Raw genomic sequence first — 57671 nt, forward strand, 5'->3', positions numbered from 1 at the left:
GCTCTCTGCATACTGTTCTAGACTTTCACCAATAGCTTTTGTAGATTGTTGTGCCTTGAAATTCTTGTAAAACTCAACTTGCTCACTAGCTGCCTTAAGCTGGGCTTCATAGTTTTGTTTAACAGAAGCAAGAGAAAGCTCGTTTTCTTTTTCTTGCAAAAGGAGCTGATTTATGACCTGATCGCGTTCTTTTTCCAGGTCAGAAAGAGTTTTTTGTAGTTGATTCTCATGCTCCAAGCGCAAGGTGGCCAATTGATTCTCAAGAGCTTGGACCTCTTTTTCTTTTTCTAACAGACTTTGGCTAGCGCTTTGCTCTACCTCTTTTTTGGCCAATTCTTTTTCAGTATCGAAGTTTTGAATTTGACTTTGTAGCTGGGCAATTTCTTGATCCTTTTGAGCAAGTTTTGCCTGTTGTTCATTCAAGGCCTTTTGCTCCACCAATGTCAACTCTTGCTTGATTCGCTCGTGCAATTCCTTGTCAAACTCTACAGTACGAACTTGAGAAATCAGTTCTGCGTATTGACTTTCATTTACTGTAAAAACTTCGCCACAATTTGGACATTTAATTTCGTTCATGATTTTCCTCTAAATTTAACATTACTACTTTCATTATAGCATGGAAAAACAAAAAGAAAAAGTTGGAATCAATCCAACTTTTAATCTACATATGTATCTTCGTTTTTGTTTAAGAAAGCGTAAGGTAATCCAATTAGTAGACCACCACCAATAAAGTTACCGATAAAGGTCACACCCCAGTGACGAAGGATATTTCCAATACCGAAGTTTGCAATTGAATCAGCAGCGACACTGAATTTCACAATCGCAAATGAAGCAAAGTTAGCGGCGATGTGTTCGTTTGTTAAGAATACAAACATGTAAATAGCTGAAAGAACCAACCAAAGTTTAGCTCCACCATCTTTCACCAAAACAAATGATAGAATTGCGATATTTACAAAGATATTCGCTAAAATACCTTCAAGTAATACCAATTCATTCGAACGTGCTAACTTCATTTCTACAACGCCGGAAATAAAGCTATCATGTGTTAAGTTTGCGTAAGCTGCTGAGTGTGCGAATCCCCAACCAGCGATAAGCGCACCAATTAAGTTAAAGAAAGTACAATACAAAAGAATTTCAGCTGTTTTTCTCCAGCTAATTTTTTTCAAAAAGCTACCAGCTGTAAGGAACATCATATTTGATGTAACCAACTCAGTATTCAAGAAGACAATGTAGGCCAATCCCCAAGCGAAAACAAATGGGAAAAGGAAGCGTCCGCTACCAGGAGCAATCTTATTGATCAAGTCAGCACCAACAGCTCCAGCTGCTGTACTGAAGGTAAGGAATGCACCTGCAAACATTGAACGGATAGCATACTTGAATTTGCTATTTGAATAAAGACTTTCTTTCTTTTTACAAGCAAATTCAATTTTTGAGATAAATTCTGATGAAACCATATAAACTCCTAAAACTTTTTATTTGTGAATATTATAACATAAAATCGACTTTATGGAAAGGCTTTCTGAAATTTTAAAAAAATTAAAACCTATGTTTCTAAAATTCGGATCTTAATATTGTATTTTTTTGTTTCATTTTTTAAATTCTTCACTAATTGTTCAGACTCTTTTGATTGGCCAAAGAAAAAGGCCAGAGCTTTTCCACTCTTTTGTTGGATACACAAAAGATATCTGGCTCCATTCAATTTAACACTTGGAATAAAATTGACCTCAATCATTTTAATATCATTTAGAGGTATAATGCGATTTCTAAAGACAAAAGCATTATGGATATAAAAATTCCCCTGTGCAATTTGAAATGGTGATAAAAAATTTCCGCCACTCCTTTTGGCTATACTATACCGACGCCAAAGTATCAGTAAAAGAATGAAGGCTAGAAAGTAAATTGCCGATGTAATAACAGGACTTTTCGACAATGATTTAAATCCAATCCAAAAATAATCAAACATAAAAACCGACTCTCTTCATTTTTCTTCATTATACCACTTTTATAGGATATTAATTCATAAAAAAAGACTAAACAAAGTTCAGTCCATTCATCAGATTTAAATATTGGATACTTATCTCGTCAAATCGATACGTTGCCCAATTTTACCAATGATAATAGCTCCTACAATGAGTGAAGCGAATTCTCCGATACCAGTAGTGAACCATGTAAAGAAGAATGGTGCTTCTGCTACGATGTGCAATTCAGCAGCGATTGTTACCATTGAAATTGAAAATAGAATTGAAAAGAAGAAATGATCTTTACGAATCAATCCATTAAAAAGATAGTCTTTACTGTATTTGCTAAACAACAAGACTCCTAAACTTAAGAAGACAAGTGTTGAACCTCCACCGACAGCGACATCAATGAGTCCAAAACTGAAGAAGTTAGCAATCATACATCCAAGAGTAACACCGATAATGTACTTAGGATTGTAAAATGCTAGAAAATTCATCATTTCAGAAATACGGAACTGATAAGCACCGTAGCTGATAGCATTAAGTGGTGGTGTGATTGTCAAAACCACATAAATAGCTGCGACAATGGCAATATCTGCCAAATCACGAACAGTTAGTTTTTTCATATTTTCTCCTTTAGCGGCTATCCCGCGTATAATATGCTTGGTGAAAGAAGCTAAGCACCAAGGGTTGATCAAGTCAACTTTATAAGTATAGCACAAATATAGGCTTTATGCTATACTAATCTTATGAAAAGATACATAAAAAAATTCTTCGATAACGAAATTCTATCCTATTTATTTTTTGGAGTTGCTACTACGATTGTTTCCGTAGGAACCCGCATGATTATATTTTTTCTAACGAGACAAGAGTTGCTAGCAACTGCTTTAGGAAATATAACAGGAATTTTGTTTGCTTTTTTCACCAATGACACATTTGTATTTAAGCAAGAAAGAAAAAACTGGTTTAATCGATTAATTAAATTTACCTCTGCAAGACTTATCACCTTTTTATTAGATCTTCTACTAACTTTTATTTTTGTAACATGCTTCCCACAAATTATTGGTTACTTTGTTGGAAATGATATTAATACAATTAATACAGTTGAAATCTTCATTGCACAAGTTACGATGGTGGTTCTCAACTACGTTTTTAGTAAGCTTTTCGTATTTAAAAAAAAATAAGCACTTTTCTTGCATTTAATATAAATTTACGATATAATCTAGACTGAAAAATTTCGAAAGGAAAAAGATTATGTTAAAGGACCTTAAAGATTTCTTGCTCCGTGGCAACGTCGTTGACCTTGCTGTCGGTGTGATCATCGCCACTGCTTTTGGTGCTATCATCAATTCATTTGTTAATGATATCATCACTCCACTTCTATTGAACCCAGCCTTGGAAGCTGCAAATGTACAAAACATTGCTGAGCTTGCTTGGAATGGTGTTACATATGGTAAATTCTTGAGCGCTGTTATCAACTTCGTTGTAATTGGTACTGTTCTCTTCTTCATGATTAAAGCTATTGAAAAAGCTCAAAACCTTCGTAAGAAAGAAGAAGTTGTTGAAGAAGCTCCAGCAGCTCCAACTGAATTGGAAGTTCTTCAAGAAATCAAAGCACTTCTTGAAAAAAAATAAACATTTAAAAGGATTTAGGTATTGTCTAAATCCTTTTTTATTGTTATATTTCATCTTTTAGATGACTCTTGAGTTACACCATATTTTTTGATATAATGAGGGAAGTTTCCACCCTTAGTGTAATGGATATCACGTAAGATTCCGGTTCTTGAAATGGGGGTTCGATTCCCTCAGGGTGGATTATAGATAAAATATTATTAATAATTGAAAAAGCAGTGTATTATCACTGCTTTTTTTATTTATATCTATACCTGCTCCGATAATTCTTCCCACTCTAGCATTGCTTCTTCTTGACGATGGCTAATTTTATCCAGTTCTGCTTGTAATTGCATGAGTTCATCTGCATCATTGGTTGTATGCATTTGTTCTGAAATAGCTTGGGCTTGATTTTCTAATTCTTCGATTTCTGCCTCTAGGTTTTCGATTTGTCTCATCAACTTACGAAGTTCTTTTTGACTTTCCTTTTGAGCTTGGTAGTCATTAACTGGAGAAGCCACTTTTTCTTGGCTATAAGTTGACGCTTCTTCCTCTTGACTAGCTGCCAACTCTGCTTTTTTTTCAACATAATAGTCATAATCACCCAAATAGACGGTCGAACCATTTTCGGACAATTCCAGAACATGTGTAGCGACACGATTGATAAAATAACGGTCATGGCTGACAAATAGAAGAGTTCCATCAAAGTCAATTAGTGCATTTTCCAGAACTTCCTTACTATCAATATCCAAATGGTTGGTCGGCTCGTCAAGAATCAGGAAGTTATTATTTTCCATTGATAGTTTAGCCAGTAACAAGCGAGCTTTCTCTCCACCTGAAAGCATGCCAACTGATTTCTTTACATCATCACCTGAAAAAAGGAAGGCGCCTAAACGATTTCGGATTTCCACTTCTGGCGTCAATCTAAAATCATTCCAAAGTTCATCTAAAACTGTATTACTTGGTGTCAACTTACTTTGAGTTTGGTCATAGTAGCCAACTTCAACATTCGCACCGAAACGCTTCTCACCCTTTATAAAAGGGATCTGATCAACAATAGACTTGATAAAGGTTGTCTTTCCAATCCCATTCGGACCTACAACTGCTACGGCATTCATCTTACGAAGGTCGAGGTTTATAGGCTCTGATAATATTTCTCCATCATATCCAATAGCAGCATTCTCAACTGTCAGCACAATATTACCAGATGTTTTATCAGAGTGAAAGGTCATATTGGCTGATTTATTCCCAGCTTCAGGCTTATCTAAACGCTCCATCTTTTCCAGTTGTTTACGTCTAGATTGAGCACGTTTGGTAGTTGAAGCTCGAACAAGATTTCGGCTAACAAAGTCTTCTAAAGCAGCAATTTCCTTCTGTTGCTTTTCGTAGTTCTTAGCTTCAGTCAGTAACTTCTGCTCTTTCTGCTCCACAAAGCTTGAGTAGTTTCCTACATATCTATCTAAAGAATGTTTGGTTAAGTCGAGCGTTATGGTTGCTACCTTATCGAGGAAATAACGGTCGTGACTAACAATTATCAAGGCACCACTGTAATTAACCAGATAGTTTTCTAACCAGGCAATGGTTTCAATATCCAGGTGGTTGGTCGGCTCATCCAAAACCAAGAGATTTGGCTTTTCAAGGAGCATTTTGGCTAGGGCTAATCTTGTATTTTGACCTCCAGAAAGCTCAGCAATTTTCATCTGCCACATAAACTCATCAAACTTAAAACCATTTAAAATGGCGCGAATATCAGCTTCATAGGTAAATCCTCCAGCCTGACGGAATTCTTCAGATAGACGATCGTAGTCTGACATGAGCTTATCGAGTTCTGCACCTGTCTTTTCCCCCATCTCTAGCTCCATTTGGCGAAGTTGTCTTTCAGTAGTACGTAAGTCATCAAAGACGTGAAGCATCTCGTCATAGATAGTATTTTCGGATTCAAATCGACTATCCTGTGCTAAGTAAGAAAGGGAAATATCTTTTTTCTTATTAATCTCACCAGAAGTTGGCTCTTCTTCCCCGACCAATATCTTTAATAGTGTCGACTTACCTGCTCCATTTTTACCAACGAGAGCAATACGATCTCTTTCATCTACTTGTAGATTAATATTTTCAAATAGAACATCGCCCGCAAAAGAACGTTCGATTTTATTAGCTTGTAAAATAATCATGTAACTATTTTACTATCTTTTTCTGTTTTTAACAATTCAAATAAAAAAAGTTCGAGCTTTAAACTCGAACTTTTAGATATTAATAACCAATACCACCACGGAATGTACGTGCCATATCTTTTAAGTTATAGTTCTTAGAAGATGTGTCGATTGTCCATTTACCGTCTTTCTTAGTCATCTTGATTTCGTAACCTTCTTTTTGCATATTATCGCTAGTATCAAGAGGAGTTGAATCAAATTGACTTGGTGCATTTTCTAAAATGTACTTCTCACCAGCTTTCATAGCTTCTGAGTAGCTGCTGTATTTACCTTTGTTTTCGTCGTAGAATTTACGGCTCAATTCATGGACATTCAAGTTATCCAAGTCGATTGTTTCAGGTCTTACATAGATAACTGCATAGTCTGGCAAGTAAGTTTTTACTTTGTAATCAACTTTTGCTCGTTTTGCATTTGCTTTGATATATGCTTCTGCAAATGTACGAAGTTCAGAATCAGATGGTTTGTAGTTGTAGAATCCTTTACCGAATGACTCAATAAATTTCTTGATAAATTCTTCTCTGTCAGCCTTCACATCGTTTGTAATAAGGTCAGAAGAGCTTGAAGATTTTTTATCATCTGACTTCTTGTCGTCAGATTTCTTATCGTCTGATTTCTTATCATCTGACTTTTTATCTTCAAGTGCAACGATTTGAGTTTTATCATTAGTAAAGCTTACGTTTGATGCACCACCAGTGTTTTCACCATCTAGGTAAACAGCATCAACATAATTTTTCATAGCTTCTTTAGCTTCATCAATAGTATCTTCGTATTGACTTGGATCAACCTTGATAGCTACGTCATTTTTACCTTTTTTATTTTCTTTTACATCATCGTAAAAGCTCGGTGCAAAGTGAAGTTCATATTTAGAATCTTTATTAACTTCATAAACTACATAACCAGCAACACTCTTGCCTTTAGAGAGACTATCTCCGTATGACATAAATTTTGTTTTACTGTCTGACTCATAAATTTGAATCGGTTCAACTTTTTCGTCTTTTTCGTTATAAAGTGCAATATCTTGGCTAGTAAAGCTAAACTGTTTATCACGATTGTTTTTAATCTCAACTTGAAGAGCAAGATAGTGTGAATTTGAATCTTCATCTTTAGGAAGGACATACATACCGTCTTTAACAGAAACTTCAAAGTTTGAGTTAGATGCAGTACCATTATCACTTGCTTTCTTACTATTTCCACAAGCTACCAATGCTAAAGCAGTCAAAACTAAAGCAGAATGCTTAAGAACTTTTTTCATAATAGAAAATCTCCTTTTTTTATTTATTATATTGTACCATACAGTCAAAAATTTTCAAACCAGAAACAGGAAATCGCTTTTAAAAATATTGTAAATTTTTAAATATAATAAATATCTACTCATTCTATGATTAAAATGAAACTTAAATTCAAAGAACTGAGCCACGCTAACGTTTTACTAAAACTTTAAATCGTGGTATAATGAAGGCGATTAGATTATATATTAAAGGAGATATCTTATGACTTACCAAGAAAACTACCAAAAATGGGTTGATTTCGCTGACCTACCAGATTACCTTCGTCGTGATTTGGAAAACATGGATGAAAAAACTAAAGAAGATGCCTTCTACACAAATCTTGAATTTGGTACTGCAGGTATGCGCGGATTAATTGGTGCGGGTACAAACCGTATTAACATCTATGTTGTTCGTCAAGCAACAGAGGGGTTGGCTCGTTTGATCGAATCAAAAGGTGGAAACGAAAAAGAACGTGGTGTTGCCATCGCTTATGATAGCCGTCACTTCTCTCCAGAATTTGCCTTTGAATCAGCAGCAGTTCTTGCTAAACACGGTATTAAATCATATGTCTTTGAAAGTCTCCGTCCAACTCCAGAACTTTCATTTGCTGTTCGTCACCTCAACTGCTTTGCAGGTATCATGATTACGGCTAGCCACAACCCTGCTCCATTCAATGGTTACAAGGTTTACGGAGAAGATGGTGGTCAAATGCCTCCACATGATGCGGACGCTTTGACAACTTATATTCGTGCTATTGAAAATCCATTTGCAGTTGAAGTTGCTGATGTGGAAGCCGAAAAAGCTTCAGGTTTAATCGAAGTTATTGGTGAAGCAGTCGATGCAGAATACCTCAAAGAAGTTAAAGATGTAAACATCAACACAGCCTTGATTGAAGAATTTGGTAAAGACATGAAGATTGTCTACACTCCTCTTCACGGTACTGGTGAAATGTTGGCTCGCCGTGCTCTTGCACAAGCAGGATTTGATTCAGTTCAAGTCGTGGAAGCTCAAGCAACTCCAGATCCAGACTTCTCTACTGTTAAATCACCAAACCCAGAAAGTCAAGCAGCCTTTGCTCTTGCTGAAGAACTAGGTCGTCAAGTTGGAGCTGATGTTCTTGTGGCGACTGACCCTGATGCTGACCGTGTTGGTGTTGAAGTTCTTCAAAAAGATGGTAGCTACCTCAACCTTTCAGGTAACCAAATCGGTGCTATCATGGCTAAGTACATCTTGGAAGCCCACAAAAATGCTGGAACTCTTCCAGAAAACGCAGCACTCTGCAAGTCTATCGTTTCAACTGATTTGGTTACTAAGATTGCTGAAAGCTACGGCGCAACCATGTTTAATGTTTTAACTGGTTTCAAATTTATCGCTGAAAAGATCCAAGAATTCGAAGAAAAACACAATCACACTTACATGATGGGATTTGAAGAAAGCTTCGGTTACTTGATTAAACCATTTGTGCGTGATAAAGATGCTATCCAAGCCGTTCTTGTCGTTGCTGAGCTTGCTGCCTACTACCGTTCTCGTGGTTTGACTCTTGCTGATGGTATCGAAGAAATCTATAAAGAATACGGCTACTATGCTGAAAAGACTATTTCTGTAACTCTTTCAGGTGTTGACGGTGCTGAACAAATTAAAGCTATTATGGCTAAATTCCGCAACAACGCACCAAAAGAGTGGAACGGAACAGCTATCTCAGTTATTGAAGATTTCAAAGAACAAACATCTACTGCTGCAGATGGAAGTGTTACTGCTTTGACGACTCCTCCAAGTGATGTATTGAAATACACACTTGCTGACGGTTCATGGATTGCAGTTCGTCCTTCTGGTACTGAACCAAAAATCAAGTTCTACATTGCCGTTGTTGGAGAAAGCAACGAAGATTCACAATCTAAGATTGCTAATATCGAAGCTGAGATCAATTCCTTTGTAAAATAAGATATTAAAAGATGAGATAAGATTGTCTCATCTTTTTCCGTATCAAATCTGAGCATTTTTAAAGACTTTATGGCATACTAGATTTAAAAGAAAGCGAGGAAAACTCATGGAACAATTTTTAGATAATATTAAAGATCTTGAAGTTACAACTGTTGCGCGTGCACAAGAAGCCATCGACAAAAAAGAAACAGCAACCTTCTTTATTGGACGCAAGACTTGCCCTTACTGCCGTAAATTTGCTGGCACTTTGGCTGGTGTGGTAGCTGAAACAAAAGCACACATCTATTTCATCAATAGTGAAGAACCAAGTCAACTAGATGCATTGCAAGACTTTCGATCACGTTACGAAATCCCAACTGTACCAGGTTTTGTTCATGTTGAAAATGGAGAAATCAAGGTTCGTTGTGACTCTTCTATGACAGCACAAGAAATCAAAGATTTTGCTGGTTTGTAAAAAGCATAAAAAAAAGAAGGTGAGGCCTTCTTTTTTTATATATCAGTTAGTGGAGTTGCAGTGTCTGGAGACGTATCGTAAACTTGAAAATCAACTCCTACTCCTAGATCTGCTTGAGCTAGCTGATTGACCATGGTCATGTGAGCTAGCTCCTTGATATTATTCTCTTTAGATAGATGTCCTAGGTAAATCTTCTTGGTACGATTACCTAGTGTGCGAATCATGGCATCTGCTCCATCTTCATTTGAGAGGTGACCAAGGTCAGACAGGATGCGTTGTTTGAGTCGCCAAGCATAAGATCCAGCTCTCAGGATTTCCACATCATGATTAGACTCAATCAAGTAACCATCTGCATTCTCGACAATGCCAGCCATACGGTCACTAACATAACCTGTATCCGTCAGCATAACAAAGCTCTTGTCATCCTTCATAAAACGGTAGAATTGGGGAGCAACTGCATCATGGCTAACTCCAAAACTCTCAATGTCGATATCTCCAAATGTTTTAGTTTTTCCCATTTCAAAGATATGCTTTTGAGAAGAGTCAACTTTACCTAGATACTTACTATTTTCCATAGCCTGCCAGGTCTTTTCATTGGCGTAAAGATCCATGCCAAACTTACGAGCTAAAACTCCAACACCATGTATATGGTCAGCATGCTCATGCGTAATCAAAATAGCATCCAAATCTTCTGGTTTACGATTGATTTCACCCAATAAGCTTGTAATTTTTTTACCAGATAAACCGGCATCCACTAAAATCTTTTTCTTGGGGGTTTCTAGATAAAAGGAATTTCCACTAGAACCCGATGCTAAAATACTATATTTAAAGCCTGTTTCACTCATTCTAGTCTTCTACTTCATCCTCCCAAATCTCGTCTTTTACAGCATCCTTATCATAAGGAAGAACAATGGTAAAGGTAGAACCCTTACCGTATTCACTCTTAGCCCAGATAAATCCATTGTGTTGCTTGATGATTTCTTTTGCTATAGCAAGACCTAAACCAGTCCCACCTTGGGCACGACTTCTGGCCTTATCAACCCTATAGAAACGATCAAAAATCTTCGGTAAATCTTCTTTAGGAATCCCAAGTCCTTGGTCCGAAATAGATAAAATCATCTGGTCATCAGTGGTTTTCATGCTAACCGTAATTTTACCACCATCAGGAGAATATTTGATAGCATTATTTAGAATGTTATCGATTACCTGAGTCATCTTGTCTGTATCAATTTCAATCCAGACCGATGTAATCGGATAATCTCGAACCAACTCATATTTTTTTTCTTGATCCTGGGCTCGTATCTTATCGAAACGGTTTAGGATAAACGTAATGAAAGCTGTAAAGTTAATCAACTCAACATCTAGATGACTGGTTGCATTATCAATACGCGAAAGATGCAAGAGGTCCGTTACCATTCGCATCATGCGGTTAGTCTCATTTAGAGATACTTTGATAAAATCAGGAGCAACAGGGTCATATAATGCTCCCTCATCCAAGGCCTCCAGGTAAGATTTTACACTGGTCAAAGGAGTTCGCAATTCATGACTAACGTTTGATACGAATAGTCTTCTCTCGCGTTCTTCCTTCTCTTGTTCAGTCGTATCATGTAGAACTGCTACCAAACCAGAGATAAAGCCAGACTCTCTACGAATCAAGGCAAAACGCACACGCAAACTAATATACTCCCCATTGACATTTTGGGAATAAATCATCATTTCAGGACTTTGCGTAATTAAGTCTCTAAGCTCGTACTCATCTTCAATCTTGAGCAACTCTAAAATATTCTGATTGAGCGCGTCATCACTTTCGACTCCAAGTTGTCTTTTAGCCATATCATTAATCATAGTGATTTGACCACGACGATTGGTTGCAAGAACCCCATCAGTCATGTATGATAGGATACTATGCAATCTTTTACTTTCCTGCTCAAGGTTTTCTTGAGTTAGACGAATAACTTCAGACAAATCATTTAAGTTATTCGTAATGTTAGTGATTTCAGTATTCCCCTGCATATCTAATACCTGAGAATAATCACCAGCAATTAAATCTTTAATCTTTTGATTTAACTGTTTGAGTCGAATATTATCCCTACGGCCTTCAAGCAAGAGAAAGCTGACAAGCATAATAAAACCAATTAATATGAGTACAAAGACGAAATCTCTGGTTAAAATTGTTTGTTTAATTATATCAATCATTATTTCTCATATAATAACCCACACCACGACGAGTTAAGATATATTCAGGTCTACTTGGTGTGTCTTCAATCTTCTCACGTAGACGTCTAATGGTAACATCGACAGTACGAACATCACCAAAATAATCATAACCCCAAACAGTCTCAAGGAGATGTTCACGGGTAATAACTTGACCAAGATGAGAAGCTAAGTGATGCAACAACTCAAACTCTCTGTGAGTTAAGTCCAATTCTTCTCCATATTTTTTGGCTACATAAGCATCTGGAAGAATCTCTAAATCCCTAATTTGAAGACTTTGCAATTTAGTATCTTCCTCTTGGTTGTCAACTGCAACTAACTCCGTACGACGAAGAAGAGCCTTCACACGCGCTTGTAGCTCACGGTTTGAAAATGGCTTAGTCACATAATCATCCGCACCAAGTTCAAGACCAATAACCTTGTCAAACTCACTATCTTTTGCTGAAAGCATGATAATTGGAACACTACTTGTCTTGCGAATTGTTTTAGCAACTTCAAGACCATCAATTTCTGGAAGCATCAAATCTAAGATAATAATATCTGGTTTCTCAGCTTCAAACAATTCGATGGCTTCGCGTCCATTAAAGGCTGTAACAACCTCATAACCTTCCTTGGTCATATTAAACTTAATAATATCTGAGATTGGTTTTTCATCATCTACAATCAATATTTTTTTCATATAGTCACCTTTTTCCTTATATCAATTATACCAAAAAAATGCAAAGAAGACACGAAAGACTGGTATTATCCTATCTTTTTAAATATGCTTGCCAAATTTTTTGTTGAGGTTTTGCTAGTGGATAGAGGTCAAACTCTTCAGGAGTTAACCAAACTACCTCTTTATCACAATATTCTTTGCTATCAACTACTTGCCCGGATAAGATTCGTACATGCCACTTTCGATGGCTAAAGACATGTTTCACTTCTTCGAAATGACTATCCTGCCACTCAACTTCTAAATCATAATCCTGCTCAAAACTTTCTTGCGGTGATGGCCCAAGTTGAATAGATGGTTCAGCTACCTGATTAAAGAGATTTAGTTCTTCATTCTTAGAAAATTCATCTACCTCAATCAAGGGAAAATGCCAAAATCCAGCTAGTAACTTTTCACTTTCATTCTTTTCTAGTAAAAACTGTCCTTTAGCATTTTGAACAACTAAAGCATTAAGATAGACGGGAACTGGCTTTTTCTTTGGCGCTTTAATGGGATAGCGATCCATTGTTCCATTTTGATAGGCAGCACTAAAATCTTTAACTGGACTATCTTCTGGCCTCGGATTAACGGGTGCCTCAATATCTGAACCCAAATCCATAAAGGCTTGATTGAAATCACCTGGACGTTCTGGATCAATCAAATTTTCCATTATAGCTTGAAATATCTTGCGATTACTTGGATTACCAATGTCGTGATTGACTTCAAATAAACGAGCCAAAACACGCATGACATTCCCATCAACTGCAGGCTGTGCTAGATTAAAGGCAATACTTGAAATAGCTCCGGCTGTATAGGGACCTATCCCTTTCAAGCTTGAAATACCTTCGTAAGTTGAAGGAAACTCTCCATTAAATTCATTCATAATCTGCTGAGCTGCAGTTCGCATATTGCGAACACGCGAATAATATCCAAGACCTTCCCATGCCTTTAATAAGCGTTCTTCAGATGCATTTGCTAAAGTCTCTACAGTTGGAAAGCTTTCTAAAAAACGTTCATAATAGGGAATAACTGTATCAACTCTGGTCTGCTGCAACATGATTTCAGATACCCAGATATGGTATGGATTTTTACTTCTTCTCCAAGGTAAGTCCCGCTTATTTTCATCATACCAGGCTAAAAGTATTTGACGGAAAGAGAGAATTTTCTCCTCTTCCCACATGGTCACGCCATATTTCTCCAAATCTAACATATATCTAGTATAGCATATCCTTATAGGATACTCAAAAATGAAAATTGTCCTTGTTTTGGTATCAACTCTCTTATCATACCTGACTATAAGTCATATCTCTACTCTTTCTGTTATTTTCTATGATTTTTTGATATAATGACTTTTAAATGAATCTTTAAAAGGAGATATCCATGCGTTTTAATCAATTTAGTTATTATCCAGTTACAAACCAACAAGCTTTACAAGAATTATCTGAGCTTGGATTCAAGCTTGATCTTTCAGCTTCACATAAAAAACAGTTTGAAGCTTTTGTTAGGACTTGTTTTTTTAATTACACAAATACGGATTATCCCCTCACTACTTTAGCAGTTGATAAAGAAACAGATTTACTCACTTTCTTCAATTTGGACCGTGAATTGACTGCAGAAATTTTCTACACTGTTGCCTTTCAATTGCTTGGATTCAGTTACTTAGTAGACTTTAAAGATGGTCTTGCTTTTCACAAAGAAACAGCGTTTCCGATCGTTTACGGAGATTTAATCGACAATTTCTACCAGCTTTTAAATACACGCACTAAAAAAGGGAACACCCTTATCGATCAGTTAGTTAGTGATGGTCTTATTCCTGAGGACAATAACTATCACTACTTCAATGGCAAGAGTTTGGCAACCTTCAATACTAACAATGTCATTCGTGAAGTAGTTTATGTAGAGACTCGTGTTGATTCTGATAAAGATGGGCTACCTGACCTCATCAAGGTAAATATTATTCGTCCAGCATACAATGGAAAGATTCCAGCTGTCATGACAGCAAGTCCATACCATCAAGGAACCAATGACAAAGCAAGCGATAAGGCTCTCTATAAGATGGAAGCCGAACTAGAAGTCAAGGAACCACATGAAATTACGTTAGAAAATCCAACCCTGAACTTGGTTGAACCTGTTGGGGATGCTGAACTTGTTTCTGAAGCTGAAGAAAAACTCACTCATATCAATAGCAGCTACACACTTAACGACTACTTCCTTCCAAGAGGATTTGCCAATATCTACGTATCAGGTCTTGGTACCAGGGATTCTCAAGGTCAGATGACCAACGGAGATTACCGCCAAGTTGAAGCTTATAAGAATGTTATTGATTGGCTAAATGGTCGTTGTCGTGCTTTTACGGATCATAGTCGTAAACGTCAAGTAAAAGCTGATTGGTCAAACGGTAAAGTGGCAACTACAGGACTTTCTTATCTAGGAACAATGTCTAATGGTCTTGCTACTACAGGAGTTGATGGTTTAGAAGTCATTATTGCTGAAGCAGGTATCTCATCATGGTACAACTATTACCGAGAAAATGGTCTGATAACAAGCCCTGGTGGCTATCCAGGGGAGGACTTCGATTCATTAGATGAATTAACTTATTCTCGTGATCTCTTAGCTGGTGATTTTATTCGCGGAAACGAGGCTCATAAAGCTTCCATAGAAGAACTCAAGAAAAATCTAGACCGTAAAACTGGAGATTATAACCAATTTTGGCATGACAGAAACTACCTTCTTAATGCTAAAAAGGTTAAGGCTGAAGTTGTCTTTACCCACGGTTCGCAAGACTGGAATGTAAAACCACTTCATGTCTATCAAATGTTCAATGCTCTTCCAAGCAATATTAAAAAACATCTCTTTTACCATAACGGCGCCCATGTTTATATGAACAACTGGCAGTCTATTGATTTCCGTGAGTCTATGAATGCCCTTTTGACACAGAAATTATTGGGGCAAAAAACTGACTACCAACTTCCAAAAGTCGTTTGGCAGGACAATACTGCTACTCAAACATGGCATAAACTAAATGACTTTGGAAATCAAAGTGAACATAAAACTTTCTCTTTAGGTACTGAGGAAGCTGTCATTGAAAACCAATACCAAGATTCTGACTTTGAACGATTTGGAAAGACTTACCAAACCTTTAATAATGAATTGTATCAAGGTAAGGTGAATCAGATTACCATTGATCTTCCAGTGACTGAAGATCTTCATATCAATGGTCGTGTTAAACTAAATCTTCGTCTCAAGTCAAGTACCAATAAAGGTCTTCTCTCTGCTCAACTTCTCGAACTTGGTCAAAAGAAATACCTTCAACCTTATCCTGGAGTCTTGGCTGCTCGTACTATTGATAATGGTCGTTACCATATGCTGGAAAACCTTTGCGAGCTACCATTTAGCCCAAATGCCCAACGTGTTATCACCAAAGGTTATCTCAATCTTCAAAATCGTCATGATTTATTGAAAATTGAAGAAGTTAAACCAGATGAATGGATGAAATTCCAATTTGAATTACAGCCAACTATTTATAAACTAAGAAAAGACGATGCAATCCGTCTCGTTCTTTATACTACTGACTTTGAGATTACTATACGTGACAATACTGACTATCGATTAACTGTAGACCTTGCGCAATCTAGTCTTGAAATCCCAGATCAAAAATAGTTAGAAACCAGAAAACCCGTGATACAAATATCACGGGTTCTTTTGTTCTTATTTTTTTTCTTCGGCTTTTTTCTTCATTCTCGCAAGTCTCAATGAACGATTGGGATTGAGGCGATTAAAAAGTTCTTCTAATTTCTTTTCATTCCAGACGTCTGCTGCAGAAACAAAATTTCCATCAGCATCTCGGAAAGATATTGGTTTATCACCCATAGCTATCTCCTAGTCTACAAATTCAAACTCAAATTTTCCAATACGGACAAGGTCGCCGTCCTTAGCACCACGAGCACGAAGAGCTTCATCAACTCCCATACCACGCAACTGACGCGCAAATTTCATGACAGACTCATCACGGTCAAAGTTAGTCATATTAAAGAGTTTCATGAGTTTTTCACCTGAAAGAACCCAAGTTGCATCGTCATCACGGCCAATCTCAAATGGTTTTTCTTTCTCATCAAAGCCATAGTATACTTCTTCTTCCATCTCTGACTCATCATAAAGAAGGAATTCTGGCGTTTTATCAAGAAGTTCAGCCGTTGCATCTAATAGCGGTGCAAGTCCTTGCTTAGTCAAACCTGAAATTGGGAAGATTGGCGGTAATTCTTCAAATTCATCATAATTAGCAGCCAATTTTTTCTTGAACTCTTCAAGGTTTTCCTGACTTTCTGGCATATCCATCTTATTGGCAACAATAATCTGTGGACGCTCCATAAGACGAAGGTTATAAGATTCAAGTTCCTTATTGATTGCTAAATAGTCCTCATAAGGATCACGTCCTTCACTAGCTGACATGTCAATGATATGAAGAATAACGCGAGTACGCTCGATATGGCGAAGGAACTGAGTCCCCAAGCCAACACCTTGGCTAGCACCTTCAATCAATCCAGGAAGGTCTGCAACGGCAAAGGATTCACCGGACTGGGTACGAACCATACCAAGATTTGGTACAATAGTCGTAAAGTGGTAGGCCCCAATTTTTGGCTTAGCGGAGGTAATCACGCTAAGGAGTGTTGATTTACCTACAGATGGGAAACCAACTAAACCTACATCCGCAAGGATTTTAAGTTCTAACTGTAATTCACGTTCTTGACCAGGTTCTCCATTTTCTGAGATTTCTGGCGCAGGATTTTTAGGTGTTGCAAAACGGATATTTCCGCGACCACCACGACCACCGTGAGCCACGATGAACTCTTGTCCGTTCTCTATCAAATCAGTGAGAACTTTCCCAGTCTCCGCATCACGCACAGTTGTCCCTTGAGGTACATGGACAATCAAGTCTTCTGCCCCTCGGCCATGCATTCCTTTTGTCATCCCTTTTTCACCTGATTGGGCCTTGAAATGACGATTGTAACGGAAGTCCATAAGGGTACGTAAACCTTCGTCTACAACGAAAACAACGTTACCACCACGTCCTCCATCACCGCCCCATGGTCCACCATTAGGGACGTATTTTTCACGACGAAAGGCAACCATGCCATCGCCACCATTACCAGCCTTTACTTTAATCTTGGCTGTGTCTAAAAACATACTCATATTCTTTTCTCACTTTAAAAAGGGCTGGGAAATCCCAGTCACCAACTATTTGAAATAAATCCTACAACTAGCAATTTAGAATCTACTAAATACACCAATTGCAGTCGCAAAAATACCGGCTAAAGTAACAAACAACATGATTAATACGACAAACATTGTAAGTTTTTCAAAGAATGTTTTTTTACGTTTACCATTATCACCGAATGCCATGTTTTCTCCTTTACTCTAATTCATAATTCTTAAAATTCATTTGATACAGGAGCAATTGCCCACAAAATTAAGTAAGCAACAATGCCTGCCCCATAACAGAAAGCTAAAACTCCCCAAATAACACGAACAATTGTAGGGTCAATATCAAAATAATGTGCTACTCCTGCACAGACTCCACCAAGTTTTTGGTCTCGACCACTTCTCATCAATTTCTTTTTCATTGTTTTTTCCTTTCATCGAAAGAATTTAATCATTCAAGTATTTTCTTAAATTTCTTAATTGTTTTCTAGATGCCTTAAGCATACGCTTCGAACCTTTAACTGGCATAGTAACAGCCTGTTGCGGAATATAGAAGACTGTCTTTAAAATACGTTTTGTAACAGGTTCGTCAGCTCCTGTTTCTTTAGCAAAATTATTTGAAATAATGACGTCTAGATAAAATTCATGAACTCTTCTACCAAAATTCTCAGCAGAAATTTCATATAATTTTTCAGCCAAGTGTTTTTCATCCATTGACGGTGTAGCAAGTAAAGCCTCAAGAATAGCTCCTGCCAAGTCTCTTTCCTCATAATAGAGAGTTCCGAACATTTTATCATTGATGAGATTATCCAAATAAGGATTACCATGGGCAATAACAGGTGTCTTACTAGCTAAACTTTCCAGATAAGTCAATCCCTGAGTCTCACTTGTAGAAGCCGATATAAAGAAATCAGCTGCCTTATAATAGAGTGCCGTCTCATTTGGCGGAATCATACCTGTAAAGATAACAGAATCTTGAATTTTTAAATCTTCTGCTTGCTCCTTAAGGTTGTCTAAATAAGGTCCATCTCCAGCTACAACAAGTTTAACATTTGGTTCTTCTTTTAGGACATCTGGTAAAGCTTTAAGAACTGCTTGAATATTCTTCTCGTAAGAAACTCGAGAAAGACTTAGAAGCATCTTTTCGTCTTGTTGGATCCCTAGTTTATCCCTTAAGTCACTAATGTGTTCAGGACCAATCTCAGGGCGTTCAAATTTGGCAAGTTCAATTCCAGTAGGAATGACACGCTTTTCAACTTTTACCTTATAGTCAGATAAAAGGTCGCGTACAATTTCACTCGGGCAAATAACCCCATCAACATCATGCAAAAAACCTCGAACAAGATATTTGACCATACTTGGACGAATCAACATTCCCTTAGCAATATAGTGAACATAATCCTCGTACTGGGTATGATATGTATGAATGACTGGAATTTTCAGTTCTCGAGCAATCCAAATCCCCAATAAACCAAGAGAAAACTCAGTTTGGGTATGAATGATATCGAGTTTGTATTGTTTAGCAATCTCAAGAGCTTTCGTAAATCCACGGTAAGCGAAACGACGGTCTTTAAAGGCAAAGAAAGGAACACTAGGAATACGGATAATCTGCCAGTCTTCATAACGATTGACATCCTTATCGGTTGTCGTGAAGATAAAGACTGCATGCCCTTGCTTTTCAAGCTCTGTTTTTAAGGTTCGAATACTGGTTGCAACACCCGAAACCTGTGGGAAATAAGTATCTGTAAATAATCCAATTCGCATATACTACCTCATTTTTTTCCTAAAGCCGCTTGCTCCCGATAGAATTTTAGCCATATTTCAAGGAGATGCTCCTCTGAGTATTCTCTTGAAATAGCCTTGGCCTTTTCTTTTAACTCTTTCAAATCTTCTGGATGCTCTCTATATTCCATAATAGCGTGTTTCATCTCTTCCACATCGGTGGTTGGTCTGTAATTGCCTTCTAGAATCACCTTATAAAGATCTAAGTCCCGAAGCATAATGGGAGCTTCACAACTCGCAGCTTCTAGAATGGTCATCGGAAAGAGCTCGTTATAGCTAGGAAGTAAGAACAAATCTGCCAAAGCATAGAGTTCTCTCATCCGTTCTGGCTCAACAATTCCAGGGAAAATCAGATTCTCTGGTGGATTATCCATGATTTTTTTATAACGTTCATAACCATCGGTTATCCCACCAAATGAGAAACCTCCAGCCCAAATAAAGGTGATGTCCGGTAGTTCCTCAGCAAGAGTGATGAAATCATCGATTCCCTTACGCTTCTGAACCTGCCCAGCTCCTACTACTACAAATTGATTGTCACTCAACCCCATATCTTGTCGAAGTTGACTTACTTTTTCTGCAGAAAGTGGGTGCCATTTTTCTTTGTTAACAAAGTTAGGGATATAGGTCACTTTTTCACGAGGAATACCAGCTGCAACCAAATCTTCGATAAAAGTAGGATTAACCACGACCAAGTGTTCCATACGGTCATAAAAAGAAAACACATAGCGCTTAACAATCCCTTTTAGAAAGAATGGAATCTTCAAACTACCTTCTAAGGTGTCAGGCAAGAAGTGGACATAACCAATCCTACGACCTGAACGCTTCTTTTGAAAAGTTGACAGATAATAAGGAAGGTCGATTGTATGAAAATGAGTAACATCAGCTTCTACAGGAAGATTCTCCGTTACAATTAGTTGGTCTTTCGCATCACGTTTCAAAAGTTGCACAAGTTCACGGTAAGCTCCAGAAACACCTTGTCCTGCTACCTTTTCACTCGAACTTAGCATGTTGATGCGTAATTTCTCTTTTTCCATACTATCCATTATATCATTTTATTGAAAGAAAATCAGCAAATTAAAAAAGAGATAGCATAAAAGCTAGGGAATTTCCTAACACTTATACTATTTCTTTTTTATATCATTCTATTTAATACCTAAAGCGATACGTGCATAGCGACTCATTTTTTCAACCGTCCAAGCTGGATACCAAACTAATTTCACTTCAACGTTAGTAACTTCTGGTACATCTGTCATAGCATCATAAATTTGATCTGTCAAGAGGTCTGCTAATGGACAACCCATAGTCGTTAAGGTCATATCAATCTCAGTATCACCGGTATCACCATCAAATCGAATCTCATAAATCAGACCTAGGTTGACGATATCGATTCCTAATTCTGGGTCGATAACTTCTTCTAATGCAGATAAGATTTTCGTTTTGATAGTTTCAATTTGCTCTTCTGTATAAGCCATGTGTAATCCTCCAATTTTAATCTTCGATAAAGTCACGAAGTGGTTTACTACGACTAGGCTGGCGAAGTTTTCTCAATGCTTTTGCCTCAATCTGACGAATACGCTCACGAGTGACATTGAAGACTTTACCAACATCTTCTAGAGTACGCATTTTACCATCATCGAGACCAAAACGAAGACGAAGAACATTTTCTTCACGATCTGTAAGAGTATCCAAAACTTCATCCAACTGCTCGCGCAAGACGATGCGAGTTGTGTAATCAACTGGATTTTCAATCACTTCATCTTCGATAAAGTCACCAAGATGGCTATCATCTTCTTCACCAATAGGCGTTTCTAGAGAAACTGGTTCTTGAGCAATCTTAAGGATTTCACGAACCTTATCAGGCGTCATATCCATTCGTTCAGCAATTTGCTCAGGAGTAGGGTCTTGTCCCAACTCTTGAAGAAGATTACGTTGTTCACGAACAAGCTTGTTGATAGTTTCCACCATGTGAACCGGGATACGGATGGTACGAGCTTGGTCAGCAATGGCACGTGTAATAGCCTGACGGATCCACCAAGTTGCATAAGTTGAGAATTTGAACCCTTTTGAGTAGTCAAATTTATCAACGGCTTTCATAAGCCCCATGTTACCCTCTTGGATTAAGTCAAGGAATTGCATGCCACGTCCAACATAGCGTTTCGCGATAGACACAACCAAACGAAGGTTAGCTTCTGCTAGACGTTGCTTAGCTTCAACATCGCCTGCTTCAACAGCAAGAGCTAATTCTTTTTCTTCTTCGTTAGTAAGAAGAGGTACAACACCGATTTCCTTCAAGTACATACGAACAGGGTCATTGACTTTGGCAGATGTTGAACCAATTAAGTCTTCATCGCTAAGTTCTGGTTCTTCCTCTGTACTTAAAACACGTTCACTCGGATTTCCTTCGTTATCAGTGATTGCAATACCTGCATCTTGAATTCGTTGCAAAAGATTCTCAATACCTTCTACATCAAGAGCAAAAGGAATTACAAGGACATTGTTAATTTCATCATCTGTCGCAGTACCAGTTTTCTTATGGTTACGAATAAATTCTGCAACTTGGACATCAAAAGTTGTTACTTCTTTTTGTTTTTTTGCCATTCTTACTCCATTCTTCTTTTTTGGGCAATTAAGCGTTCAAGCTCTTCTAAAGCAGCATCTGTGTCGCCTACATGACTAGCTTCCTGAACTTTCTTTTTAATTTGCAAGTTTTGTTGATTCAAAAGAGCACGATTACGAGACTCCTCCACTTCCTTTAATTCTTCTGGAGACATTTCAGAAGGTAGATCCAAGGCTAACACTTGGTACCAAGCATTTTCCACTTCTCTAGTCTGATTTGCCAAGTCTTCAGAAGAAATCGAACCATTATCAATCAAGAGTCCATACAAGGTCTGAAACTCTGGAGTTTCAAATACAAAATCATCTCTCAAACGATAATCATTCAACACAAGGGGGTGCTCCATCATACGATAAAGAATATGTGCTTCAGCTCTCATGACTGCCGTCAATTGTTTAGAAACCGACATAGTAATTGGTGTCGGATTAACAACCTGCTTCACTTTTTCTTGTCTTTGTCTGACACGACTTTCGTTGATAATGTGCTCAACTTGTTGATAATCAAAAGATGGTAAATGATCCGTCAACAAATGAATATAGGTGTTCTGGGCTGTGATAGAAGGTTCTTTGACGATAAGAGGTGCAATTTTCTCAATGAACTCAATCTGTGCTTGGAGATTTTCACTATTACTAGGTTTGTAATGATGAATATAAAACTCAATTGGACTGATTCGAGTATTGGATAAAAGATAAGCCAAATCCTCTGGAGAATTCTTTTGTAAATACTCATCAGGGTCCATTGCATCAGGAATCTGGACAATTTGAACAGGCAAATCTCCCAATTCCTCTAGTGCTTTAGCAGTTGCAGCTTGTCCTGCCTTATCACCGTCATAAGTGATAATCACTTTTTTTGTAAAACGTTTGAGATGTTCGACGTGTTCAGCGGTCAAGGCCGTTCCCATGGAAGCTACTGCATTTTCAATACCAGCACGGTAGGCTGCAATAACATCCATAAAGCCTTCCATCAGATAAATTTCAGGAGCTTTCCCTGAGCCTTTTTTTACCCTATCCAAATGATATAATTCGTAACTCTTGTTAAAAATCGCCGTCGCTCGACTATTTTTATACTTGGCAGTTTGAGAATCTGTCTCTTGCCAAATCCGTCCAGAGAAAGCAATTACCTTTCCTTGGTCGTTTGAGAGTGGAAATATAATCCGGTTATGGAAAGTATCAAAAAATTGGTTGCTCTCAGATAGATAAAATAGACCTGAATCCAGCAAGTCCTTCTCACTATAATCGTCTGCTAAACGCTGATAAAGATAAGAGCGTTCTGCTGGAGCTAGACCAATCATAAAGTGTTTAATGACATCATCAGTCAAGCCACGTTTATAGAGATAGTTTCTTGCCTCCTCACCCATTTTAGTAGTCATGAGAATTGCATGATAAAAGCGTGCAGCCTTGTCATGCATATCGTAGAGATTTTGATGGGGTGACGTATGTGGGACAGGGTTATGTGCAGGAGTTTCAAGGTGCATTCCGAGACGCTCACCTAAAATCCTTACCGCATCTGAAAAAGTTACTTGTTGATACTCTTCTATAAACTTAAAGACGTCTCCAGAACGACCACAACCAAAACAGTGGTAAAATTGCTTATCTTCGACCACGTTAAAGGAAGGGGTCTTTTCACCATGAAAAGGACAGAGCCCCAAAAAGTTCCGTCCAGATTTTTGTAAAGAAATCACTTCTCCTATGATTTCGACAATATTGGTATTGTTTTTGATTTCTTCGATGACTCTCTTGTCAACCATAGACAATACCTCCATTTTATCACAGTTTACTTTATATAGTATACTTTATTTCTGAAAAAAAGTAAACCATTTCACACCTTTTACATGCTTCTATTTCATAAGTTTCCAGCTGTCATGAAAAAGTGAATCTTTTGAGCAAACCATTCTAATATTTGAAAGAAAAATAGAAAAAATTAAAGACTATTTCACCTGATTTTCGAGATTATTTTTCAATATCCTACTAATATACTGACCATCTTTTCTACTGATACAAGCTGTTGCATAAGTCAATGGTGCTTTGTATACCACTCCTCTATAGGATGGATCAGTCAATACAGGCATAGAATAATAGGCGTTCTTTTTATTTTTAAGGTCAATATACCATTTACCTCCTAGGTGTTTGCGAAAGGTTTCGCCGATATAAACTGTCAAATAATCCAACATCTTGCGGTCTGCTATCAAAGCATGGTGGTCTTCGTAGTGAGCTAAGATCTAAGCCTCCAAATCATCCAAGGACTGCATACTATAGTCTAAATTTAGCCCTTCTTTCTCCGCAAACTCCCTTGTGAAATAGTCCATCTTAAATCCAATTTGAAAAATCCATTCCTGAAAATCTTCTTGTGTGTATGCCATGTTTTTATCTCCTACTTCTATCAAAGTTTAAGATTATTAGATTGATTCTATTATAAAGGAAAACTGGCAATAAAGGAAATATAAATATAGTTTAAATTCCACTAAAAAAACTTAGAAGTAAAAATTCCACTTCCAAGTTTTTATATCAATTATTTAAAATCATCTACTCAAATAGTTTATAGTAATCTGAAATCTTCATCTTGGCTTTTTCATCCTTGTTTAAATCTTGGATGATACGTCCTTCTTTCATGACAATGAGACGATTTCCATACTTGAGAGCATCTTCCATATGGTGGGTAATCATTAATGCTGTTAGATGGTCCTTGCTGACAAAGTCATCTGTCAATTCCATCAAGGACACACTTGTTTTAGGGTCAAGGGCTGCCGTATGTTCATCCAACAAAAGGAGTTCAGGACGTTTCAAGGTTGCCATCAAGAGGCTCAAGGCCTGTCTTTGTCCACCTGACAAGAATTCAATCGGTGTATCCAAGTGTTTTTCTAGACCATTTCCGACTTTCTCAATGGTTGCTTGAAATTCTTCCTTGTAAGCTGAGAGTCTTCTCGGAAAAAGTCCCCGTTTTTCACCACGAAACTTAGCAATCAAGAGATTTTCTGCAACCGTCATACGAGGGGCAGTTCCCATCTTTGGATCTTGAAAGACACGAGAGAGATACTTGGCGCGTTTTTCAGGGCTAAAATGAGTCACATCCTCACCCATAATACGAATAGTCCCACTAGTCAGGGGCAAAGTTCCTGCAATGCTATTAAAGAGTGTTGATTTTCCTGCACCATTTCCACCTAAGATTGTGATGAAGTCGTGTTCATAAATATCAAGCGAAACATCGTTTAGGATGATTTTTTCTTCATCAAAGCCATTCTTCACAATTTTTGTGGCATTTTTCAATTCTACAATCGCTGTCATTTGCTTAACTTGACTCCTTTCAAGTATTTATCCTTAAGGGTTGGAATGACTAGACAAGTTGCTAGGATAAGAGCACTGTATAGACGGAGGTAGCTAGTATTAAAGCCAAGAGCAATGACTCCCCATACCAAGAATTGGTAACTAATAGAACCAACAACAATAGTAACCAGACGTTCTGCTAATGTAAGACTCTTAAAGAGTACTTCACCGATAATTAAGCTTGCAAGACCAACTACGATAACCCCGATACCACGAGAAACATCTGCATAGCCTTCTTGTTGAGCGATAAGAGCGCCAGCAAGTGCGATCACACCATTTGACAAGACCAAGCCCATCAACTCCATACGTCCAGTATTGATACCAAAACTACGAGCCATATCTGGATTATCTCCTGTTGCGATATAAGCTTGTCCCAATTTAGTATCTAGGAAGAAAAGCATAAGAAGGATAACCAAAGTCACAAAAATCAAACCTGTAAATAATTGATTAAGCTCAGATGAGAAAGGAAGAACGTCCTGGATTTGTTTAGTTCCTAAGAGCCCAAGGTTTGCCCGTCCCATAATCATGAGCATGATAGAATGGCAAGAAGTCATCACCAAAATACCAGACAAGAGTGTTGGAATCTTTCCTTTCGTGTAAAGAAGACCAGTCGCTAAACCTGCAAGACAGCCTGCTCCAACAGCTACTAAGGTAGCAAGAAAAGGATTGACACCTTGTGTAATTAGGGTTACTGCTACCGCTCCTCCAAGCGGGAAGGAACCTTCGGTTGTCATATCTGGGAAGTTCAGGATTCGAAAGGTCATAAAGATTCCCAACCCCAGAATAGCCCAGATCAATCCTTGTGAAATTATCGATACTATCATGTTACATTCATTTCCTTCTTTTAAAAATTGGAGGAGATGTCTCCAACCCCTCCTTCATTCTTATTCGATTACTTGACCAGCTTCTTTGATAACTGATTCAGGAATTGTTATTCCAAGTTCTTGAGCCACTTTTTTATTGATTACTGATTTACCAGTTGAGAAGACATTAACTGGTGTATTTGCAGGTTTTTCACCCTTCAAGACTTTAGCAATCATCTTACCAGTAGCCACACCAAGATCGTGTTGGTCCACAACGACTGATGCCAAACCACCTGCTTCTACCATTGCAGTTGCACTTGGGTAGATTGGTTTTTTAGCTGTTTGGTTACTTGATACTACAGTTGAGAATGCAGATGCGATTGTGTTGTCAATTGGAACCCAGATTGCATCTACTTTACCAGTCATAACGTTAACTGTTGAAGCAATTTCGTTAGTTGATGGAACTGCGAATGTTTCTACTTTCAAACCAGCTTTTTCAGCGTAAGCTTTGAACTCTTCAACTTGTGATTTAGAGTTATCTTCACTACTTGAGTAAAGAGCTCCAACTGTCTTGACATCAGGAGTCAATGTTTTAATCAATTCAACCTGTTGTTCAGCAGGGTTATGGTCAGATACCCCTGTGATGTTTCCACCTGGTTTTTCCAAGTTTTGTACAAGGTTAGCTCCAACTGGGTCTGTAATAGCTGCCATGATAACAGGAAGGTCTTTTGTTGCACTTGCAAGCCCTTGAGCTGCTGGAGTTGCAATACCGACAACAACATCGTTTCCGTTTGCTACCAATTGTTTACTCATTGTCGCAACCTTACTTTGGTCACCTTCTGAGTTCATAAAGTCGATTTTAACTTGATCACCTTTATAGCCTTCTTCAGCAAGTCCATCTTGGATACCTTGGTAAATCAAGTCGAGCGATGGGTGACTGACGAACTGTAGAACACCAACCTTAGCAGTTTTGTTAGCTGTCTCGGTTTTAGTATCTTGTTTCGTTAAGTTAGAGTATACCAAGCTTCCTCCAACTACAAGTGCTAGTACTGCAATAATACCAATTAAACGTTTATTCATATCTATTTCTCCTTATTTCACTTAAACTTAGTAATGTTCATGTCACTTTCAATATAACTTTACCAAGCGTCGCCATCGTTTGATTTCCATAATTTTTTCCTCCCCATAGAAAAAGTCCTCACACAAAAAACTTGTGTGAGGACGTCGATGCGCGGTGCCACCTCAATTATAGGAATTATTCCTATCGCTCTTACTCGCTTCACGAGTTGCACTATAAGGTGTGCTCACCGAATTCTTATGATTTCAAATTCTTAATAACATCCAGCCCAATTTCATCATCTTCTTCTATCTGTTTCCACCAACCACAGACTCGCTAAAAAAATTCGATGATTACTTTCTGAATGCTTAAATTATATCATTTTACTAAAACTTGTCAAGGATTTTCATGAATTATTTTAAAAAATATGAAAATTCCTACGGTTTTTGGAAAATATTGCTTGTATTAACCTGAATTACGTAATCCTGTAGCAATTCCGTTAATGGTCGTATGAATCAATCTTTCCTCATGTGAAGAAAGCTCGCCACGACGTTGGCGCTTAATCAATTCCAACTGGATATAGTTAAGAACATTGAAATAAGGCATGCGGTAATTTAGACTGTCTTTCAAATAAGTGTTTTCTGCCAAGAGTTCTTCATGACCTTCGATAGCCAGGATAACATTCTTAGTCAATTGCCATTCATCCAAAATTGTATAGTAGATTGCTTGCACTTCTTCACTTTCACAAAGTTTAGCATATTCAAAAGCAATATTCATATTTGATTTTGATAGAACCATGTCAACGTTTGATAGGAGTGACTGGAAGAATGGCCAATTTTGATACATGTCACGAAGGTATTCAATATTTTTTGGATCTTGATCAATAAATTCCTTGAAGCTTGAACCAACACCATACCAACCTGGGAACATGACACGACTTTGTGACCATGAGAATACCCAAGGAATGGCACGTAGACCACCAATTTCAGTGATTGTTTTACGTGCTGCTGGACGAGAACCAATATTAAAGCTTGAGATATTCTTAATTGGACTAGATTCAAAGAAATAATCATAGAAATGTTCATTTCCGAATACTAGCTCACGGTAGATATCGTAGCTACGACTGACTACTTGGTCCATGATTGCCTCATAGCGATTTGACGTATTAGTATCACTCTTCTTCTGTGTAATCATACGGTTGATAGCCGCTGATACCAACATTTCCAAGTTATAGTAGGCTGCATCCTTGTTTCCGTATTTATTTCCGATAACTTCACCTTGTTCAGTTAATCGAATACGGTCCTTGATTGATTTGAGTGGTTGAGAAGCAATGGCATCATACGTAGGGCCACCACCACGACCAACAGTACCACCACGACCGTGGAAGAAGGTTACTTTGACTCCAAATTCATCACCGATGGCGGTTAATTGTTGTTGAGCTTTGTATAGAGTCCAACAAGATGATAGATAACCACCATCCTTGTTACTATCTGAGTAACCTAGCATGATTTCTTGATAATTATCTTTTGAAGCAATCCACTTCTTAGCAAGCGGTAAAGAGAAATACTTTCTCATTGTTTCTTCGGAATGATCCAAATCCTCAATTGTTTCAAAGAGAGGCACGATTTGAACACGTGCTTTTTCAGCATCCACAAGACCGACTTCTTTCAGCATAATCGCCAATTCTAACATATCAGACACGCTGGTTGCATGAGAAATAATCGTTTGACGAATGACGTCTTCTCCCAAACGATCTTTTAATTCACGTGCAGTTTGGAAAATGGCTAATTCTTTTTCAAGAAGTTCAGACTTTTCAGCATGAGTAGCTGACAAGATTCGAGGGTCTTCTAATAGTTCATGTAAAAGCAACTCGCACTTCTCATCTTCTGAAAGATCGCTATAATGGTCATTAATTCCAGCAGATGCTAACAATTCAGCAACACAGGCTTCATGAACACTTGAGTCTTGGCGCATATCGATAGATGCCAAGAAGAAGCCAAAGACTTCAACAGCCTCCAAAAGCTCGGCAAACTCTCCAGTAAGCAAGGCTTCTGCCTTATTTTCAAGCAATGAATCTTTAATGATAGCTAAGTCTTGTTTAAATTCTTCAATTGTTTCGTAGTAAGGAGGACGATCTTCAGCCAATTCTTGAATGGCCCCTGAGAGACGATTACTAATATAGTCAGTAACCACTCCTTGTTGATGTCCTTGAGCACCAAAAAGTCGCTCAATATGATGACGTTCATCTGCCGATGAGCCGACAAGAGCCCACTCTTTCAAATTTAAAAGAGTTTGAATTAATTTCGATTGAATAAAGTGAAAAGCCCGACGATAAGGTTCTTTCTCGCGGAAAACAGAAGTATCTTGAGATTGAGCTGCCATTTCTTCAACAGCCTTACTTGTCTTAGATAAATTAGTAGAAAGAGAGAAAGTACGGTAGAGACTAGAAATCTTACTGATGTAGTAGTTTAAGATCACTTCACTTTGAATGGTAGCAGAACGCATGAGTGTCTTAGCAGTTACAAATGGATTGCCATCACGGTCTCCACCAATCCACATTCCCATGGTGATAGGTTTTGCTTGTTTTAGGTCAATTCCCTGCTCTTTTGCAAGACGCTTATACTCTAACATTAGATTTGGTACAGCTTGTAGGAAAGAACTGTTGTAATATTCCATCACGTTTGTGATTTCATTGGTTACTTTCAGTTTCTTTTCACGAATCATATCCGTCTGCATGATAATCTCAATGTAGCGACGAAGATCATTGTGCCATTTTTCTTTGTTAATAAGCCCCATTCTCACGTCACGGTATTTACGCAAGAGAGTATGGATATGATTAGTCAAGTCCAGCATACTCTTACGTTGAACCTGAGTTGGATGGGCTGTTAATACTGGTACCACGTTCAGATGTTCAAGAATTTCAGCCGCATTTTCTTTTTCAGCAACCATTTCAATGGTTGTTGACAATTTACCAAGATAATCTTGATCAATATTGTTTAGATGGTTAATCTCATAAGCTAAGTCTACGTCTTCGGAGATGTTAATCAAAAGTGGTAAAATAGAGAAATATCTAGAGATGTAGACCATTTCATCATTTGAAAGGCTTCTCACTACCTTATCTAGTCCTTGATAGTCTAGATTTGATGATAGCTTCTTCAACTGCATAATCTTGTCAAAAGTCTCAGCAGGAAGCATATTTTTCGTGATATCTTCAAGTAAATCTGTCAAGATTTGAACTTCTTCTTGGACTACAGTTTTGTTTCTGTTATTTTCTAGTTTCTGAAGAGACATATTTTTCTCCTTGTCACATTTTCTTAGAGTTGTGCTTCATATTCGCTGTAGAGTTTTGCACGTTTTTCACTAGCATCGATATTTAACACAAAGGCGATAGCTACTGATAGAACCAGGAGACTATTCCCCCCTTGTGAAAGAAATGGGAAGGTTACACCTGTTGAAGGGATCAATCCTGAAATCCCTCCAATATTAACGAATACCTGAATTAAAATCATTCCACCAATACCGATTGCTACCATAGAGTTGAACGGATCTTTTGCTCGTACCCCCACTAAAATAATACGAAGAATTAGGAAGAATAATAGAGCTAAAATAAGACTTGCACCAACAAATCCAAACTCTTCAATCACAATAGAGAAAACGAAGTCCGTGTGCGCCTCAGGTAGATAGCCACGCTTCTCGATGGAGTTTCCTAATCCTAAGCCAAACCATCCTCCATTTACCATAGCATAGTATGAATTTGCCAACTGGTGTCCTGCACCAGCGACATCATCAAATGGATTAAAGAAAGCACTGAATCGTTTAGCTACGTATCCAAATACTGGAATCTTAGAAAACTTATCAACACCAATAAACTTAATGGTTGTTAGAGAAACAAAGGATAAACTGGTCAATACTCCAAGAATAGTTGCAAACCATCGGTGAGCTATCCCACTAATTGAGTACATCAACAATGCTACCAAAAAGAGAATTGTAGCATTTCCAAGGTCAGGGAAAATAGCCAAACTACCAATCATGACTAGAAGTACAAATCGCCAGTCATTAAACGCTCTAGGAAACCATTGGTTTTGAGTTAAAACTTGGAAATCATAAACGGCAATTTCTTCTTGTTGTTTTGAAAAACGTTGAGCCAAGTACCAAATAATGATAATTTTCAAGTATTCCGCAGGCTGAACAGTAATAGGTCCTACTTTGATCCAACCGTAAGCACCATTGATGGGAATCCCAATCAAACGAGCTAAAGCTAGTAAAACGAGCTCAGCAAACATAACGATAAATAACAAACGTTCGTTTCGAAGAAAACCAAGTTTCAGCTTATAGATTACTGCAATAAGCAACAAACTAACAATCCAAAACAAGCCCTGATTTCGAACTAATTGAAAGGCGCTCTTACCCTCCTGAATCAAGGATGCACTCGTTGTTGAATATACCACTATCAATCCTAGAACGGATAAGAGAATATAGGGCACTAAAATAGAGTAATTCAACAGGTGCCTTTTACTAATTTTCATATTTCACCATCTACTAAATTTTTAATTTTCTATTAATTCTAGTTTTACATGCTATTATACCACTTTTTAGACTAGAAAAAAACTCTTATCCGTTAAAGCCTAGAATTTAAGCTTTTAGAATTCACAAACATTTATTTATATTTTGGACTATTAGCTAAGAAAACTTCAAAAAAACTCTACCTTTCAAGAGTAGAAAGATAGAGTTTTCATTTTTAGTTTGAAGATGTTGTTGTCGTTTCAGTTGCTGCTGATGTAGTTGTCGTTTGAGTTGTTGTATCACTTTGAATGTACTGAGTAAAGATATTTTGGAAGGCTTGATCTTTAACCTTGATATTTGCCGCCTGCAACTCTTTACTAATTACACCTTGAACAAAAGTAGCATCATTTTGTTTTTGAGTCAGGATAACTGTCTTCAATTTTTCTTTATAATCTTCCCAGTTAGAAGATTTTTCTGTTTTCTTGTTCAATTTCACAATATAGAAACTGTTTGAATAAGCTTGTGTACCTGGAGCTGTAATCACATCTGAGATTCCATCAACATTAAGGGCAAAGGCTGCTTTTTTAACAACGTCTGGCAATTCTGTTGATGCTGAGTCAAAAGTGATTTCACCACCATTTGCTCTTGTCTTTTCGTCAGTTGAATTATCCTTAGCCAATTGTGCAAAGTCAGCTCCAGATTCTTGTGCTTTAGCAAGTACTTCCTTAGCCTTATCTTCACTGTCAAGTTTAATCACTTGAGCTGTAACTTCTGGTGTGTACTCATCGTAAGCTTTTTTGTAGTTCTCATCTGTCAATTCAGCTTCTGCAGCTTTCTTAACAGCATATTCAACTAGTTTACTTGTACGAATTTGAGCCTTACGACTTTCAGCTGTCATACCAGCACGAGAAAGAACGATTTGATAGCTATCACCATATCTTTTTTGCTCTTCTGCTACCGCATCTTCTACTTCTTTGTCACTTACTTCAGATCCATATTGTTTTTCAAAAACTTTTTGAATTGTCATATTGAGCAAGATTTGTTGAGCAGTTGGGTTGTTTTTCACTTCTTCATAAAATTGGTGCTCAGTGATGACATCACCCTTCATACTGATGAGGTCAGCTCCTTGAGAGCTATTTGAACAAGCAGCCAATGTAGCTACTGATAACAAAGTGATGGCACCAGCCAATAATTTTTTCTTCATGTTTACTCCTTTTTATACACTAGATAAATGTTTACCTTATCTATTTTACTAAATTGTCTTAAAAATATCTAAAATTAATCAATATCAGGCAGTTCTATCTCTGCTTGATTCTTTCTTAGCATCAAGATTCCATCTCCAAGAGGAACTAGACTAGCTGTTAATCCTGGATTGTTTAGAGTTGCGTCAAATAGTCTTTGCAAACCGCGATAAATGGTTCGTTGCCCGCGTCGGACTTCCATAATATCCTTAGCAATGTCTCCACCTTGGAAAATATCATCCAAGACAACTACTCCACCAACCTCAAGGTGTTTTAGAATTTCTGGCAAAAATACGATGTATTTGGATTTTGCAGAATCCATAAAAACAAAATCATAGGTCTCTGTCAATGTTGACAAAACGTCTACCGCATCGCCTTCCAAAAGAGTGATTTGTTGGCGATTATCAAACTTGGCGAAATTTTCCTTGGCAAAACCAATCATTTCAGGATTTCTGTCAATGGTTGTAATTTTAGCCTCTGAGGCATGTTGAGCCATTAAAAGTGCCGAAAAGCCAATTGCCGTTCCAATTTCTAAAATATTTTTTGGTTGAATTGTTTCCATTAGGAAACGGAAATAAGCGACTGTTTCATGAGGAATGATAGGAATATTCTCCTTGCGAGCAAAGTTTTCTAGTTCTTTTAAAGAACCAGTCACCTGCTCTTGTCTGTGGCGCATAAATTCCACAATCTCATCCTTAACAACAGGCCGTCGCATGTTATGGTTAGCATTTTTACTGTATGACTCAACCATTTTATGCTAATCCTAATTTCTCAACAAGGGCTTCGAACTCATCCAAACGGCGTTCAAAGACTGCAAAGGCATCATTAAGATAGTCTTCTTTTTCCATATCAACACCAGCTTTTCGCATGATATTTAGAGGATAGTCTGACTTCCCAGCCTTGAGGTAATCAATATAACGGTCACGATCATCTTGACTACCGTGAACAATCTTTTCAGCCAAGGCCGAAGCTGCTGCAAAGCCTGTTGAATATTGATATACATAGTAATTATAGTAGAAATGAGGAATACGAGCCCACTCGTACTGAATTTGAGGATTGTCTTCCTTGCTCAAACCATAATATTCTTGGTTCAAGTCAGCATAGAGATTGTTTAAGAACTCGCTTGTCAAGACTTCACCATTTTGATCAGCTTGGTGAATAGCATGTTCAAATTCAGCAAATTGAGTTTGGCGGAAGACTGTTCCACGGAAACCATCCAAGAAGTTGTTTAGAATAGCGAAGCGTGTTGCGTCATCTTGAACTTCTTGCAATAATTTTTCAGTTAAGATATTTTCATTGGTTGTTGATGCAATTTCTGCCAAGAAGATTGAATAATCTCCGTATACATAAGGTTGTGTTTCACGCGTATAGCTAGAATGCATACTGTGCCCTGTCTCATGTACAAGTGTAAAGAGATTGTCTAGGTTATCTTGCCAGTTAAGAAGCATGAAGGCATTAGTATCGTAGGAACCACCTGAATATGCACCTGAACGTTTGCCTTGATTTTCATACACATCAATCCAACGTTCGCTAAATGCGCGTTTAACGCGACTCAAGTAATCATCGCCAAGAACAGCTAAAGCTTCCTCTGCCTTCTTCAAAGCATCCTCATAAGTAAAGCTGTATTCTACTGAAGACAATGGTGTATAGACATCGTACATTTTAAGGTCTGGAATACCCAAGATTTTTGAACGAAGTTCGAGATAACGATGCAAGAGTGGCAAGTGTTTGCGAACAGCAGATACTAAGTTGTCATAGACACTTTCTGGAACAAAGTTCGCTGCAAGAGCAGCTTCACGCGCACTCTTGTAGTTCCGAACTTTTGCACGGTAGTTTTGTACTTTTACATTTGTCTGCAAGGTTTTAGCGTAAGTGTGCTGGTATTGCTCATAGGTAGAGTATAGTGCTTCATATGCACCACGACGAACTTCACGGTTCTTAGATTCTACTAAGCGCATATAGACACCGTGTGACAACTGCACTTCATTTCCATCTTCATCTTTAACAAATGGAAAGACGATATCTGCATTATCTAAGATAGCGAAAGTTTCACTAGCAGCACCAAAGATTTCACCAGCACCTGCTAACAACTCTTCTTCACGTTGTGAAAGGACATGTTCCTTATTTTGCAAGAGTTTATCAAAGAAGTGTTTATAAGGCTGGAGTTTTGGCTCTTCTGCTAAAAAGTTTTGATACTGCTCTTCTGTTATTGCCATAAATTCTGGCTCATAGAAAGAGAACACCTGGTCGAGTTGACTGTATAGAGTCATTGCCTTTGCATAGTATTCTTGATATTTAGCAACTCGTGTATCCTGGTCGTTTTTCATATGAGCATAGACATAGAGTTTTTCAAGACGACGGCTCAAATCCAAATAACGCTCTGTAATGTTAAGAAGGCTTTCTGCGCTATCCAAAAGATGCCCTTCAAGTCTAGCTGCTTCTTTTGTATCCTCGGTTAATAGGGCTAATTCTTCTTCCCATTTTTTGTCTGTTTCAAAGATCGTTGATAGATCCCATGTATCTTTTTCATTGATTTCATTTCGTTGTAATACCATAAATTTCCTCCATCCTTTCTATTTTACCATATTTTTCGAGAAATACTGCTGATAAAAGGCAGGTGGATAGAGCTTTTGTTGCTGATTTTGTGGATTCAGTTCATAATAAGCCTGAAAGTTGCGGTAATAATCATATAGATTTTGACTTATCTGACAAAAATGACCATGTTCTATCGGCCTTACTTGGGGATACCAGTCCTGAGTCTTCAAATTTAATAGGTTATCTCCTCTCAAGTAAGCTTGGGCTTGTTGCTTCATCCAATAGGAATTTTGATAATAGAGTTGTTTTTGAATGTAATGACAAATATTCTTGTCCTGTTCGACCGAAAAAGCAGTTAGCTCTTGCTGTTGATAAGGACTACGTAAAATTTCTAGAAGATTTCCTTTGCCATAAGAAAATTCCTTGAGCTGATAATGGAGTTTCCCTTTTAAATCTTGGTGAAGGAGGTACTTGAGCCTCAAAACTTGTCTTTTATGGTCTAACTCCCAAAGATAAAATCCCATATTATGACTAAAATAAAGAAAATTTCTTTGAAGTTTAGTTAGTCGCTCTTTTAGCCAGAGCTTTTCTCCCAGTAGCCAAAGAACTTGAATTCCCAGACTTCGATAACCATTACTTCTCTCCCGTAAAAGTTCACAAGAAATAGGACTACACTGAACTTCCAGTGCTAATTGCTTATTGATAAAGATATCTGCGATTTGCTTAAGTTCAGGAATCGGATATTCCATTTCTACTTCAGCATCTTTCTTAGCCCAATTTAAAAGTGCCACCTTATTCTCCAAATGTTCTGGTCCTTCATTCTCATGATAAAAATCACAACTTTTTAAACTTTCATGCGCAAAATGAGTTCTTACATTTTTTCCTTTTTTCAAGCGAACACTCGTTCCGCAAGCTGGACAATAATAAGCTTGTTTCTTTACTTCATTCTCTAACGCGTTTATTAAATGACCTTTTTTATCTCTAGCTAAAAACATAAACTCTCCTTTTCTAATTCATTCGAAAAGAAAAAGCAGAAAAAGGCTGACCAACTCAACCTTTTTCACATTTAATTCTAAGCTATTTCAGATGTCTTCGAATTTATTTCCGTAACATGGGAATAAGATTCTGTATTTGATCCTGCTTTATCACCATTACACCATATTCCTGACAACGATGACTATAAACAGGATTGATTTTTCCTGAGCAAACAATCATCTTCAAACAATTATCACCCGCAAAATGATTGGCATAAACTTCAAGTTCATTAATAGCTTCAACTGCTAGATCAGTCATTTTACAAGAAATGAAAACTACAGAGTGACCTTTACGAAGAATGACATCAATCTCATTTTGAACATTGTCAGCCTCAGGGAAAATCCCATTCCAGTCAATTTCAGTACCAATCATACATTCATCAAAATACTCTGATTCGAGGGCTAGTAAATAGATATACAATTCTAAAATATGCCCTTTAGTTCGACATAACAGATGTGCTTCTGGTGTTGGGAAGGTATAAGTAACAGTATCTGTTGTTTCCTCTTCTACTTTCAGTAAATTAGCTTTTGTGAACAAAGGAATCAAGCTACTGGGGTAAGAATAATTTTTTCCATTACTCTCCAAAACTTTTGCTGTTTCAGCGTGAAAATCATTTGTTTTTGCCAGTGCAAAGAATTGTGTAATCTGATACCATTTTTCAGGATTTTCGATAGCATATTTGGCCAATTTTTTAATAGCTAGCACTTGCTTTTTAGAATGCTGAGGCCTTCTTGATTTAAGGACTTTTCCACCACGTAAAGCTATCAATTGTTCAATGGATAAACTAGGAATCTCTAACTGTTTATCACAAATCTTACCCCTTTCCCAGGCATACTGCTTTCCTTGTTCAACATCCATAGCAATAATGGGAATACCTTTCTCCAAACCATACTGATATAGAACTATTGCTAATAGATTATCTCCGCCAAAAACATCGATGGTCACCGTCTCAAAATCATTGATAAATACGTCTAATTCCTGGCAGGTTTTTTCTAGGTTACATTGTCGAAAATGTACTTGTTTTAAGTGTGGAACTTGTGCCATTAGAAAATGCTTCAAGGATAGCTTATCTTCCTCAGCAATTTTTCTAGTAGAAAGGTATAAAATCTCATCACAATCACTGACAAAAGCTTGGTAGACATTTTTCTCAATGGTATGACGATCGTATAGTTCAATTAAAAGACTAGTCATCTTAAGACCTCCTAGACAAAAAAGTCTGAAAGAATAGTGGTCGATCAGAATCGTTTTAAAACTATCACAATTCTGATTAATTTCATCGACTTCTCCTACTTCTAGTATAGCATAAATTGAGATTTCCCTTTCTTATTAGGGTAACAAATAAGGAATAGAAAACGACTGCTCTCTATCCCTTTTATTCATTTATTTTACTTTTTTAGCCAACATGGTCGCAAAGCGTAGTTGGATACGATTTCCGTTTTCATCACGACGGTGGAGATGGCCAGAATTTTCATTGTACTTGACTAACTCCCAATCCTTGTAGTAGTCTGCCAACTCACCCTCTTTGAAGGTAAATGGGAAATGAACAGAACATGGATAATCTTCTGTATCCATAGCACACACTATCAAATTGTAACCTCCAATTGAGGTTTGTTCCTGCATGTTTTGAATAATAGCTGGAATGCGATCTGCTTGTAAAAACATAAGAACAACCGTTGATACGATAAAATCATAAGTTTGTCCAATGCTAGCTGAATTGATATCGTAGATACCGACAGGCATTTCTAAATCTTCTTGCTCCACAATGCTTTGCAAGATTTCAAGAGATAGCTCATTTTGATCTACAGCTGTGACATCAAATCCATGTTGAGCTAGAAAGAGTGCATTTCTTCCTTGACCACATCCTAGGTCTAGTGCCTTACATGGTTTTACTGTATCCATAGCTTCTAAAACTTCCGAATGGACTGGATTAGTATTGTATTTCTTGGGAAAATAATCCTCTGCTTTACAATAAAATTCCAAGTACCATTCCACATCTTCTGTGGCAGCTTCTACTCTGTGCCAAGCTTGAGGTTGTGCCATAGGATTATCAGCACCTGCTTCAAAAAAGTGCTCGGCTAAAACTTCCCCGTCTTCAGTCAACTCAATAAACTTAAGAGTCCCTTTTAATACAGTAATCTTGCCCCAGGTTCCGACCTTAGTATTGTGTTTTCTTTGAACAGCTTCTGGCATGGTGTCTTTATTCCAGACAGGCATGCGTTTGTAGGCAACTAGTTTTTCCATATTCTTCACTCTTTCTATCGGTGATTAACAGCTTTCATAACACGCGCAATATCACGATCTTGCTCGCGGCGTTTGATAGACTCACGTTTATCGTAATCGTGTTTCCCTTTTGCAAGTCCTAAAAGTAACTTGGCATAGCCATCTTTGATATAAACTTTAAGAGGAACCAGCGTCATTCCTGTTCCTTTGGTTTCTTGCTCTAATTTCTGGATTTGTTTTTTATGAAGGAGGAGTTTTCGACGACGTTCTGGCTCCTGGTTCCAGATGTTGCCCTCTTCATAAGGAGCGATATGGACATTACTCAGCCAAACTTCCCCATTTTTCACTTGGGCAAAACCATCTTTCAGATTGATGCGGGCTGCTCGAACACTCTTGATTTCTGTTCCTGTCAGGACCATTCCTGCTTCTAGCGTATCTACGATTGTATAGTCGTGGTGCGCTTTTTTATTTTGCGCGACGACTTTTCCCTCGCCCTTTGCCATGCTTGGCTCCTTTCTTTGCTACTTCCTTATAAAAAGGTTTCTTGCTTTTTTTCTTCTTGTCTTTTGGAGAATGCTTGCGCTTATCACCTAAGCGACCAGATATTCTCTTGTCTTCTTTCTTATCCGAACGACGCCCTCTATCCTTACGACCAGAGCCTTTCAGACCTTTCTCAATGACATCAAATTCACTTGGAATAAAGGAGAAATCGATCTCACCAGTCATCTTATCCGCTCTTTCGACACGAATACGTATCTGTTGTCCCACTCGGAAAGTAATTCCTGATTTCTCCCCGCGGAGGGTCAAATCACGTTCATTAAAATGGTAAAATTCAGGCAGATTGGTAATGTGAATCAAGCCTTCGACTGTATTTGGCAATTCAACAAAAAGACCAAATTTAACGATACTTGAAACAACTGCATCATACTCTTCACCAACATACTCTTCCATGTACTCAGCTTTTTTCATAGCTTCGACTTCACGCTCTGCCTCGATGGCACGGCGCTCACGGTTTGAAGACTGGGTCGCAATCTCTGGAATGACCTGTTCAAAATGATCTGCTACATCCTTAGAACGTCCATAGTCACGAATCATCCGGTGAACAAGAAGGTCAGGATAACGACGAATTGGGCTGGTAAAGTGAGTGTAGTAGTCTGCAGCTAATCCATAGTGACCGTGATTATGCTCAGAATAACGAGCCTGCTGCATGGAACGCAGAAGCATCATGGATAATACATCCGCATATGGCTCACCTTCAACAGCACGCATGATGTCTTGAAGTGCTTCTTGACTAATCTCACTGGCAGTTCCATAGATACGTAATCCAAAACTTGAAGCGTAATCAATAAATTTCTGAACTTTTTCAGCTTTAGGTTCCTCATGGATACGATAGATAAAAGGTAGGTCCAGCTTGCTAAAGTGCTCGGCAACTGTTTCGTTTGCAATCAGCATAAAGGACTCAATCATACGTTCAGCAACACCACGATGACGAAGAACAATATCAACTGGCTTGCCTTTTTTATCGACTAAAATCTTAGCTTCATTGGTATCAAAATTTAAAGCACCACGCTTGATTCGCATACTTTCCAAAGTCTCATGGAGCTTAGCCATAAGTTCGATACTAGGAACAATTTTCTTATAGTCTTGTCTCTTCTCCTCGTCACCAGCTAAAATATCATTGACATCACTATAAGTCATACGAAAACTTGTCTTGATAACAGTCTGTGTAATCGTATAATTACGAACACGACCATTTTTATCAATCTCCATAATAGCAGACTGAGTCAAGCGGTCCACTTGAGGGTTAAGAGAACAGATTCCGTTTGAGAGGCGCTCTGGTAGCATTGGAACTACACGGTCTGTCACGTAGACAGAGGTCGCGCGATTGAGAGCTTCCTTGTCAAGAGCAGAACCCTCTGTCACATAGTAGGAGACATCGGCAATGTGAACACCTAGTTCGATATTTCCATTTTTCAATGGTTTGATATGAACAGCGTCATCCAAATCTTTTGCATCTGCTCCATCAATGGTAAAGGTAATTTCATCTCTTAAGTCCAGACGACCTTCCAGATCCTTCTCTGATGGTGCATCCGGAACACTCTCCGCTTCTTTAAGAACAGCTTCTGGAAACTCGGACACAATGTCCATTGATTCCAAGACCTCGAGGACATCAATCCCTGCATCTGTAGAATGTCCAACCACATCTAGGACACTAGCGACAAAGAAATCGTGTTTCTTACTTGGGTACTTATCGATAAAGACCTTGAGAACTTCTGTACCTTCTAATTGAATAGCTGGCTTTTTAACGTAGATTGGTTGACTAATCTTTTGATTTTTTGAACGGATATAACCTGCATACTTGGGTTTTTCCTCATCAAGAACGATTTGACCAACTACCGTCGTCAAACTGTGTTCTAAAATATCAATTATCTTAGCTTCAGCTGCTGTTCCTTTTTGACGATCTGCAACCTTTTTGATCACAATCTCAACAGTATCGCCATCAATGGCATAGTTAACATCATTTTTTCCTACAAAAAGATCGTCTTCCTCGCCTTCAAGACTAACAAAGCCGAAGCCATTTTTATGGGCATGGAAGACCCCTTTTAGGGTAATCTCATGTTTTTTCTTCTGGTCTAAGGTTAGACTACCATCATCTTCAAAGCGAATCTGATGCTTACGTTCCATCAAGGAAAGGGTTTTGATTAACTCACGAAAATCCTTGGATCCATCCTTTCCTAGAGCTTGAGCCAAGTCATTAACTGTGACTCGTCCCTTCTCTTGTAAATATTCTTTTATTTTATCTTTCATGTTTTCTTTCTAGATTTATAATAATTTCTTTTTGGTGTAAAACCTTATTTCTTTTTAAAATAAAAATAGGCAAAGACCTGGTCCCGCCCATTATTTTCTTATCTACTTGATAATACCGTCAATGCTAAGGCAATGGCTAGCCAGAAAAAGACTAAGATTCCTGTCAAACGTTGCATTACGGCTTCAAAACCACGCGCTTTGCTACGTTCAAACAAATCACCTGAGCTGGCATCAAATACATTGCTAGATTGATTTTTAGTTGGTTGCATAAAAATTGCAATCACAATCACAACAGATAATACTAATAAAATGGTTAATAATAGGTTATACATATCAAACTCCTTAAAATCCCTATTATTCTACCATAATTTCTACTTAGATTCAAGATGTAGAGTCACTTTTCTTTCTTTAGGACAATACTTTAAGACTTCAATCTTATCTGGATGTGTTTTGGAGTTCTTACTGGTTAGATAATTCATGCTGCCACAAGAGGAGCATTTTAGATTAATTTTTACACGCACTAGATTTTTTGTATTTGATACTATTTCAATCTAAGATGATTTGAACAAACAATACCAAAATTCTCCTTCCTAACAATGTTAATTTATAGACACATTTCTTCAAGCAACTGAACTACTTGAGCTATCAACTGTTCCTGATTTCCATTATTGTCTAGACTGTGACTAGCCAGACTAATTTTTCTTTCTAAAGGCCATTGAGAGTTTAAACGGGATTCAGCTGCTTCTTTTGAAAGTTGGTCTCGTTTCATTAATCGCTCCAATTGAACATCACGATTTACATAGACTAACCAAGTTTCGTCAAACCATGAAGCATAGTTCTGCTCAAAAAGTAGGGGGATATCCATGAAAAAGAGAGCTTCTGTCTGAGCAAACTGATTTCGTAATGCAGCTAACTCCTCACGAATAATCTCACCTTGAGTTCTCTTAGACCATTCTTGCTCTTCAGGATTTGAAAAAATAAGGCTAGCAAGTAAGGGACGATTCAGTTCACCATTTTCAAGAAGGACCTTCTCCCCAAAATGCTCCACTAAAACCTGATAGAGTCGTCCACCAGGTTTTTGTAGTTGGTGGACGACTGCATCCGCATCTACAACTTGAAACCCTTTTTGTCTTAAAAATTCTGTGACAGTGGACTTACCTGACGCAATACCACCAGTAATTCCGATTATTTTTCCCATCACTTCCTCCTTTGACACTTAGGACAAAAGTGGGTTCCACGACCACCTAATTGAATTTTTTCGATGATGGTTTCACAACGCGAACAAGCTTGACCTGCCTTGTCATATACTTGATGGAATTCCTGCATGGTGCCATCTTCTCCAAATGCATTGGTATAGGTGCGAATGGTTGAACCACCCTTTTCAACCGCCTGACCTAAAACATTGATCGTTTCATCATGGACTTTTCTAGCCTCTTGTGCTGTTAAACTATTAGAGGTTCTAGAAGGATGGACTTTCGCTCTCCAAAGAACTTCATCAACATAGATATTTCCCAACCCTGCAACCAAAGTCTGGTCGAGAAGATGCGATTTGATTGGTTTTTTAGATTTTTTCAAGGCAAGTTTAAAACTCCCTAAATCAAAATCCTGCTCAGTCGGTTCCGGACCAAGTTTTTTTGAAATAAAGTAAGAATCCAAGAGTTCGGGTGCTAACAGTTCCAAGGTACCAAATTTACGGACATCCTCATAGACTAAAGTCCCTCCATCCTCAAAATGAATCAAAACATGGGCGTGTTTACGTTCTGGAACTTGGTCTGGGTAATAAAAATACTTGCCTTCCATTCTCAAATGTGAGATAAGGACTTTATCAGATAAATAGAAAAGTAGATACTTGCCACGACGTCCAATTGATTGAATGACTTGACCAGGCATTTCCTTCTGAAATTCAGGCAAATCAGTTTTAATCATCTTGGGGTAACGAATGTCAATGTATGAAATCTTCTTCCCCAGAATTAATTTTTCCAGACCACGTCGGACAGTCTCAACTTCTGGTAATTCAGGCATAGCTCCTCCTTTTCTAAAAACAAGAAGCAGGCTACTGCCCACCTCTTCTTAATATTCTTTTTCGTTGTAACCAAAATCAGCAAGATCTAATTTCTTATCGCGCCAATTTTTCTTGACTTTGACCCATGTTTCTAGGAAGACCTTGTCCCCTAGCATGAGTTCGATATCTTTACGAGCCATGGTACCAATTTTCTTGAGCATAGCACCACCTTTACCAATGATAATCCCTTTTTGGCTATCACGCTCAACCATAATAGTTGCTCGGATATGAACTTTATCGGTTTCCTCATCTCGTTTCATAGAATCAACCACTACTGCAACTGAGTGTGGAATTTCCTCACGCGTTAAGTATAAAACTTTTTCACGAATCATCTCTGATACTAGGAAACGCTCTGGGTGATCTGTAATTTGATCAGCTGGAAAATATTGGAAACCTTCTTCTAAGTTTTCGCTCAAAATATCAATCAAATGGGAAACATTATTTCCTTGAAGGGCTGAAATCGGTACAATTTCCTTAAAGTCCATCTGATTACGGAAATCATCGATTTGAGCCAAAAGTTGGTCTGGGTGCACCTTGTCAATCTTGTTTACCACGAGAATGACTGGTACTTTAGCAGCCTTGAGGCGTTCGATGATCATATCGTCGCCCTTCCCGCGTGGTTCATCTGCTGGAACCATGAAGAGAACTGTATCGACTTCACGAAGAGTGCTATAGGCAGACTCAACCATGAAGTCTCCAAGGGCAGTCTTAGGCTTATGAATCCCTGGGGTATCGATAAAGACGATTTGTTCCTTATCCGTGGTGTAGATTCCCATAATCTTGTTGCGCGTTGTCTGCGCCTTATCACTCATGATGGCAATCTTTTGCCCCATGACATGATTCAAAAAAGTTGACTTCCCAACATTGGGACGTCCTAAAATGGCTACAAAGCCTGATTTAAATGTCATAGTTACCTCTATAATGTTTAAAATAGCAAATCCCAAATCCTAGGGATGAAAATAATAAGTCCAGTCACTGCAGCAAATAAAGACACTACAAGAACTGCACCTGCAGCCATGTCTTTAGCCTTCTTTGCAAGCATATCGAAGTGATAATGGCTAGCCAAATCCACTACATTCTCTATAGCAGAATTCAAAATCTCAAAAGCGATTACTAAAAAAATGCTTAATAGGAGAAAGAGCCATTCAATTCTGGAAACTTGAAAAACAATGCCTGCAAGTAGAACTAAGAGAGAAGTCACTGCATGCTTTCTCATATTACGCTCTTCTTTTATAGCAGTAAAAATACCTGTCAGGGCAAAATCTAAACTTGAGAGCAAGTCGCGATTCTTCCATTTTCGTTTATTGTCTTGTGAGTCCATAGGCTGTTAAAATTTCTTCTTGTAAACCGAACATCTCCGCTTCTTCTTCCGGAGTGTAGTGATCATAACCGTTTATGTGTAAAAAACCGTGCACAGCTAAAAAGCCCATTTCACGTTCGAAACTATGACCGTACTCTTCAGCTTGCTCATGCGCTTTATCAATTGAAATGAATAACTCGCCGATATAAGAATCAAATTCTGACATCATTTCTGCTAAGTCAGGATCTTCTGCCAAATCTTCTTCATCAAAGGTAATCTCTAATTCAGGCTTATATTCAAGGCTGATAACGTCTGTTGGACGGTCAGTATCACGAAACTCTAGATTGAGTTCATGACTGCGTTCATTGGTCACAAAAGTGACTGCCATCTCCTTGCCTTCTTTTCCAATTTTTTTAGCAGCAAATTCTAAAATTTCTTGGGTTTGCTTTAAAATTTCTTTAGAAACCTGACCAGTTTCATCTACCATTTCAATATACATGCGTTTCTCGATTCTCTTTACTTGGCTTTATTATACCATATTTCTATGATTTTATTCTACCTTTTTGATATAATACTATAGAATACATTCATAAGGAGAGAACCATGTCATTTGATGGATTTTTTTTACACTACATGGTTGAGGAATTGCGAGCTGAACTACTAAACGGTCGCATTCAAAAAATTAATCAACCCTTTGATCAAGAATTGGTCTTACAAATCCGTAGCAATCGCCAAAGTCATCGTCTGCTCCTTTCTGCTCATCCTGTTTTTGGACGCATCCAGTTGACAGAAACGACCTTTGAAAACCCTGCTCAACCTTCTACCTTTATCATGGTTTTAAGGAAATATTTACAGGGTGCTGTTATCGAGTCTATCGAGCAGATTGAAAACGATCGAATCGTTGAAATCACTGTTTCTAACAAGAATGAGATTGGAGACGATATTCAAGCCACCCTCATCATTGAGATTATGGGTAAACATAGTAATATCCTCCTCGTAGATAAGTCTAGCAACAAAGTTCTTGAGGTGATCAAGCACATTGGTTTCTCTCAAAATAGTTACCGTACACTCCTACCTGGTGCAACTTACATAGCCCCACCAAGTACAGAGGCCCTAAATCCTTTTACCATTAAGGATGAAAAACTTTTTGAAATCCTACAAACACAGGAATTGACAGCTAAAAACCTTCAAAGCCTCTTTCAAGGTTTAGGCCGTGATACAGCAATTGAATTAGAGAATTTATTAACTGATGATAGGCTTTCCAATTTTCGTGGCTTTTTTAAGCAAGAAACCAACCCATGCTTAACTGATAAGTCTTTTTCTTGTGTCCCTTTTTCAACTAAAATCGAAGGACATTTTTCAAGCTTATCTCAACTTCTTGATGTTTTTTACAAAGATAAGGCAGAACGTGATCGCGTCAAACAACAGGCTAGTGAACTCATTCGTCGTGTTGAAAATGAACTACAAAAAAATCGTCAAAAGCTTAAGAAGCAAGAAAAAGAACTTCAGGCTACTGAAAACGCTGAGGAATTTCGACAAAAAGGTGAATTACTAACGACTTTTCTTCATCAAGTTCCAAATGACCAAGACCAAGTCGTCTTAGATAACTACTACACCAATCAGCCAATTACAATCGCACTTGATAAGGCTTTAACACCAAATCAAAATGCTCAAAAATACTTCAAACGTTATCAGAAGTTAAAAGAGGCTGTTAAATATCTGACTGAATTAATCGAAGAAACAAAGGCTACTATTCTCTATCTGGAAAGCGTCGAAACAGTCCTCAACCAAGCTGGGCTAGATGAAATTGCTGAAATTCGTGAAGAATTAATTCAAACAGGCTTTATTAGAAGACGCCAACGCGAAAAAATTCAAAAGCGTAAAAAGCCAGAGAAATATCTGGCTAGCGATGGGAAAACCATTATTCTCGTTGGACGAAACAATCTTCAAAATGAGGAATTAACCTTTAAGATTGCACGCAAAGAGGAACTTTGGTTCCATGCTAAGGATATCCCAGGAAGCCACGTGGTCATCTCAGGAAACCTGAATCCTTCTGACGAAGTCAAGACGGATGCTGCAGAACTCGCAGCCTACTATTCGAAAGGACGTCTTTCTAATCTCGTTCAAGTGGATATGATTGAGGTTAAAAAACTCAATAAACCGACTGGTGGAAAACCTGGTTTTGTTACCTATACCGGGCAAAAAACTCTTCGTGTTACACCTGATTCCGAGAAAATTGAATCCATGAAGTTGTAATATCAGTCTTATTTTAAAAATATTATTACTTCACTTTTACACAAAAATAGGAGGGGAGCTCAATGCTACGGCATATTAAACCAACTATAACTATTATATTCGGAGCTGCTATCTTCGCCTTCGGACTTACTTATTTTGTTGTTCCACATCACTTGTTCGAAGGTGGAGCAACAGGGATAACCTTGATTACCTACTATCTCTTTAATATCCCTATTTCGCTGATGAATATCTTGATTAATATCCCTCTCTTCCTACTAGCTTGGAAAATATTTGGACTAAGATCACTGTATTCCAGTCTACTTGGAACCATTGCCGTCTCCGTCTGGTTAGCTATCTTTGAGAAGATTCCTCTTCAGTTTAACCTTGAAGGAGATCTCGTTGTGGTTGCTTTAGTAGCTGGTGTCCTCCTAGGTGTTGGGCTTGGTGTTATTTTCAATGCGGGTGGAACAACTGGTGGAACCGATATTGTCGCTCGTATCCTTAATAAATACACCAATATCTCTGTTGGAAAATTGCTTTTTGGACTTGATTTTCTGATTCTAATGTTGATTTTAATCATCTTCCAAGACCTACGTCTTGTAACCTATACTCTCTTATTTGACTTCATCGTTTCAAGAGTTATTGACTTAATCGGTGAGGGTGGATATGCTGGAAAAGGATTTATGATTATCACTCAAAAACCGATGGAATTAGCTGATAAAATTAATGAAGAACTCGGTCGTGGTGTTACCTTTATCTCAGGACAAGGCTACTATAGCCAAAAGGACTTAAAGATTATTTACTGTATTGTCGCAAGAAATGAAATCGTGAAGATGAAAGAAATGATTCATACAGTTGATCCGATGGCCTTTATCACTATCACGGAAGCTCACGAAATCCTTGGAGAAGGGTTTACTTTCCCAGCAAGAGACGAGGTTTCTTAACCTTAAAATAAAAAAGTAACTTCAATAGTTGAAGTTACTTTTTTTGTCATATCATCAATTATTTTTCTGCTGTAAGTGCAGCCATTGTGATGTAGTTGTATGGTTTATTGAAGTGTGGCAAGAAGAATAGGTCTGTCAATGCTAATTTATCAATTGTAACGTGTTCTTGAATTGCAAGTGAGAACATGTGAATTCCCATGCTAATTGCTGAATCACGAGATACCATTTGAGCACCAAGGATTTCACGGCTGTCTTTATCAAAGACGATCTTGATAGCTACTTCATAGTTGTCATGCTTCATAAATTCTGGTTTTTGAAGGTCGTTAAATCCAGTTTCAGTTGCATTGTAACCTGCAGCTTTTGCTTTTTCAAGTGTCAAACCAGTTGAAACCATGTGAAGACCATAGATTGAGATACCGTTTGATCCTTGAACACCGATTCCTTCAAGCTCATGTCCACAAGCGTTGTAAGCACCAACGATACCAGTACGAACAGCGTTTGAAGCAAGAGCGATGTAGCTAGTGTCTTTACGAGCGTTATCATAAACAGTCGCACAGTCACCAACAGCATATACACCTGGGATAGATGTTTCTTGTTTCTTGTCAACAAGGAAAGCACCGTTACGGAAGAGTTCGATCTTACCATCAGCAAGTGCAGTGTTTGGACGGAAACCAACTGCAAGAACAACCATATCCACATCAAATGTTTCTTTATCAGTGATCAAGCGTTCAACTTTTTCTTCACCTTCGATAGCTTTAACAGTTTGACCAAGTGCCAAACGGATGTTGTGGTCTTCCAAGTTTTTAGCCATCATTTGTGTGAAGTCTTTGTCATAGTATCCGTTCAATACAGTGTCAACGATATCAACAAGTACAACTTCTTTTCCAAGACGTTCGAAAGCTTCAGCAAGCTCAACACCGATGTAACCACCACCTACAACAGCGATACGCTCAAGGTGTTTGCTCTTGTCAGCAAGTTTGTTGATAACTTCTTCTGCGTTTTGGTACAATTTAACGAATTGTACGTTTTCAAGAGTTGCTTTGAACTCACGGTTACCTTTAACGATTTCAACGCCTTCGATTGGTGGCAAGATTGGAGTTGAACCAGTCGCAAAGATCAATTTATCATAAGACTCTTTGTGTTCTTGACCTTCAACTTCTGCTGTCACAACTTTATTGTCATAGTCGATTGAAAGAACAGGTGAGTTCATGTAAACTTTAGCACCTTTTGCTTCCAATTTTTCTTTATCAGAGTAGAACAATCCTTCAGCGCCGTCGATTTGTTCACCAATCCAAAGAGCCATTCCACATCCAAGGAATGAAATGTTTGAGTTTTGGTCAAATACAACGATTTCGTTTTCGTTTCCAAAGTTGTCCAACATAGTGTTGATACATGCAGTTCCAGCGTGGTTAGCACCCACGACTACGATTTTACTCATAAGATAAATCCTACCTTTATTTTTTTATTTACCTTTCAAGTATACCATTATCTGTGAACGTTTTCAAGACTTTTGACCAGTTTGATGTTATTTAAGAAAGTTTTTGAAAGATATATCAATTTGTTTTCAAAGACTTCTTATTGATTTGGAGCTGTTTTTAATTTTTTAAGCATATTTCTTGACTTTTTGTAAAAAATGATTTGTGAAAACGCTGACTTTATGATATTCTATTTATATGGAAATAGATTATAAATTTTAAATTTCATATTAATTCAAGATTTGTAACTATTTCCCAGTGATTCGAAGGGAGTTGATTCTTTGTCTCTTAGTTCATCATCTGAGCGATTAATGGGAACTACGATTACTATTTCCTTAGTACATGAACAAGCCGATAATCTTCTCCGTCAAGCTTTTGATTTGCTCAAGGAACTTGAATTCCGCTTCAATGCTAACAGTACTGAATCTGAATTAATGGAAATTAACTATCAGGCAGGTATTGCCCCAGTTAAAGTCCACCCTGATTTGTTTGAGCTGATTTCATTAGGTCTAGAACACAGTCTAGCTCCTAAAAGTCATCTCAATATTAGTATAGGGCCTTTGGTTCAAACCTGGCGTATCGGTTTTTCCGATGCAAAGGTTGCAAGCCCTGAAGAAATTGCTTCGGTCTTACCACTAATAGACCCTCATTTTATTAAACTCGATTCAGTCAATTCTACAGTTTTCCTAGAAAAAAAGGGAATGAAAATTGACTTAGGGTGTTTAGCAAAGGGGTACAGTGCAGATAAGGTTGCAGCTTTCTTAAAAGAAAACGGCGTCACTTCTGCTCTTATCAATCTTGGAGGAAACATCCTCACAATTGGGAACAACCAAGCAAAAGATGGACGTCCGTGGCAAATTGGCATTCAAGATCCAAGTAATCCACGCGGTAATCACCTGATGACCTTATCCATTACTGGAAAATCAGTGGTTACATCTGGGATTTATGAACGGCATCTTGAAATCAATGGCAAGGATTATCACCACATTTTCGATAGTGAAACAGGCTATCCTATTGAAACGGATTTAGCTAGTTTAACCATTATATCTGACCACTCTGTTGACGGCGAGATATGGACCACACGGTTATTTGGCGAACGCAGTGCCTCTATTATGTGGCAAGTCGAAAATATCGATGGTATCGAAGCCATCCTCATTGACAAAGATGGACGCTTAGCTTGTTCATCTGGTATCCAACGAAAAATAATTAATAATGCAAAAAGAGAAAGGAAAGCCCATGCTTAAACTTATTGCTATTGTAGGAACTAACTCAAAACGTTCCACAAACCGCCAACTGCTTCAATATATGCAGAAACACTTTGCTGATAAAGCAGAAATCGAATTGGTAGAAATTAAAGATCTGCCTGTATTTAACAAACCAGCTGACAAACAAATCCCAGCTGAAGCTACGGAAATCGCTGCTAAAATCGAAGCTGCTGATGGAGTTATTATCGGTACGCCCGAATACGACCACTCAATCCCAGCTGTTCTTATGAGCGCTCTTGCTTGGATTTCATATGGTGTATTCCCACTTTTGAACAAACCTGTCATGATTACAGGTGCTTCATATGGTACACTCGGTTCATCACGTGCTCAATTGCAACTTCGTCAAATTCTTAATGCTCCTGAAATCAAAGCAAATGTTCTCCCAGATGAATTCTTGCTTTCACATTCTCTTCAAGCATTTGATCAAAATGGTGACTTGGTAGATCTTGATGTCATCAAGAAATTGGATGCCATCTTTGATGACTTCCGTATCTTTGTTAAAGTTACCGAGAAATTGCGTAACGCACAAGAACTTCTTCGCAAAGATGCTGAAGATTTTGATTGGGAAAATTTGTAAGATAGGAGATCGAAAGAATGAAATTTGTTGGACTTGTTGGATCAAACTACGATCAATCATATAACCGCAAACTCTTGGAGTTCATCCGCCGTCAGTTTAAATTTAAATTTGAACTAGAAGTTTTGGAAATCGATGAAGTTCCAATGTTTAACCAAGACGAAAAATGGGACGAGATCTTCCAGTTGCGCCTTCTTTACAACAAAATCACTCGAGCTGATGGTGTGATTATTGCTACTCCAGAGCACAACCACACTATTTCTGCTTCACTTAAGTCAGTCCTTGAATGGCTTTCATACGAAGTTCATCCATTTGAAAACAAACCTGTTATGATTGTGGGTGCTTCATACTACGATCAAGGAACTTCACGTGCTCAAGTTCACCTTCGTAAAATTCTTGATGCACCAGGAGTAAATGCCTACACATTACCAGGTAATGAGTTCCTTCTTGGAAAAGCCAAAGAAGCTTTTGATGCAAAAGGAAATATTATTAACGAAGGAACTGTTAAATTCCTTGAAACTTGCTTAGATAACTTTGTCAAATACGTAGGAGTCGTTTCTAATTTGAAAAAACCAAAACCAATTGAACCAGAAGACTTGGATTGTGGAAAACCAATTGCCACAACTATTACAGAAGTTGACCCTGATGATCCAGAATGGGTAGAAAAAGTTGCAGAAATCACAGGAGCTGTTTCAGGTGATACATACGTTAAACTTGACCATGGTATCCTTACAGTTAACCAAATCGATATGTTCTTGAAAGCTATGCCTTTTGAATTGACATATGCTGATGACAACAACCAATTCCTATACTACAACAACGCTCACCAAGATCCAGAAACAATGTTTGCGAAACGTGTACCACCTCAATCTGGTAGCCGTATGTCAACAGTTCACGGATCACTTCCACCTGCACGTATGAAAAACGTTGAGTGGGTTATTGGTACGCTTCGCAATGGCAACCAAGAATACGTACGTACAATTGTTCCTGGTTCACCTGCAGGTGTTATCAATACTCACAACTACCAAGCTATGTACTATCCTGATGGATCATATGCTGGTATCAATGAAATTGTCTTTAACTTCCAACCATGGCTTGACTGGTACTTGAAAGAAACTGGTCAACGTTTGGTAGGCGGTAGCGGACCTTTTGCTCCTGCTGCTGGAGGTCACGGAGATGCCGATGCTACTTCTGGTGCATCTGACGCTGGAGGACATGGTGATGGTGGCCACGGAGCTGCTGATGCTACTTCTGGTGCAAGTAACTAATAACTAACAAAAAGGAACCCAAAATGGTTCCTTTTTTATAATAGAAATCTCGGTTCGCACATACAAACCGAGAATTTTTTTATTTATGAATTCGGATCATCAAGACTACGGCCGTGTAAACCTTTTTCGCGTTGTACTTGACGAAGTTTTTCAGGAGTCACATCATTACCATCTTCATCGACGATTTTGATTCCTTCAACGTGATGACGTACTGAACGACGATAGCCTTCGATATATTCTTCACGAAGTTTAGCTTGTTCTACTTTTTCTTCCGCAGTCAAGCCTTCTGTTTTTTTCTTTTTAGCAAGTTCATTAATACGAGCGATTTTTTCTGGTGTCATATTTGGACCTCCAATCTACTTTTCAATTACTATTTTGTATTAAGAAGGTTAAAAGCAGCCACTGTTTTTGCTTTATTGACAAGTTCAGCTAGAATAGCCAAACGATTATTCTTAACATCAATATCCTCTGCCATAACCATAGTATTGTCAAAGAATGCATCAATAACTGGACTAAGAGCAAATAGTTGTGTTAATTTATCGCTTGCTGAACCTTTCAATTCTAGGTTTTCTACCGCTTGAGCTAGTTCTTTTTCTTGTTCATTTTCAAAGAGACTTGCATCAACTTTAACTGAACCTTCTGCCTTTTCTGCTAGGTTAAAGGCACGAGATAATGATTCAACTGATGATTTGTAGTTTTCAGTTTTTGCTGCTTCAGTTAAGGCTTCTGCTGCTTCAATCATATCTGCAACAACAAAGTTTGAACTTGCAAGAACAGCTTCCTTAATATCTTTTGCAGTAGAACCCATCATCTTATCAACACGAGCTTTGATGAAGTTAAGCACTTCTTCTTGATTATCGTAAGTTAGGCTATCAAATGATAAAGCATAAAGGCTAGAAATCAATTCGTCCATTGGAATATTCCATCCAAAGTCTTCCAAGATACGGACAATCCCTTGTGTTGCACGACGAAGGGCATAAGGGTCGTTTGAACCAGATGGAATCAAGCCAACAGAGAAGAAAGATAAGAGAGTATCTAATTTATCAGCTAGTGCAAGTATTGCTCCAACTTTAGATTCAGGAAGAGCTCCGTCTGCTGAGTCTGGAAGGTAGTGTTCTCGAATAGCTTGCGCCACTGCAGCATTTTCACCTGCAAGAAGCGCATACTTTTCACCCATGATCCCTTGAAGCTCATCAAATTCACCAACCATACCGGTTAAAAGGTCAAATTTATAAATGGCTGCAGCACGAGCAAGATCAATAGATTCATCAACTGATAGACCAGCTTTTTCTGCTAGCAGGATAGCAATTTGCCCTGTACGAATCATGTGTTCACGAAGTGAACCAATCTTTTCATGGAAGGTTACGTGTGAAAGTTTAGCAACTAAATCTTCAATCTTGAGTTTTTGGTCTTCACGCCAGAAGAATTCTCCATCTTCCAAGCGGGCAACCAAAACTTTCTCATTTCCTCGAATGACATTTTCCAAGTGTTCAGCATTTCCGTTACGAACTGAAATGAAGTTTGGTTTTAGATTTCCTTCAAGATCACGGACAACAAAATAACGTTGATGAGTTTCCATTGAAGTAACCAAAACTTCTTCTGGAACTTCTAGGTATTTAGGATCAAAATTCCCCATAAAAGCGGTTGGATATTCGACCAAGTTTAAGACTTCGTTTAAAAGTCCTTCGTCAATCTGTACTTGAACGCCTTGTTCTGCTTCAATTTCCTTAATTTGTTCACGAATCATATTTTCACGTTCAATACTATCAGCAATGACATAGACTTTTCGTAAGTCCTCTTCATAACTATCAGCATGACGGATTTCAACTTCATGTCCAAGGAAGCGATGTCCTCGACTCACTCTGCCTGAATGAATATCTAAGAAATCTAGTTCAAGAGCTTCATCATCCAAAAGCACTGTCAAAGTGTGGACTGGACGGATATATTCAAAAGTATTGTTTGCCCAACGCATGCTAACAGGGAAACTTAAGCTAGCCAAGACTTCTGGAATTCCATTCAGAACTTCTTCCGCTGGTTTTCCAGCTTCATGCTTAGTTACATAGACATATTCTTCACCTTTAATTTCACGGAATTCAATATCATCAACAGTCAAGCCTTTTCCACGGACAAATCCTTGGGCAGCTTTAGAGAAGTTTCCCTCTGCATCCAAAGCAATTTTCTTAGAAGGTCCTTTAAAATCTTCAGTCAAATCTGTTTGTTGGTCTGCTAAACCAAGTACACGAACAGCTAAACGACGTGGAGTTGAGAAGGTTTGAATCCCTTCATATGAAAGGCGGTTGTCATCCAAGAAGGCTGCCATTTTTTCACCGAGTTGTTTTTCACTTGGTGTGACAACGTAGGCTGGTAACTCTTCGAGTCCTAGTTCTACTAATAAGTTTTTTGTCATGTTTTTTCCTTTACACAATTAATGTTCTTCAACAAGACCTTTAGTAGTGGGGGACGCAAGCAAACCTTCGGTTTCATTGCTAACTGTCAAGCCTTAAGTCTCGTCAGTTCCCCAGTCGGATAAGAAACTTCTTATCCGACTTTCACTACAGCGGTCTTGTTTTATTTAGCGACCTACGGTCGACTTTCAGTCATTTATTCCTGTAATTCTGTCTATTCTTCCTCTTCTGCTAGGAGTTTCGCGCGTGTGGCTTCGTCAAGAAGTGGGTAGCCAAGTTTCTTACGTTCTGCGACGAAGGTTTTAGCTACGACACGGGCCAAGTTACGGATGCGGGCAATGTAACCGGCACGTTCTGTAACGGATACCGCTCCACGAGCATCAAGCAAGTTGAAGGTATGTGAACATTTCAAAACGTAGTCATAGGCTGGGTGCACAAGGCCTAATTCCAAAGCACGTCCAGCTTCTTTTTCAAATTTTTCAAAGTTTTCAAGAAGCATGTCTTGGTCAGAAACTTCAAAGCTGTATTTTGAATGCTCATATTCTGGTTGAAGGAAGATTTCTCCGTATTTAACACCTGGAGCCCACTCAATATCGTAAACTGAGTCTACTTCTTGGATATAAGAAGCTAAGCGTTCCAATCCGTAGGTAACCTCAGCAGTAACAGGTCCTGTTGCTAAACCACCGACTTGTTGGAAGTATGTAAACTGAGTGATTTCCATACCATCAAGCCACACTTCCCATCCAAGACCAGCTGAACCAGTTGATGGGTTTTCCCAGTTGTCTTCAACGAAACGAATATCGTGTTCCAATGGGTTGATGCCCAATTTTTCCAAAGACTCAAGGTAGAGCTCTTGGATATTTGATGGAGATGGCTTCATAACCACTTGGAATTGGTGGTGTTGGTAGAGACGATTTGGGTTTTCTCCGTAACGACCGTCAGCAGGACGACGTGATGGCTCTACATAAGCCGCATTCCATGGCTCAGGACCAATGGCACGAAGGAAAGTATAAGGACTCATGGTTCCCGCACCTTTTTCGTTATCATAAGCCTGCATAAGCATACAACCCTGATCATTCCAGTATTGTTGCAAAGTTAGGATGATTTCCTGGAAAGTCAATTTTTTAGACATTGTTTTCTCCTTTAATTTATATTATCTTCTTATATTTATTTATCAAGCAACCAAGAAAAGGCTGGGTCCTGAAAAATATGACGTTTAGGAACAGTTTGTAAATTCTGATTGCATTCATCTATTGTACCTAATTTCAAAGCACAGACTTCTGGTATATTTTCTTGAACAGTGAAAATTTGACTATGACAGTTCTGGCAGTAATAACGCTGTTTTCCTGGAGAAGAACTATACGTAACAAGCTTTTCTTTTCCATGCAATACTAGATTTTTACTACTAACTTTGGCATTAACTGTATAGGCAGACGCAGTTGCTTTCCGACAGAATGAACAGTGGCAAAAAACTAATTCAGATAATTCCTCATCCAGAGTGTAAGTCACTGCTTTACATAAACAAGATCCTTTAAGCATTGTACTCCTTTCTACTTAGGCATTAGACGAATTCAAAAAGAACCGAATTTCAACACCCAAGCCTTGCGACTAGGGGCGTCAGAAACGCGGTTCCACCCTAATTTATTACTTCATTATTTTTTATTAAAATACCAAAAGCGCCACACTTATCTCTTAACCACCTGACTCCCACTGCCACAGGCTCGCTTAGGATCTACCGATAAGATATTCTTTCTTGCGTCTATTATAACAAAATGCAATTAAAAAGTAAAATTATTTTCATAAGGAATCTCCAATAATTCACCTAAAATAGAAATACTAATCTAACGTCATTCCCTTTCTTGCCTTTTTTGAACAAAAAGAAAAACCGCTACTCCTAAGAATAGCGGTTTAATCATGTTTTTAAGCTACAAATGTAGTCGCTCTATTATTTAAGAGTAACTGAAGCTCCAGCTTCTTCCAATTTAGCTTTGATTTCTTCAGCTTCTGCAGTTGGAACGCCTTCTTTGATGACACCTGGTGCACCATCAACAAGTTCTTTAGCTTCTTTAAGTCCAAGACCAGTGATTTCACGTACAACTTTGATAACGCCAACTTTTTTGTCACCAGCAGCTGTCAATTCAACGTCAAATGAATCTTTAGCAGCACCAGCGTCAGCAACACCAGCTGCAGCAACAGCTACAGGAGCAGCTGCAGTTACACCAAATTCTTCTTCGATAGCTTTTACAAGGTCGTTCAATTCAAGGATTGAAGCTTCTTTAATTTCAGCAATAATGTTTTCAATGTTCAATGCCATTGTTATTTCCTCCAAATAAGTTTAAAATTTAATTTTGTTATTTTTTTGTAGCTAGGCTACGCTGCGTAGCTTATGATTAAGCTGCGTCTTCTTTGTTGTCTGCAACCGCTTTGACTGCAAGAGCAACGTTGCGCACTGGCGCTTGAAGTACAGAAAGGAGCATAGAAAGAAGTCCTTCGCGACTTGGAAGAGTTGCAAGAGCAACGATTTCTTCTTTTGATGCGACAGCGCCTTCGATTGCACCACCTTTGATTTCAAGTGCTTCAGCGTTTTTAGAAAAGTCGTTCAAGATTTTCGCTGGTGCGATAACATCTTCGTTAGAAAATGCTACTGCAGATGGTCCAACAAAAACAGATGCAAGA

58 protein-coding genes, 1 tRNA gene, 1 riboswitch and 1 other annotated feature (2 of these 61 running past the window's edge) are annotated in these 57671 nt (G+C 38.1%); of the genes, 11 read left to right on the top strand and 48 right to left on the bottom strand.

The window, feature by feature from the left end; genetic code table 11:
- The 4 genes from ACLNCS_RS00315 to ACLNCS_RS00330 form a co-directional block, all read right to left on the bottom strand.
- A protein-coding gene (locus ACLNCS_RS00315; protein ID WP_424846622.1) for a DUF2130 domain-containing protein crosses the window boundary here: on the bottom strand, positions 1 to 576 show its start. It extends 699 nt beyond the left edge of the window; the window shows 576 of its 1275 coding nt (coding positions 1-576); its start codon is at positions 574 to 576; the stop codon falls past the left edge of the window.
- Between the two features lie 80 nt (positions 577 to 656).
- On the bottom strand, positions 657 to 1454 hold the full coding sequence (locus ACLNCS_RS00320) for a formate/nitrite transporter family protein (RefSeq protein WP_424846624.1): 798 nt from the start codon (positions 1452 to 1454) through the stop codon (positions 657 to 659).
- A gap of 89 nt (positions 1455 to 1543) precedes the next feature.
- On the bottom strand, positions 1544 to 1963 hold the full coding sequence (locus tag ACLNCS_RS00325; RefSeq protein ID WP_424846626.1) for a hypothetical protein: 420 nt from the start codon (positions 1961 to 1963) through the stop codon (positions 1544 to 1546).
- A gap of 111 nt (positions 1964 to 2074) precedes the next feature.
- Positions 2075 to 2584, bottom strand: a complete 510-nt coding sequence (locus ACLNCS_RS00330; protein WP_016465913.1) for a QueT transporter family protein — start codon at positions 2582 to 2584, stop codon at positions 2075 to 2077.
- Positions 2582 to 2679, bottom strand: a riboswitch (PreQ1 riboswitch). It overlaps the preceding gene by 3 nt.
- A 28-nt stretch (positions 2680 to 2707) precedes the next feature.
- On the opposite strand from ACLNCS_RS00330, the gene ACLNCS_RS00335 reads away from it, so the two are divergent.
- The 3 genes from ACLNCS_RS00335 (at position 2708) to ACLNCS_RS00345 (ending at position 3773) form a co-directional block, all read left to right on the top strand.
- Positions 2708 to 3142, top strand: coding sequence for a GtrA family protein (locus tag ACLNCS_RS00335; protein ID WP_424846628.1), 435 nt, complete (start codon positions 2708 to 2710; stop codon positions 3140 to 3142).
- A gap of 70 nt (positions 3143 to 3212) precedes the next feature.
- Entirely contained in the window at positions 3213 to 3593 is a 381-nt protein-coding gene (mscL, locus tag ACLNCS_RS00340; protein ID WP_036752858.1) for a large conductance mechanosensitive channel protein MscL, read from the top strand.
- A gap of 108 nt (positions 3594 to 3701) precedes the next feature.
- A tRNA-Arg gene (locus tag ACLNCS_RS00345) sits at positions 3702 to 3773 on the top strand.
- A gap of 65 nt (positions 3774 to 3838) precedes the next feature.
- Here ACLNCS_RS00345 and ACLNCS_RS00350 read toward each other — a convergent pair.
- Both ACLNCS_RS00350 and ACLNCS_RS00355 read right to left on the bottom strand, forming a co-directional pair.
- Complete coding sequence (locus tag ACLNCS_RS00350; protein WP_424846631.1) at positions 3839 to 5740, bottom strand: ATP-binding cassette domain-containing protein; 1902 nt, start codon at positions 5738 to 5740, stop codon at positions 3839 to 3841.
- A gap of 79 nt (positions 5741 to 5819) precedes the next feature.
- Positions 5820 to 7031, bottom strand: coding sequence for a DUF5105 domain-containing protein (locus tag ACLNCS_RS00355; protein ID WP_070678177.1), 1212 nt, complete (start codon positions 7029 to 7031; stop codon positions 5820 to 5822).
- A 238-nt stretch (positions 7032 to 7269) separates the two neighbouring features.
- Between ACLNCS_RS00355 and ACLNCS_RS00360 the strand changes: the two genes are divergently transcribed.
- Together ACLNCS_RS00360 and ACLNCS_RS00365 are read left to right on the top strand one after the other, a co-directional pair.
- Positions 7270 to 8988, top strand: a complete 1719-nt coding sequence (locus ACLNCS_RS00360) for a phospho-sugar mutase (protein ID WP_424846633.1) — start codon at positions 7270 to 7272, stop codon at positions 8986 to 8988.
- Positions 8989 to 9094: 106 nt separating this feature from the next.
- Positions 9095 to 9442 carry a thioredoxin gene (locus tag ACLNCS_RS00365; RefSeq protein WP_225750394.1) on the top strand — a complete coding sequence of 116 codons (348 nt, stop codon included), beginning with the start codon at positions 9095 to 9097 and terminating at the stop codon, positions 9440 to 9442.
- A 35-nt stretch (positions 9443 to 9477) separates the two neighbouring features.
- Here ACLNCS_RS00365 and ACLNCS_RS00370 read toward each other — a convergent pair whose 3' ends face one another.
- From ACLNCS_RS00370 to mutY, 4 genes are all read right to left on the bottom strand, one after another.
- The gene (locus ACLNCS_RS00370) at positions 9478 to 10287 is read right to left on the bottom strand and encodes an MBL fold metallo-hydrolase (protein WP_424846636.1); all 810 of its coding nucleotides are present in this window, start codon (positions 10285 to 10287) and stop codon (positions 9478 to 9480) included.
- Position 10288: 1 nt separating this feature from the next.
- Positions 10289 to 11638 (bottom strand): cell wall metabolism sensor histidine kinase VicK, encoded by a 1350-nt coding sequence (vicK, locus tag ACLNCS_RS00375; RefSeq protein ID WP_424846638.1) that lies wholly within the window; start codon positions 11636 to 11638, stop codon positions 10289 to 10291.
- Positions 11631 to 12335, bottom strand: coding sequence for a response regulator YycF (yycF, locus tag ACLNCS_RS00380; protein ID WP_004252689.1), 705 nt, complete (start codon positions 12333 to 12335; stop codon positions 11631 to 11633). The genes vicK and yycF overlap by 8 nt, the downstream gene beginning before the upstream one ends.
- Positions 12336 to 12405: 70 nt before the next feature.
- Positions 12406 to 13560: an A/G-specific adenine glycosylase gene (gene mutY, locus ACLNCS_RS00385; protein ID WP_424846640.1), complete on the bottom strand. Its 1155-nt coding sequence runs from the start codon at positions 13558 to 13560 to the stop codon at positions 12406 to 12408.
- Positions 13561 to 13730: 170 nt separating this feature from the next.
- Between mutY and ACLNCS_RS00390 the strand changes: the two genes are divergently transcribed.
- Positions 13731 to 16010 carry a Xaa-Pro dipeptidyl-peptidase gene (locus ACLNCS_RS00390; protein ID WP_424846642.1) on the top strand — a complete coding sequence of 760 codons (2280 nt, stop codon included), beginning with the start codon at positions 13731 to 13733 and terminating at the stop codon, positions 16008 to 16010.
- A 48-nt stretch (positions 16011 to 16058) separates the two neighbouring features.
- On the opposite strand, the gene ACLNCS_RS00395 is transcribed toward ACLNCS_RS00390, so the two are convergent.
- From ACLNCS_RS00395 to ybeY, 31 genes are all read right to left on the bottom strand, one after another.
- Complete coding sequence (locus tag ACLNCS_RS00395) at positions 16059 to 16220, bottom strand: hypothetical protein (RefSeq protein ID WP_235084090.1); 162 nt, start codon at positions 16218 to 16220, stop codon at positions 16059 to 16061.
- 9 nt (positions 16221 to 16229) lie between these two features.
- Complete coding sequence (gene obgE, locus ACLNCS_RS00400; RefSeq protein WP_424846645.1) at positions 16230 to 17540, bottom strand: GTPase ObgE; 1311 nt, start codon at positions 17538 to 17540, stop codon at positions 16230 to 16232.
- Between the two features lie 75 nt (positions 17541 to 17615).
- Positions 17616 to 17750 (bottom strand): DUF4044 domain-containing protein, encoded by a 135-nt coding sequence (locus ACLNCS_RS00405; RefSeq protein WP_000863850.1) that lies wholly within the window; start codon positions 17748 to 17750, stop codon positions 17616 to 17618.
- Between the two features lie 29 nt (positions 17751 to 17779).
- Positions 17780 to 17971 (bottom strand): PspC domain-containing protein, encoded by a 192-nt coding sequence (locus ACLNCS_RS00410; RefSeq protein ID WP_074324712.1) that lies wholly within the window; start codon positions 17969 to 17971, stop codon positions 17780 to 17782.
- 25 nt (positions 17972 to 17996) lie between these two features.
- Positions 17997 to 19313 carry a glycosyltransferase family 4 protein gene (locus tag ACLNCS_RS00415; RefSeq protein WP_247912243.1) on the bottom strand — a complete coding sequence of 439 codons (1317 nt, stop codon included), beginning with the start codon at positions 19311 to 19313 and terminating at the stop codon, positions 17997 to 17999.
- Positions 19314 to 19321: 8 nt separating this feature from the next.
- Entirely contained in the window at positions 19322 to 20365 is a 1044-nt protein-coding gene (locus tag ACLNCS_RS00420; RefSeq protein ID WP_186822912.1) for a glycosyltransferase family 4 protein, read from the bottom strand.
- A gap of 108 nt (positions 20366 to 20473) precedes the next feature.
- The gene (locus ACLNCS_RS00425; RefSeq protein ID WP_004252676.1) at positions 20474 to 20803 is read right to left on the bottom strand and encodes a metal-sulfur cluster assembly factor; all 330 of its coding nucleotides are present in this window, start codon (positions 20801 to 20803) and stop codon (positions 20474 to 20476) included.
- A gap of 16 nt (positions 20804 to 20819) precedes the next feature.
- The gene (gene rpoD / locus ACLNCS_RS00430) at positions 20820 to 21929 is read right to left on the bottom strand and encodes an RNA polymerase sigma factor RpoD (protein ID WP_004252673.1); all 1110 of its coding nucleotides are present in this window, start codon (positions 21927 to 21929) and stop codon (positions 20820 to 20822) included.
- A 2-nt stretch (positions 21930 to 21931) separates the two neighbouring features.
- Positions 21932 to 23692: a DNA primase gene (dnaG, locus tag ACLNCS_RS00435; RefSeq protein WP_424846649.1), complete on the bottom strand. Its 1761-nt coding sequence runs from the start codon at positions 23690 to 23692 to the stop codon at positions 21932 to 21934.
- Positions 23693 to 23872: 180 nt separating this feature from the next.
- Entirely contained in the window at positions 23873 to 24115 is a 243-nt protein-coding gene (locus ACLNCS_RS00440; RefSeq protein WP_414312235.1) for a hypothetical protein, read from the bottom strand.
- A gap of 48 nt (positions 24116 to 24163) precedes the next feature.
- On the bottom strand, positions 24164 to 24304 hold the full coding sequence (locus ACLNCS_RS00445; RefSeq protein ID WP_247921603.1) for a hypothetical protein: 141 nt from the start codon (positions 24302 to 24304) through the stop codon (positions 24164 to 24166).
- A 163-nt stretch (positions 24305 to 24467) separates the two neighbouring features.
- The gene (locus ACLNCS_RS00450; RefSeq protein ID WP_424846652.1) at positions 24468 to 25226 is read right to left on the bottom strand and encodes an ABC transporter ATP-binding protein; all 759 of its coding nucleotides are present in this window, start codon (positions 25224 to 25226) and stop codon (positions 24468 to 24470) included.
- A complete protein-coding gene (locus tag ACLNCS_RS00455; RefSeq protein ID WP_424846654.1) occupies positions 25223 to 26089 on the bottom strand; it encodes an ABC transporter permease in 867 nt (288 codons plus the stop codon). Before ACLNCS_RS00455 ends, ACLNCS_RS00450 begins: the two co-directional genes overlap by 4 nt.
- 60 nt (positions 26090 to 26149) lie before the next feature.
- Entirely contained in the window at positions 26150 to 27148 is a 999-nt protein-coding gene (trpX, locus tag ACLNCS_RS00460; RefSeq protein ID WP_424846656.1) for a tryptophan ABC transporter substrate-binding protein, read from the bottom strand.
- 134 nt (positions 27149 to 27282) lie between these two features.
- Positions 27283 to 27497: a binding site (T-box leader), on the bottom strand.
- A gap of 93 nt (positions 27498 to 27590) precedes the next feature.
- Positions 27591 to 30416: a phosphoenolpyruvate carboxylase gene (gene ppc / locus ACLNCS_RS00465; protein ID WP_424846658.1), complete on the bottom strand. Its 2826-nt coding sequence runs from the start codon at positions 30414 to 30416 to the stop codon at positions 27591 to 27593.
- 23 nt (positions 30417 to 30439) lie between these two features.
- Positions 30440 to 31651: a cell division peptidoglycan polymerase FtsW gene (gene ftsW, locus ACLNCS_RS00470; protein WP_424846660.1), complete on the bottom strand. Its 1212-nt coding sequence runs from the start codon at positions 31649 to 31651 to the stop codon at positions 30440 to 30442.
- A 212-nt stretch (positions 31652 to 31863) separates the two neighbouring features.
- A complete protein-coding gene (gene prsA / locus ACLNCS_RS00475) occupies positions 31864 to 32832 on the bottom strand; it encodes a peptidylprolyl isomerase PrsA (protein WP_424846662.1) in 969 nt (322 codons plus the stop codon).
- A gap of 74 nt (positions 32833 to 32906) precedes the next feature.
- Positions 32907 to 33620: an O-methyltransferase gene (locus ACLNCS_RS00480; protein WP_424846664.1), complete on the bottom strand. Its 714-nt coding sequence runs from the start codon at positions 33618 to 33620 to the stop codon at positions 32907 to 32909.
- Between the two features lies 1 nt (position 33621).
- Entirely contained in the window at positions 33622 to 35424 is a 1803-nt protein-coding gene (gene pepF, locus ACLNCS_RS00485) for an oligoendopeptidase F (protein WP_424846666.1), read from the bottom strand.
- Positions 35425 to 35442: 18 nt separating this feature from the next.
- Positions 35443 to 36399 carry a competence protein CoiA gene (locus tag ACLNCS_RS00490; protein ID WP_004252658.1) on the bottom strand — a complete coding sequence of 319 codons (957 nt, stop codon included), beginning with the start codon at positions 36397 to 36399 and terminating at the stop codon, positions 35443 to 35445.
- Between the two features lie 103 nt (positions 36400 to 36502).
- Positions 36503 to 37630: a hypothetical protein gene (locus tag ACLNCS_RS00495; protein WP_424846668.1), complete on the bottom strand. Its 1128-nt coding sequence runs from the start codon at positions 37628 to 37630 to the stop codon at positions 36503 to 36505.
- 189 nt (positions 37631 to 37819) lie between these two features.
- A complete protein-coding gene (gene tehB, locus ACLNCS_RS00500; RefSeq protein WP_414257144.1) occupies positions 37820 to 38680 on the bottom strand; it encodes an SAM-dependent methyltransferase TehB in 861 nt (286 codons plus the stop codon).
- A 14-nt stretch (positions 38681 to 38694) separates the two neighbouring features.
- A complete protein-coding gene (gene smpB, locus ACLNCS_RS00505) occupies positions 38695 to 39162 on the bottom strand; it encodes an SsrA-binding protein SmpB (protein WP_001051741.1) in 468 nt (155 codons plus the stop codon).
- The gene (gene rnr, locus ACLNCS_RS00510) at positions 39125 to 41467 is read right to left on the bottom strand and encodes a ribonuclease R (RefSeq protein ID WP_424846671.1); all 2343 of its coding nucleotides are present in this window, start codon (positions 41465 to 41467) and stop codon (positions 39125 to 39127) included. Before rnr ends, smpB begins: the two co-directional genes overlap by 38 nt.
- Positions 41468 to 41565: 98 nt before the next feature.
- A complete protein-coding gene (gene secG, locus ACLNCS_RS00515) occupies positions 41566 to 41799 on the bottom strand; it encodes a preprotein translocase subunit SecG (RefSeq protein ID WP_000282517.1) in 234 nt (77 codons plus the stop codon).
- Between the two features lie 39 nt (positions 41800 to 41838).
- On the bottom strand, positions 41839 to 41988 hold the full coding sequence (rpmG, locus tag ACLNCS_RS00520) for a 50S ribosomal protein L33 (RefSeq protein WP_007519517.1): 150 nt from the start codon (positions 41986 to 41988) through the stop codon (positions 41839 to 41841).
- A gap of 83 nt (positions 41989 to 42071) precedes the next feature.
- Positions 42072 to 42665: a dephospho-CoA kinase gene (coaE, locus tag ACLNCS_RS00525; RefSeq protein WP_254804288.1), complete on the bottom strand. Its 594-nt coding sequence runs from the start codon at positions 42663 to 42665 to the stop codon at positions 42072 to 42074.
- Positions 42665 to 43489: a DNA-formamidopyrimidine glycosylase gene (mutM, locus tag ACLNCS_RS00530; protein ID WP_254804289.1), complete on the bottom strand. Its 825-nt coding sequence runs from the start codon at positions 43487 to 43489 to the stop codon at positions 42665 to 42667. Before mutM ends, coaE begins: the two co-directional genes overlap by 1 nt.
- A gap of 48 nt (positions 43490 to 43537) precedes the next feature.
- A complete protein-coding gene (gene era / locus ACLNCS_RS00535) occupies positions 43538 to 44437 on the bottom strand; it encodes a GTPase Era (protein ID WP_414257152.1) in 900 nt (299 codons plus the stop codon).
- 17 nt (positions 44438 to 44454) lie between these two features.
- Positions 44455 to 44850 (bottom strand): diacylglycerol kinase family protein, encoded by a 396-nt coding sequence (locus ACLNCS_RS00540; protein ID WP_004252647.1) that lies wholly within the window; start codon positions 44848 to 44850, stop codon positions 44455 to 44457.
- Positions 44831 to 45328 (bottom strand): rRNA maturation RNase YbeY, encoded by a 498-nt coding sequence (gene ybeY / locus ACLNCS_RS00545; protein ID WP_070678133.1) that lies wholly within the window; start codon positions 45326 to 45328, stop codon positions 44831 to 44833. Before ybeY ends, ACLNCS_RS00540 begins: the two co-directional genes overlap by 20 nt.
- Positions 45329 to 45432: 104 nt before the next feature.
- On the opposite strand from ybeY, the gene ACLNCS_RS00550 reads away from it, so the two are divergent.
- The gene (locus ACLNCS_RS00550; protein ID WP_424846676.1) at positions 45433 to 47085 is read left to right on the top strand and encodes an Rqc2 family fibronectin-binding protein; all 1653 of its coding nucleotides are present in this window, start codon (positions 45433 to 45435) and stop codon (positions 47083 to 47085) included.
- Between the two features lie 62 nt (positions 47086 to 47147).
- Positions 47148 to 48008 carry a YitT family protein gene (locus tag ACLNCS_RS00555; protein ID WP_074324730.1) on the top strand — a complete coding sequence of 287 codons (861 nt, stop codon included), beginning with the start codon at positions 47148 to 47150 and terminating at the stop codon, positions 48006 to 48008.
- Positions 48009 to 48066: 58 nt separating this feature from the next.
- Here the strand turns inward: ACLNCS_RS00555 and nox are convergent, their stop codons facing one another.
- Entirely contained in the window at positions 48067 to 49446 is a 1380-nt protein-coding gene (gene nox, locus ACLNCS_RS00560; RefSeq protein ID WP_424846678.1) for a H2O-forming NADH oxidase, read from the bottom strand.
- A gap of 318 nt (positions 49447 to 49764) precedes the next feature.
- Here nox and ACLNCS_RS00565 point away from each other — a divergent pair, with 318 nt between their 5' ends.
- Genes ACLNCS_RS00565 through ACLNCS_RS00575 form a run of 3 tightly spaced genes read left to right on the top strand, consistent with a single transcriptional unit; the run spans position 49765 to position 52590 of the window.
- Positions 49765 to 50727, top strand: coding sequence for an FAD:protein FMN transferase (locus ACLNCS_RS00565; RefSeq protein ID WP_424846680.1), 963 nt, complete (start codon positions 49765 to 49767; stop codon positions 50725 to 50727).
- Positions 50720 to 51325, top strand: a complete 606-nt coding sequence (locus ACLNCS_RS00570) for an NADPH-dependent FMN reductase (protein WP_004252640.1) — start codon at positions 50720 to 50722, stop codon at positions 51323 to 51325. The genes ACLNCS_RS00565 and ACLNCS_RS00570 overlap by 8 nt, the downstream gene beginning before the upstream one ends.
- Before the next feature lie 17 nt (positions 51326 to 51342).
- Positions 51343 to 52590, top strand: a complete 1248-nt coding sequence (locus ACLNCS_RS00575) for an NAD(P)H-dependent oxidoreductase (protein ID WP_074324732.1) — start codon at positions 51343 to 51345, stop codon at positions 52588 to 52590.
- A gap of 83 nt (positions 52591 to 52673) precedes the next feature.
- Here the strand turns inward: ACLNCS_RS00575 and ACLNCS_RS00580 are convergent, their stop codons facing one another.
- The 6 genes from ACLNCS_RS00580 to rplJ form a co-directional block, all read right to left on the bottom strand.
- Positions 52674 to 52931: a DUF896 family protein gene (locus tag ACLNCS_RS00580; protein ID WP_070678121.1), complete on the bottom strand. Its 258-nt coding sequence runs from the start codon at positions 52929 to 52931 to the stop codon at positions 52674 to 52676.
- A gap of 29 nt (positions 52932 to 52960) precedes the next feature.
- Positions 52961 to 54997: a glycine--tRNA ligase subunit beta gene (glyS, locus tag ACLNCS_RS00585; protein ID WP_424846683.1), complete on the bottom strand. Its 2037-nt coding sequence runs from the start codon at positions 54995 to 54997 to the stop codon at positions 52961 to 52963.
- 212 nt (positions 54998 to 55209) lie between these two features.
- The gene (gene glyQ / locus ACLNCS_RS00590) at positions 55210 to 56127 is read right to left on the bottom strand and encodes a glycine--tRNA ligase subunit alpha (protein WP_000038760.1); all 918 of its coding nucleotides are present in this window, start codon (positions 56125 to 56127) and stop codon (positions 55210 to 55212) included.
- A 35-nt stretch (positions 56128 to 56162) separates the two neighbouring features.
- The gene (locus ACLNCS_RS00595) at positions 56163 to 56534 is read right to left on the bottom strand and encodes a GFA family protein (protein ID WP_000912014.1); all 372 of its coding nucleotides are present in this window, start codon (positions 56532 to 56534) and stop codon (positions 56163 to 56165) included.
- A gap of 406 nt (positions 56535 to 56940) precedes the next feature.
- Positions 56941 to 57309: a 50S ribosomal protein L7/L12 gene (rplL, locus tag ACLNCS_RS00600; protein ID WP_424846686.1), complete on the bottom strand. Its 369-nt coding sequence runs from the start codon at positions 57307 to 57309 to the stop codon at positions 56941 to 56943.
- Positions 57310 to 57385: 76 nt separating this feature from the next.
- On the bottom strand, positions 57386 to 57671 hold the 3' portion of the coding sequence (gene rplJ, locus ACLNCS_RS00605) for a 50S ribosomal protein L10 (RefSeq protein WP_006152070.1). 215 nt of this gene lie beyond the right edge of the window; the window shows 286 of its 501 coding nt (coding positions 216-501); its start codon lies beyond the right edge, outside the window — the gene reads right to left on this strand; its stop codon occupies positions 57386 to 57388.

This window comes from Streptococcus sp. CL9.43 (genome assembly GCF_049737935.1).
Lineage (GTDB): Bacteria > Bacillota > Bacilli > Lactobacillales > Streptococcaceae > Streptococcus > Streptococcus infantis_I.

Bases quoted from the DNA above. Each gene is read 5' to 3' on its own strand.
- ACLNCS_RS00320 (WP_424846624.1), bottom strand. From the start codon at position 1,454: ATGGTTTCATCAGAATTTATCTCAAAAATTGAATTTGCTTGTAAAAAG.
- ACLNCS_RS00325 (WP_424846626.1), bottom strand. From the start codon at position 1,963: ATGTTTGATTATTTTTGGATTGGATTTAAATCATTGTCGAAAAGTCCT.
- ACLNCS_RS00330 (WP_016465913.1), bottom strand. From the start codon at position 2,584: ATGAAAAAACTAACTGTTCGTGATTTGGCAGATATTGCCATTGTCGCA.
- ACLNCS_RS00335 (WP_424846628.1), top strand. From the start codon at position 2,708: ATGAAAAGATACATAAAAAAATTCTTCGATAACGAAATTCTATCCTAT.
- mscL (WP_036752858.1), top strand. From the start codon at position 3,213: ATGTTAAAGGACCTTAAAGATTTCTTGCTCCGTGGCAACGTCGTTGAC.
- ACLNCS_RS00350 (WP_424846631.1), bottom strand. From the start codon at position 5,740: ATGATTATTTTACAAGCTAATAAAATCGAACGTTCTTTTGCGGGCGAT.
- ACLNCS_RS00355 (WP_070678177.1), bottom strand. From the start codon at position 7,031: ATGAAAAAAGTTCTTAAGCATTCTGCTTTAGTTTTGACTGCTTTAGCA.
- ACLNCS_RS00360 (WP_424846633.1), top strand. From the start codon at position 7,270: ATGACTTACCAAGAAAACTACCAAAAATGGGTTGATTTCGCTGACCTA.
- ACLNCS_RS00365 (WP_225750394.1), top strand. From the start codon at position 9,095: ATGGAACAATTTTTAGATAATATTAAAGATCTTGAAGTTACAACTGTT.
- ACLNCS_RS00370 (WP_424846636.1), bottom strand. From the start codon at position 10,287: ATGAGTGAAACAGGCTTTAAATATAGTATTTTAGCATCGGGTTCTAGT.
- vicK (WP_424846638.1), bottom strand. From the start codon at position 11,638: ATGATTGATATAATTAAACAAACAATTTTAACCAGAGATTTCGTCTTT.
- yycF (WP_004252689.1), bottom strand. From the start codon at position 12,335: ATGAAAAAAATATTGATTGTAGATGATGAAAAACCAATCTCAGATATT.
- mutY (WP_424846640.1), bottom strand. From the start codon at position 13,560: ATGTTAGATTTGGAGAAATATGGCGTGACCATGTGGGAAGAGGAGAAA.
- ACLNCS_RS00390 (WP_424846642.1), top strand. From the start codon at position 13,731: ATGCGTTTTAATCAATTTAGTTATTATCCAGTTACAAACCAACAAGCT.
- ACLNCS_RS00395 (WP_235084090.1), bottom strand. From the start codon at position 16,220: ATGGGTGATAAACCAATATCTTTCCGAGATGCTGATGGAAATTTTGTT.
- obgE (WP_424846645.1), bottom strand. From the start codon at position 17,540: ATGAGTATGTTTTTAGACACAGCCAAGATTAAAGTAAAGGCTGGTAAT.
- ACLNCS_RS00405 (WP_000863850.1), bottom strand. From the start codon at position 17,750: ATGGCATTCGGTGATAATGGTAAACGTAAAAAAACATTCTTTGAAAAA.
- ACLNCS_RS00410 (WP_074324712.1), bottom strand. From the start codon at position 17,971: ATGAAAAAGAAATTGATGAGAAGTGGTCGAGACCAAAAACTTGGTGGA.
- ACLNCS_RS00415 (WP_247912243.1), bottom strand. From the start codon at position 19,313: ATGCGAATTGGATTATTTACAGATACTTATTTCCCACAGGTTTCGGGT.
- ACLNCS_RS00420 (WP_186822912.1), bottom strand. From the start codon at position 20,365: ATGGAAAAAGAGAAATTACGCATCAACATGCTAAGTTCGAGTGAAAAG.
- ACLNCS_RS00425 (WP_004252676.1), bottom strand. From the start codon at position 20,803: ATGGCTTATACAGAAGAGCAAATTGAAACTATCAAAACGAAAATCTTA.
- rpoD (WP_004252673.1), bottom strand. From the start codon at position 21,929: ATGGCAAAAAAACAAAAAGAAGTAACAACTTTTGATGTCCAAGTTGCA.
- dnaG (WP_424846649.1), bottom strand. From the start codon at position 23,692: ATGGTTGACAAGAGAGTCATCGAAGAAATCAAAAACAATACCAATATT.
- ACLNCS_RS00440 (WP_414312235.1), bottom strand. From the start codon at position 24,115: ATGTTGGATTATTTGACAGTTTATATCGGCGAAACCTTTCGCAAACAC.
- ACLNCS_RS00445 (WP_247921603.1), bottom strand. From the start codon at position 24,304: ATGGCATACACACAAGAAGATTTTCAGGAATGGATTTTTCAAATTGGA.
- ACLNCS_RS00450 (WP_424846652.1), bottom strand. From the start codon at position 25,226: ATGACAGCGATTGTAGAATTGAAAAATGCCACAAAAATTGTGAAGAAT.
- ACLNCS_RS00455 (WP_424846654.1), bottom strand. From the start codon at position 26,089: ATGATAGTATCGATAATTTCACAAGGATTGATCTGGGCTATTCTGGGG.
- trpX (WP_424846656.1), bottom strand. From the start codon at position 27,148: ATGAATAAACGTTTAATTGGTATTATTGCAGTACTAGCACTTGTAGTT.
- ppc (WP_424846658.1), bottom strand. From the start codon at position 30,416: ATGTCTCTTCAGAAACTAGAAAATAACAGAAACAAAACTGTAGTCCAA.
- ftsW (WP_424846660.1), bottom strand. From the start codon at position 31,651: ATGAAAATTAGTAAAAGGCACCTGTTGAATTACTCTATTTTAGTGCCC.
- prsA (WP_424846662.1), bottom strand. From the start codon at position 32,832: ATGAAGAAAAAATTATTGGCTGGTGCCATCACTTTGTTATCAGTAGCT.
- ACLNCS_RS00480 (WP_424846664.1), bottom strand. From the start codon at position 33,620: ATGGTTGAGTCATACAGTAAAAATGCTAACCATAACATGCGACGGCCT.
- pepF (WP_424846666.1), bottom strand. From the start codon at position 35,424: ATGGTATTACAACGAAATGAAATCAATGAAAAAGATACATGGGATCTA.
- ACLNCS_RS00490 (WP_004252658.1), bottom strand. From the start codon at position 36,399: ATGTTTTTAGCTAGAGATAAAAAAGGTCATTTAATAAACGCGTTAGAG.
- ACLNCS_RS00495 (WP_424846668.1), bottom strand. From the start codon at position 37,630: ATGACTAGTCTTTTAATTGAACTATACGATCGTCATACCATTGAGAAA.
- tehB (WP_414257144.1), bottom strand. From the start codon at position 38,680: ATGGAAAAACTAGTTGCCTACAAACGCATGCCTGTCTGGAATAAAGAC.
- smpB (WP_001051741.1), bottom strand. From the start codon at position 39,162: ATGGCAAAGGGCGAGGGAAAAGTCGTCGCGCAAAATAAAAAAGCGCAC.
- rnr (WP_424846671.1), bottom strand. From the start codon at position 41,467: ATGAAAGATAAAATAAAAGAATATTTACAAGAGAAGGGACGAGTCACA.
- secG (WP_000282517.1), bottom strand. From the start codon at position 41,799: ATGTATAACCTATTATTAACCATTTTATTAGTATTATCTGTTGTGATT.
- coaE (WP_254804288.1), bottom strand. From the start codon at position 42,665: ATGGGAAAAATAATCGGAATTACTGGTGGTATTGCGTCAGGTAAGTCC.
- mutM (WP_254804289.1), bottom strand. From the start codon at position 43,489: ATGCCTGAATTACCAGAAGTTGAGACTGTCCGACGTGGTCTGGAAAAA.
- era (WP_414257152.1), bottom strand. From the start codon at position 44,437: ATGACATTTAAATCAGGCTTTGTAGCCATTTTAGGACGTCCCAATGTT.
- ACLNCS_RS00540 (WP_004252647.1), bottom strand. From the start codon at position 44,850: ATGGACTCACAAGACAATAAACGAAAATGGAAGAATCGCGACTTGCTC.
- ybeY (WP_070678133.1), bottom strand. From the start codon at position 45,328: ATGTATATTGAAATGGTAGATGAAACTGGTCAGGTTTCTAAAGAAATT.
- ACLNCS_RS00550 (WP_424846676.1), top strand. From the start codon at position 45,433: ATGTCATTTGATGGATTTTTTTTACACTACATGGTTGAGGAATTGCGA.
- ACLNCS_RS00555 (WP_074324730.1), top strand. From the start codon at position 47,148: ATGCTACGGCATATTAAACCAACTATAACTATTATATTCGGAGCTGCT.
- nox (WP_424846678.1), bottom strand. From the start codon at position 49,446: ATGAGTAAAATCGTAGTCGTGGGTGCTAACCACGCTGGAACTGCATGT.
- ACLNCS_RS00570 (WP_004252640.1), top strand. From the start codon at position 50,720: ATGCTTAAACTTATTGCTATTGTAGGAACTAACTCAAAACGTTCCACA.
- ACLNCS_RS00575 (WP_074324732.1), top strand. From the start codon at position 51,343: ATGAAATTTGTTGGACTTGTTGGATCAAACTACGATCAATCATATAAC.
- ACLNCS_RS00580 (WP_070678121.1), bottom strand. From the start codon at position 52,931: ATGACACCAGAAAAAATCGCTCGTATTAATGAACTTGCTAAAAAGAAA.
- glyS (WP_424846683.1), bottom strand. From the start codon at position 54,997: ATGACAAAAAACTTATTAGTAGAACTAGGACTCGAAGAGTTACCAGCC.
- glyQ (WP_000038760.1), bottom strand. From the start codon at position 56,127: ATGTCTAAAAAATTGACTTTCCAGGAAATCATCCTAACTTTGCAACAA.
- ACLNCS_RS00595 (WP_000912014.1), bottom strand. From the start codon at position 56,534: ATGCTTAAAGGATCTTGTTTATGTAAAGCAGTGACTTACACTCTGGAT.
- rplL (WP_424846686.1), bottom strand. From the start codon at position 57,309: ATGGCATTGAACATTGAAAACATTATTGCTGAAATTAAAGAAGCTTCA.